Origin of the sequence: Mesorhizobium sp. CA16, assembly GCF_020165175.1 — a bacterium.
Classification (GTDB): domain Bacteria; phylum Pseudomonadota; class Alphaproteobacteria; order Rhizobiales; family Rhizobiaceae; genus Mesorhizobium.
Window position 1 is genome coordinate 1 of sequence record NZ_JAIUHP010000023.1, and the last position, 57,671, is coordinate 57,671.

General features: G+C 59.8%; 46 protein-coding genes. 17 read left to right on the plus strand and 29 right to left on the minus strand.

What is annotated here, in order from left to right; genetic code table 11:
* Positions 1-182: 182 nt before the first annotated feature.
* Positions 183-365, minus strand: a complete 183-nt coding sequence (locus LB525_RS25195; protein WP_095768678.1) for a DUF768 domain-containing protein — start codon at positions 363-365, stop codon at positions 183-185.
* A gap of 679 nt (positions 366-1,044) precedes the next feature.
* On the opposite strand from LB525_RS25195, the gene LB525_RS25200 reads away from it, so the two are divergent.
* The 9 genes from LB525_RS25200 (at position 1,045) to LB525_RS25240 (ending at position 13,550) form a co-directional block, all read left to right on the plus strand.
* Positions 1,045-1,386, plus strand: coding sequence for a hypothetical protein (locus LB525_RS25200; RefSeq protein ID WP_224548563.1), 342 nt, complete (start codon positions 1,045-1,047; stop codon positions 1,384-1,386).
* 396 nt (positions 1,387-1,782) lie between these two features.
* Positions 1,783-4,521, plus strand: coding sequence for a non-ribosomal peptide synthetase (locus LB525_RS25205; RefSeq protein ID WP_224548565.1), 2,739 nt, complete (start codon positions 1,783-1,785; stop codon positions 4,519-4,521).
* The gene (nadE, locus tag LB525_RS25210) at positions 4,518-5,501 is read left to right on the plus strand and encodes an NAD(+) synthase (protein WP_224548567.1); all 984 of its coding nucleotides are present in this window, start codon (positions 4,518-4,520) and stop codon (positions 5,499-5,501) included. Before LB525_RS25205 ends, nadE begins: the two co-directional genes overlap by 4 nt.
* A 2-nt stretch (positions 5,502-5,503) precedes the next feature.
* On the plus strand, positions 5,504-7,522 hold the full coding sequence (asnB, locus tag LB525_RS25215) for an asparagine synthase (glutamine-hydrolyzing) (protein ID WP_224548569.1): 2,019 nt from the start codon (positions 5,504-5,506) through the stop codon (positions 7,520-7,522).
* The gene (locus LB525_RS25220) at positions 7,519-9,072 is read left to right on the plus strand and encodes a class I adenylate-forming enzyme family protein (RefSeq protein ID WP_224548571.1); all 1,554 of its coding nucleotides are present in this window, start codon (positions 7,519-7,521) and stop codon (positions 9,070-9,072) included. Before asnB (LB525_RS25215) ends, LB525_RS25220 begins: the two co-directional genes overlap by 4 nt.
* A 54-nt stretch (positions 9,073-9,126) precedes the next feature.
* On the plus strand, positions 9,127-9,393 hold the full coding sequence (locus LB525_RS25225; protein WP_095768673.1) for an acyl carrier protein: 267 nt from the start codon (positions 9,127-9,129) through the stop codon (positions 9,391-9,393).
* A gap of 45 nt (positions 9,394-9,438) precedes the next feature.
* Positions 9,439-10,152 (plus strand): N5-glutamine methyltransferase family protein, encoded by a 714-nt coding sequence (locus LB525_RS25230; protein ID WP_140545345.1) that lies wholly within the window; start codon positions 9,439-9,441, stop codon positions 10,150-10,152.
* A gap of 336 nt (positions 10,153-10,488) precedes the next feature.
* On the plus strand, positions 10,489-12,183 hold the full coding sequence (locus LB525_RS25235; protein ID WP_224523343.1) for a type I secretion system permease/ATPase: 1,695 nt from the start codon (positions 10,489-10,491) through the stop codon (positions 12,181-12,183).
* Between the two features lie 11 nt (positions 12,184-12,194).
* On the plus strand, positions 12,195-13,550 hold the full coding sequence (locus LB525_RS25240) for an HlyD family type I secretion periplasmic adaptor subunit (protein ID WP_224522968.1): 1,356 nt from the start codon (positions 12,195-12,197) through the stop codon (positions 13,548-13,550).
* Between the two features lie 21 nt (positions 13,551-13,571).
* Here the strand turns inward: LB525_RS25240 and LB525_RS25245 are convergent, their stop codons facing one another.
* Genes LB525_RS25245 through LB525_RS25270 form a run of 6 tightly spaced genes read right to left on the minus strand, consistent with a single transcriptional unit; the run spans position 13,572 to position 19,741 of the window.
* Positions 13,572-14,834: a polysaccharide biosynthesis/export family protein gene (locus tag LB525_RS25245; protein WP_224522969.1), complete on the minus strand. Its 1,263-nt coding sequence runs from the start codon at positions 14,832-14,834 to the stop codon at positions 13,572-13,574.
* A 15-nt stretch (positions 14,835-14,849) separates the two neighbouring features.
* Positions 14,850-16,061 carry a hypothetical protein gene (locus tag LB525_RS25250; protein ID WP_224522970.1) on the minus strand — a complete coding sequence of 404 codons (1,212 nt, stop codon included), beginning with the start codon at positions 16,059-16,061 and terminating at the stop codon, positions 14,850-14,852.
* Positions 16,062-16,087: 26 nt separating this feature from the next.
* Positions 16,088-17,092 carry an SDR family NAD(P)-dependent oxidoreductase gene (locus tag LB525_RS25255; protein ID WP_224522971.1) on the minus strand — a complete coding sequence of 335 codons (1,005 nt, stop codon included), beginning with the start codon at positions 17,090-17,092 and terminating at the stop codon, positions 16,088-16,090.
* Between the two features lie 53 nt (positions 17,093-17,145).
* Positions 17,146-17,835 (minus strand): sugar transferase, encoded by a 690-nt coding sequence (locus tag LB525_RS25260; RefSeq protein WP_224522972.1) that lies wholly within the window; start codon positions 17,833-17,835, stop codon positions 17,146-17,148.
* Positions 17,832-18,968 carry a DegT/DnrJ/EryC1/StrS family aminotransferase gene (locus tag LB525_RS25265; RefSeq protein ID WP_095768667.1) on the minus strand — a complete coding sequence of 379 codons (1,137 nt, stop codon included), beginning with the start codon at positions 18,966-18,968 and terminating at the stop codon, positions 17,832-17,834. Before LB525_RS25265 ends, LB525_RS25260 begins: the two co-directional genes overlap by 4 nt.
* A gap of 50 nt (positions 18,969-19,018) precedes the next feature.
* Positions 19,019-19,741 (minus strand): NDP-sugar synthase, encoded by a 723-nt coding sequence (locus tag LB525_RS25270; protein ID WP_095768666.1) that lies wholly within the window; start codon positions 19,739-19,741, stop codon positions 19,019-19,021.
* Positions 19,742-20,384: 643 nt separating this feature from the next.
* Here LB525_RS25270 and LB525_RS25275 point away from each other — a divergent pair.
* Positions 20,385-21,056: a LuxR C-terminal-related transcriptional regulator gene (locus tag LB525_RS25275; protein WP_095768696.1), complete on the plus strand. Its 672-nt coding sequence runs from the start codon at positions 20,385-20,387 to the stop codon at positions 21,054-21,056.
* Here the strand turns inward: LB525_RS25275 and LB525_RS25280 are convergent.
* Complete coding sequence (locus LB525_RS25280; RefSeq protein ID WP_224548584.1) at positions 21,053-22,732, minus strand: PAS domain S-box protein; 1,680 nt, start codon at positions 22,730-22,732, stop codon at positions 21,053-21,055. The genes LB525_RS25275 and LB525_RS25280 overlap by 4 nt on opposite strands.
* A 324-nt stretch (positions 22,733-23,056) precedes the next feature.
* Here LB525_RS25280 and LB525_RS25285 point away from each other — a divergent pair, with 324 nt between their 5' ends.
* Positions 23,057-23,740, plus strand: a complete 684-nt coding sequence (locus tag LB525_RS25285; protein ID WP_224548597.1) for a helix-turn-helix transcriptional regulator — start codon at positions 23,057-23,059, stop codon at positions 23,738-23,740.
* A 240-nt stretch (positions 23,741-23,980) separates the two neighbouring features.
* Entirely contained in the window at positions 23,981-25,048 is a 1,068-nt protein-coding gene (locus LB525_RS25290; RefSeq protein WP_224548684.1) for an NAD-dependent epimerase, read from the plus strand.
* Positions 25,049-25,329: 281 nt separating this feature from the next.
* Here the strand turns inward: LB525_RS25290 and LB525_RS25295 are convergent, their stop codons facing one another.
* From LB525_RS25295 to LB525_RS25315, 5 genes are read right to left on the minus strand one after another with little or no spacing between them, the layout of a single operon-like run.
* Positions 25,330-27,555 (minus strand): lipopolysaccharide biosynthesis protein, encoded by a 2,226-nt coding sequence (locus tag LB525_RS25295; RefSeq protein ID WP_224548599.1) that lies wholly within the window; start codon positions 27,553-27,555, stop codon positions 25,330-25,332.
* Positions 27,556-27,583: 28 nt separating this feature from the next.
* The gene (locus LB525_RS25300; protein WP_224548601.1) at positions 27,584-29,797 is read right to left on the minus strand and encodes a GumC family protein; all 2,214 of its coding nucleotides are present in this window, start codon (positions 29,795-29,797) and stop codon (positions 27,584-27,586) included.
* A 1-nt stretch (position 29,798) separates the two neighbouring features.
* Complete coding sequence (asnB, locus tag LB525_RS25305) at positions 29,799-31,793, minus strand: asparagine synthase (glutamine-hydrolyzing) (RefSeq protein WP_224548604.1); 1,995 nt, start codon at positions 31,791-31,793, stop codon at positions 29,799-29,801.
* Between the two features lies 1 nt (position 31,794).
* Positions 31,795-33,048 carry an O-antigen ligase family protein gene (locus tag LB525_RS25310; protein WP_224548606.1) on the minus strand — a complete coding sequence of 418 codons (1,254 nt, stop codon included), beginning with the start codon at positions 33,046-33,048 and terminating at the stop codon, positions 31,795-31,797.
* Positions 33,045-34,253 carry a glycosyltransferase family 4 protein gene (locus LB525_RS25315; protein ID WP_224548617.1) on the minus strand — a complete coding sequence of 403 codons (1,209 nt, stop codon included), beginning with the start codon at positions 34,251-34,253 and terminating at the stop codon, positions 33,045-33,047. Before LB525_RS25315 ends, LB525_RS25310 begins: the two co-directional genes overlap by 4 nt.
* An 825-nt stretch (positions 34,254-35,078) precedes the next feature.
* On the opposite strand from LB525_RS25315, the gene LB525_RS25320 reads away from it, so the two are divergent.
* Positions 35,079-36,554, plus strand: coding sequence for a calcium-binding protein (locus tag LB525_RS25320; RefSeq protein ID WP_224548619.1), 1,476 nt, complete (start codon positions 35,079-35,081; stop codon positions 36,552-36,554).
* A gap of 231 nt (positions 36,555-36,785) precedes the next feature.
* Complete coding sequence (locus LB525_RS25325) at positions 36,786-37,865, plus strand: hypothetical protein (protein WP_224548621.1); 1,080 nt, start codon at positions 36,786-36,788, stop codon at positions 37,863-37,865.
* A gap of 185 nt (positions 37,866-38,050) precedes the next feature.
* Here the strand turns inward: LB525_RS25325 and LB525_RS25330 are convergent, their stop codons facing one another.
* From LB525_RS25330 to LB525_RS25405, 16 genes are all read right to left on the minus strand, one after another.
* Entirely contained in the window at positions 38,051-38,422 is a 372-nt protein-coding gene (locus LB525_RS25330; RefSeq protein ID WP_224548623.1) for a hypothetical protein, read from the minus strand.
* A gap of 790 nt (positions 38,423-39,212) precedes the next feature.
* Complete coding sequence (locus tag LB525_RS25335; protein WP_224548625.1) at positions 39,213-39,461, minus strand: cytochrome C oxidase subunit IV family protein; 249 nt, start codon at positions 39,459-39,461, stop codon at positions 39,213-39,215.
* Positions 39,458-40,093, minus strand: coding sequence for a cytochrome c oxidase subunit 3 (locus tag LB525_RS25340; RefSeq protein WP_224548627.1), 636 nt, complete (start codon positions 40,091-40,093; stop codon positions 39,458-39,460). Before LB525_RS25340 ends, LB525_RS25335 begins: the two co-directional genes overlap by 4 nt.
* Complete coding sequence (gene ctaD / locus LB525_RS25345) at positions 40,090-41,733, minus strand: cytochrome c oxidase subunit I (RefSeq protein ID WP_224548629.1); 1,644 nt, start codon at positions 41,731-41,733, stop codon at positions 40,090-40,092. Before ctaD ends, LB525_RS25340 begins: the two co-directional genes overlap by 4 nt.
* Positions 41,730-42,683, minus strand: a complete 954-nt coding sequence (gene coxB, locus LB525_RS25350) for a cytochrome c oxidase subunit II (RefSeq protein ID WP_224548631.1) — start codon at positions 42,681-42,683, stop codon at positions 41,730-41,732. The genes ctaD and coxB overlap by 4 nt, the downstream gene beginning before the upstream one ends.
* The gene (locus LB525_RS25355) at positions 42,680-43,420 is read right to left on the minus strand and encodes an SCO family protein (protein ID WP_224548633.1); all 741 of its coding nucleotides are present in this window, start codon (positions 43,418-43,420) and stop codon (positions 42,680-42,682) included. Before LB525_RS25355 ends, coxB begins: the two co-directional genes overlap by 4 nt.
* Positions 43,421-43,428: 8 nt before the next feature.
* Positions 43,429-43,872, minus strand: coding sequence for a hypothetical protein (locus LB525_RS25360; protein ID WP_224548635.1), 444 nt, complete (start codon positions 43,870-43,872; stop codon positions 43,429-43,431).
* On the minus strand, positions 43,865-44,971 hold the full coding sequence (locus LB525_RS25365; protein WP_224548645.1) for a hypothetical protein: 1,107 nt from the start codon (positions 44,969-44,971) through the stop codon (positions 43,865-43,867). The genes LB525_RS25360 and LB525_RS25365 overlap by 8 nt, the downstream gene beginning before the upstream one ends.
* Positions 44,968-45,510, minus strand: a complete 543-nt coding sequence (locus tag LB525_RS25370; protein ID WP_224548647.1) for a c-type cytochrome — start codon at positions 45,508-45,510, stop codon at positions 44,968-44,970. Before LB525_RS25370 ends, LB525_RS25365 begins: the two co-directional genes overlap by 4 nt.
* Positions 45,507-46,034, minus strand: coding sequence for a DUF3341 domain-containing protein (locus tag LB525_RS25375; RefSeq protein WP_224548649.1), 528 nt, complete (start codon positions 46,032-46,034; stop codon positions 45,507-45,509). Before LB525_RS25375 ends, LB525_RS25370 begins: the two co-directional genes overlap by 4 nt.
* Complete coding sequence (nrfD, locus tag LB525_RS25380) at positions 46,031-47,389, minus strand: NrfD/PsrC family molybdoenzyme membrane anchor subunit (RefSeq protein WP_224548651.1); 1,359 nt, start codon at positions 47,387-47,389, stop codon at positions 46,031-46,033. Before nrfD ends, LB525_RS25375 begins: the two co-directional genes overlap by 4 nt.
* On the minus strand, positions 47,382-50,354 hold the full coding sequence (locus LB525_RS25385) for a TAT-variant-translocated molybdopterin oxidoreductase (protein ID WP_224548653.1): 2,973 nt from the start codon (positions 50,352-50,354) through the stop codon (positions 47,382-47,384). The genes nrfD and LB525_RS25385 overlap by 8 nt, the downstream gene beginning before the upstream one ends.
* On the minus strand, positions 50,338-50,994 hold the full coding sequence (locus LB525_RS25390) for a cytochrome c3 family protein (RefSeq protein ID WP_411971048.1): 657 nt from the start codon (positions 50,992-50,994) through the stop codon (positions 50,338-50,340). Before LB525_RS25390 ends, LB525_RS25385 begins: the two co-directional genes overlap by 17 nt.
* A gap of 471 nt (positions 50,995-51,465) precedes the next feature.
* Entirely contained in the window at positions 51,466-53,745 is a 2,280-nt protein-coding gene (locus tag LB525_RS25395) for a xanthine dehydrogenase family protein molybdopterin-binding subunit (RefSeq protein WP_224548657.1), read from the minus strand.
* Position 53,746: 1 nt separating this feature from the next.
* Complete coding sequence (locus tag LB525_RS25400) at positions 53,747-54,769, minus strand: FAD binding domain-containing protein (RefSeq protein WP_224548659.1); 1,023 nt, start codon at positions 54,767-54,769, stop codon at positions 53,747-53,749.
* 1 nt (position 54,770) lies between these two features.
* Entirely contained in the window at positions 54,771-55,388 is a 618-nt protein-coding gene (locus LB525_RS25405; RefSeq protein WP_224548661.1) for a (2Fe-2S)-binding protein, read from the minus strand.
* Positions 55,389-55,573: 185 nt separating this feature from the next.
* Between LB525_RS25405 and LB525_RS25410 the strand changes: the two genes are divergently transcribed.
* The 3 genes from LB525_RS25410 to LB525_RS25420 all read left to right on the plus strand — a co-directional run bounded on the left by LB525_RS25410 (position 55,574) and on the right by LB525_RS25420 (position 57,411).
* Entirely contained in the window at positions 55,574-56,017 is a 444-nt protein-coding gene (locus tag LB525_RS25410; RefSeq protein WP_224548663.1) for a PPC domain-containing DNA-binding protein, read from the plus strand.
* Positions 56,018-56,077: 60 nt separating this feature from the next.
* Positions 56,078-57,040 carry an ATP-dependent DNA ligase gene (locus LB525_RS25415; protein ID WP_411971047.1) on the plus strand — a complete coding sequence of 321 codons (963 nt, stop codon included), beginning with the start codon at positions 56,078-56,080 and terminating at the stop codon, positions 57,038-57,040.
* 89 nt (positions 57,041-57,129) lie between these two features.
* Positions 57,130-57,411 (plus strand): hypothetical protein, encoded by a 282-nt coding sequence (locus tag LB525_RS25420; RefSeq protein ID WP_095768638.1) that lies wholly within the window; start codon positions 57,130-57,132, stop codon positions 57,409-57,411.
* Positions 57,412-57,671: the final 260 nt, after the last annotated feature.

The following is a 57,671-nucleotide window of genomic DNA, read 5'->3' on the forward strand; positions in this document are numbered from 1 at the left end:
GCCGCAATCTCTACGATCCCAAGGTGATCGCGCGCTACGGCATCGAATACTTCTCGATCGGCAGGATGGCGGCATGAGGGCGCCAACCAGGCATCTTACTTCAACATGTCCGACAGGGCAGCTGTAGTTCCTATCGTTGTGGGCCGGAGCGCTTCTTCGGTTGCGCAGCCCACGTTCTGCTCTCAATCCGGCACGGGATCCCGACTTCCAAGCGCCTCGAGCATCGTTGAGAAGATGCTGCCGACCTCCTCCGAGATCTCTTCTGATCGAATTCCAGCCTTTTTTGCGTCGCTGGTTAGTCGCCTTGCAAGCTCTTGCGCTAAGATCGTGTCAGATGATGAATGATGCGGCAGATTGCTATCCATCCACTCCTGAAGGAATTTCAGGCCTCGTTCACTCACTGTAAAACCATTCCAGGGTTGTATCCATGATTACGTACAATCAAGCTTGACCAGTTTTCCACGCTATAATTTGTCACCGCGGGGATCGTTCCCTATTCAAACTCGCATATGGCTCATATTGTTCGCGCATGGAACGACGGCATGCCATCCGGCGGGGAATAGACAGGCTTTGGGAAGTCTACGACGTAGGCGACCAAAGAGTTTTGCTCGTTGACGGAATTCCTTTGGCGCATTTGCGGGTCGAAGAAGCGCTGGACGCTCTGGACCTGCTAGAAGGCGGCTTCCTCGTTCCAAGTGACACTCCCCTGGTAGGGTGAAGTGATTGTCGACAGCCGTTCTTCGACGAATATCCCCAAACCGTTGCGACTCTCCTCCCGAACATAGTGCAACTAAATGCCTGGCTAGGTGAAGCTCTTCACATGGCGGGTCCGCTGCGACAACGCAGGCATGTCCCAGTATCATTAGACCGAATGAGCTTTCACCTCCGAGGCCCTCATTCATTTAGCCGATGCGCCGGCATGGCGGAGGTTCTAAGCGGGAGAATTGATGAGGTTAATGGCCGCGGCTTGAGAAAGCTTCAGCAGGCTCGATTGAAGGACTGACGCGTTTGCCGGCAACGGACACCTGCTCGCTGGTGGCGAGAATGACCTTTCCATTCGCGCTGGTGGGAATTGTTTTATTAGCTCTGCTGCCCGGCGGTATCCTCGATATGCTGGGCATGGGTTTCACGTTCAGTCACGACAAGCTCAATCATGCGGTCGCCTTCACGACTTTGGGGGTCCTCGGCGGTCTCGGTTGGCCCAAGCAAAAATTGAGGCTGGTTGTATTCGTCCTTTTTGTAGGGGCGGCGATCGAGGTTCTTCAGGCCACCCCGCTGGTGGCGCGGGACATGGACATGATCGACTGGATTGCTGATTTTGCAGGCGCGATCTGCGGACTGGCCATCGCCGCGTGGACAAACAGGATCGCCGGCGGAACTCGCTAAGTGCAATCGATGCAAAACCGGTCGTACAGATTGCGGTATTTCCAAAAGACCGTCCGAAGAACAGCAACCGAGTCGATCGCGCGCTGCGCGCTGTAACTATCTTCAAAATTTTCTCGGTGGATATCGTGTAGCGAGTGGCTGAGCGCGACGTGCCTTTTGGCAACACAGACCGCGGCGCTAGACGAGCCATTCAGAATGGCAAATCTGCCCCGGCCCGCGCCGCGGCATCAGCTCTCCATGTCGCACGGCTGTTCTTTAGTCTGACGCCCCGCCGCCATGAGACGGGCCCGAAATTTTTCGATGTACACCTCTAGCGTCGCCAGCATCATCAGAATGATCGATGAAATGGTTTGGGCGGGCGGCGATAACTGACGCTATCCATAGCGTGAGCCCGTCATGTCACCAGCCTACTCAGGATCGGAACTCGCGATTGAATATCCGCGGACGGATTCTCAATCGGCGGCAAATAACAAATGGACGAACGTCCCGGAATACGCTCTCGACCAAGGCGGCCCTGTCTTGCGCCCCTATCAGCGGATGGACGCTGATTATGCCGATGTCGCCATTGTCGATCATTTGAAAAATGTGGCCAGTCAGTATCCCGAAAAGCTGGCGATTACCGACGCAACCAACCGCTTCACTTATTCGGAACTCGTCTCGGCTGTCGAAGCACTGGCTAGCCGCATCCTCGCCATCACTCCCGCCGAAAACGCCGTCGGTATTCTTCTTGCGAATACGGCCTTCTTTCCGTTGGCGATGCTGGCGAGCATGGCCGCAGGGCGGCCTTTGGTACCCCTGAACACGAGGGATCCGGATACCAGGATCAATGCGATCGTGTCCGAGGCGCGGTTATCGACCATCATAGGGGATGGAGATGTCCGACCCACGGGCCTGCCGCGAGCTGTCGGCTGGATAAATGTCTCGCCCCGCGGCGAACCGAAGAGCGATCGCGTTCCCCAGCTCCATCCGGTATCCGTGGATGCCCCCGCGATCGTCCTTTACACTTCGGGCAGTACAGGCCGGCCAAAAGGCATCGTTAACAGTCAACGCAGCCTGCTATGGCGTGTTCAGCAATATGTAAACGCCTGTCACATCAATGCGCAGGACGTATTCCTGCCTCTCACGGGACCGGCCACCATCGCTGGGTGTCGAGAGGTGCTCGCCGCCCTTCTTACCGGCGCCACATTGCATCTTCTTGAGGTCGAAGCCGTAGGCTTGCGCGCGGTTTTACACCGGATGCAAGCCGAGGGAGTGACTGTCACTTACCTGGTGCCGGCTCTCCTGCGTGCGCTTATGGCGAACAAATCAGAAGACGCATTCCGCAGTCTCAGGGTGGCTCGGATCGGCGGCGAAAAGGTTTCATGGTCTGACATCAAGCTGCTACGCGACGCCGTTTCAAGCAACTGCCTGGTGCAGATCGGCTACTCGTCAACCGAGACGACAGGATCACAATGGTTTGTACCGACCGATTGGCCGGAGCAGGCTGCTTCGGTTCCCGTTGGATGGCTCCTTCCGGGGATTAGTTTCGCGATCATCGACGAGCAAGGACGCCCGGTGCCGCCCGGCGGGACTGGAGAGCTTGTCATAAAAAGTCCGTATGTCCTGCTTGGCCATTGGGAGAACGGCGTCGTCGTGCCCGTGGCTGCAGACCCCGAGAACCCGTCCGTCCGCATCTTTGAAACGGGTGACCTCGTCCAACTGGACAACCATGGCCTGCTACAGATCATGGGTCGCAAGGGGCGTCAGATAAAAATCAATGGCCGGCGCGTTGAGCCCGCGGAGCTGGAGCGGGTTTTGCGTGGCGCGCCTTCCGTTGAGGACGCTGTAGCGATTGTGACGGCGTCAACGGAACTCATCGCCTTCGCAGTACCTCGCGGGCCGGCGACTTCCAACTTCGCGGACGATCTCCGCCATCTTGCCCGAACGACGCTGCCGCCGCCTCTGTGCCCGTTGAGACTGCACGCCATTGCCGAAATTCCACGCCTGCCGGGCGGGAAGGTCGACATGGCGAGGCTTGCCGAGTTGGACGGCGCAAGCGTGAGGCAGGACCGCATTGTCCAGGCTCCGAATACAGGACCCGAACGGACTATCCAGCAGATCGTGCAACGTGCCTGGACCAAGATTCTGAACACGCGCGTTGCCGCGGGACGTTGGGATGACGCCGGCGGCGATTCGCTGAAGCTGCTGCATTGTGTCATGGAGATCGAAAGCGTCCTCGGCCTGGAGATCGACCTTGAACCTTTCACCGTCGGAATGAATTTCGACGAAATGGTGAAGGCCGTCGCGGCCGCGAAAGCAGGTAACGAGCAGGCCAGTTCGCGCAAAGAGCATCCGCCAATTCTCTTCCTGCTCCCCGGGTCCGTCGGCTATGGCCCTAGCCTTGCCGCCTTCGCGGCCTCCATGGGTAGAACCGCCCGGGTTGTCCCGATCAGGTATCCAGCCCTGGCAATGATACTGCAGGGAAAAAACTCGGTCGCAGATATGGCCGAGGCCGCGCTCGACCAGATACGCCGCGCCCAGCCTGAAGGTAACGTACGACTTCTCGGCCATTCGCTTGGCGGCGTCGTTGCTTTTGAAGTTGCTTCAAGGCTGCTGGCTGTCGGGCGAAATGTGAAATTCCTGGGCATCCTCGACACCAGCCTGCTCGGTGAACGGAGCACTTACCGAGAGACGGTCGTCCGCACAATTCATCGAATCCGAACCAATCGTATTACCGCCTACAGAATGGCTTGCCGCGCCCTAGCAAAAGTCGTGGTCCGAATGGGCTACGAGATGCAACTGGCCCGCTTGCTTGATCGCTATGCCCAGGAGAAATTCAACGCGACCAGCTTTAGGGCCAAGCTGGAGCTTCAGGAAGTTTTGAGGGCCAAAGCGTTTTTTCAGTGGCTCCAGACGCCAAGACCCCGACTGCCGATCACCGGTACCCTATTTCGCTGCGCCCGTCCTGGAATGCCTCGCGCCATCGGGTGGGACAATGCTTTCGCAGACCTGGATGTGATCCCAATCATTGGCACCCACATCGACATGGTCTCAGAGCCTAACGTGGCCTTCAACCGACCGCTCATCGAGGCGGCCGTGGCCCGAACTTATCTGCCAGAAGAATCTCGCCAGGGGGAGGAACGGTCATCGACGTGATCTCCGGGTTTGGCAAGGATGCCCTGGTGCTCGACGCTCGTGCCGAGGTCGATCGCATCGTAGAAGCCTTGCGTCGACAGGTCTTTGGTGCACTCCGGCGCCGAGGCGTCGTTGTCGGCCTCTCTGGGGGCATCGACAGCTCCGTTGTCGCAGCACTCTGCGTCGGCGCGTTCGGGAAAGATAAGGTCCTCGGCCTATTCATGCCGGAATCCCATTCTTCCGGCGACTCGCTGCGGCTTGGCCGAACGGTTGCGTCGCAACTTGGTATCGATTCGATCGTTGAAGACATCACGCCTGCCCTGGAGGGCATCGGTGCCTATTCACGTCAGATCGAGGCGATACGGACCGTCGTTCCCGCCTACGGTCAAGGCTGGAAGTGCAAGCTGGTGATGGCGTCGGTTCTGGAAAGCAACGGCATCAACATTACCAGACTGACGGTCGAGGATCCGGATGGCAAAGTCGACACGGTCAGACTGCCACCCGCAACCTATCTGCAGATCGTCGCCGCCACCAACTACAAGCAACGCGTGCGAAAGATGACGGAGTATTATCACGCGGACCGTCTCAACTACGCGGTGGCAGGCACGCCAAACCGGCTGGAACACGACCAAGGCTTTTTCGTCAAACAGGGCGATGGAATCGCCGACGTGCTGCCGATCGTCCACCTCTACAAGACGCAAGTCTATCAACTTGCGGAGTATCTCGGGATAGACCCTGAGGTGCGGCGCAGGCCACCAACCACGGATACGTTCTCCATGGCGCAAAGCCAGGAGGAGTTCTATTTCGCATTGCCATATCACCTGACGGATTTGTGTCTCTATGGCCTGAACCACGGCATTTCTGCCAACGAGATCGCAGCGGTCGCCGGCCTCACTCCCGACCAGGTTCAGAAAGTCTTCAAGGACATTGAAAGCAAGCGGCGCGCAGCGCGTTATCTTCACGCGAGACCCCTGCCCGCCGTCGAGATGGACGAGGGCTGAGCGTGTGCGGCATAGCCGGAATCGTGGCACTGGACGCTACCGCGGCGCGGCCTTCGCGCGAGGCGCTTCTGCGCATGGCGGGGTCGCTCGTGCATCGCGGTCCGGACGAACACGGCCTCTACCGCGACAATCGCGCGGGGCTGGCCCACGCACGCCTTTCAATTGTCGACCTTTCGAATGGGCAACAGCCGCTTGCCGACACGAGCGGCAAGACCTGGATTGTCTTCAACGGCGAGATTTTCAATTACGTTAAGCTTCGCGAGAAGCTGGTCGCGCTCGGTCATCGCTTCCGCACCCGCAGCGACACCGAAGTGGCAGTTCATGCATATCGCGAATGGGGCGACTCCGCTTTTGAGCGGATGAACGGGCAATGGGCAATCGCGATCTGGGATTCGCTGGCCGGCCGCCTCGTGCTATCGCGCGATCGGTTCGGCATATGCCCCCTGCATTTTTGCGAGCACGCTGGGCGCCTCTATTTTTCCAGCGAAGTGAAGGCCATTTTCGCGGCCGACGCGGCTTTGCCGCGAGCCTTCGATCCAGCCGGCATTGATCAGACGTTCACTCTCTGGACGGTGGTCCCGCCGCAAGGCGTATTCAAAGGGGTCCGGGAACTCAAGCCTGGCCACATTCGGGTCTATGAGAACGGAACCGTTCGTGAGCAGGCATTCTGGAAACCCAGCTATCCGGAGGCGTTCGACGAACGCCATGAATTCCCGGGGTCGCTCGATGATGCCGTGGACGAAGTGCGCGAGGCTCTGCAGTCCGCGACGGCGCTGCGGATCGACCAGGCCGATGTGCCTGTTGGCTGCTACCTGTCTGGCGGACTCGACAGCTCGCTTGTCGCCATGATGGCAAGCCGCATCGCCGGCGACCGCTTCCAGACGTTTTCGCTGCGGTTTGCCGATGCTGAGTATGACGAGACCAGCTACCAGCGATTGGTGGCAGGCGCGACCGGCAGCGAGCACCACGAGGTGACGGTTTCTCGCAGCGATATCGCCGATGTCTTTCCGGAGGTGATCTACCACACCGAACGTCCGATCCTGAGGACCGCGCCGGCGCCACTGCTTCTGCTTTCAAGATTGGTACGCGAGCACGGAATCAAGGTCGTGCTGACGGGCGAAGGCGCGGATGAAATGTTCGCTGGCTACGACCTGTTCCGGGAAGGGAAGGTGCGCCGTTTCTGGGGGCATCAACCATCCTCGACGAGACGCGCGCGATTGCTGGAACGCCTGTATCCCTATCTCACTCGTTCCCCGGTGCATCAGCAAGCAATGGCGCGTCAGTTCTTCGGACATGATATCCATGCCCATGATGCGCCAGGCTTCGCACATGGTACCCGTTGGCGCACGACCAGCGCTCTCAAGCGGTTGTTTTCTGCCGACATGAAAGCCGAGACGGAACCGTACAACGCGGCCGCCGCGTTCCTTGCGCGCCTGCCCGACGAATTTTCGCGCTGGGACTCTCTAGCACAGGACCAGTATATCGAAATCCAGACTTTGATGTCCGGCTATCTGCTCTCCTCGCAGGGAGACCGAATGCTGATGGGCAACTCTGTCGAAGGGCGCTTCCCGTTCCTCGACGATGACGTTGTAAAACTCGCGAACTCGCTTCCAGCCAAATACAAGCTGCGCATTCTGGACGAGAAGCATGTGCTGAAGCGGGTGGCCGAGCCGATCCTGCCGCCGGAAATCATCGCCCGCAAGAAACAGCCCTACAGGGCGCCGAACGCTCAATGCTTCGTTGCCGACAATGCACCAGCCTATGTGCGCGAGGCACTTTCGGAAAGAGCGTTGCGCGACGCAAATGTCTTCGATGCGGAGTCGGTCGCGCGCCTGCTGGGCAAGTGTCGAGCCCGGACCGTGGACCAAGATCTTTCCAATTCCGACAACATGGCGCTGGTGGGCGTGCTCTCCACGCAGCTTCTTCACCAGCAGTTTATCGCAAGCCGCCCCATCGGCAGGCAGAAGATCGAGCTCAGCGTCGACGTTGACCATGAGATCAAGGAAGAGGTGTTGGCATGATGCATGGAGCCATACCGCTGTTGCACGACTATCTCAGGCACTCGGCCGACCGGCTGGGTGACAAGGTGGCGCTGGTCTGCGGCGGGCAACGCGTGACCTATGCCGAGATCGAGACTCGTGCCAACAACGTTGCGCAACACCTGGCTGACGCTGGCGTGACGCGCGGCGATCGCGTGATGATCTTCGCCGACAACACCGTCGAGACGGTCGTCAGCTTCTGGGCCGTGCTCAAGGCGAATGCCGTGGTGTGCATCGTCAATCCGCTGACCAAGAGCGACAAGCTTCATTACCTGCTCAACGATTGCCTGCCAGCCGCGCTGATAACGGACAACCATCTGACCTCGGTCTTCAGTGAGCCGGCCCGCAACTGCCCGTCACTGCGCCGGATGATTGTCTCCGGGCCTATAGATGACGCCGAGTTGATGCAACTGCCTCATGCGGTTCGCTGGGATGTTGCGATTGCCGGCAACGGGGAGGCACCGGCGCGCCGATGCATCGACATTGATCTCGCCGCCATAATCTACACGTCAGGTTCTACCGGCGAGCCCAAGGGCGTGATGCTGACGCACACAAACATGATGGCGGCTTGCACCTCGATCGCATCGTATCTTGAGCTCGGCGAAGACGAAGTGATCCTCAATGTCCTGCCCTTGGCATTCGATTACGGCCTGTACCAGATGATCATGGCGTTCCGCACTGGCGCCCGTCTGGTGCTTGAACGCTCGTTTGCTTTTGCAGCGCAGATCCTTGGACTGATCAAGCAAGAACGGGTCACAGGTTTCCCCGGCGTGCCTACTATTTTTGCGGCGCTCTCGGAGCTCAAATCGCTGAAGGATCAGGATTTTTCGAGCATTCGCTATGTTACGAATACCGCGGCCGCCCTGCCGTTGAAGCATATTCTCATGCTCCAGGACCTTTTTCCGAGCGCGCGCATCTATTCAATGTACGGGCTCACCGAGTGCAAGCGTTGCACCTACCTGCCGCCAGAGGACCTTGAACGAAAGCCGTCGAGCGTCGGGATAGCCATCCCGAACACGGAAATGTGGATCGTCGACGACGACGACAAGCGGGTCGGCCCCGACGTCGTCGGCCAGCTCGTCATCCGCGGCGCGACCGTGATGAAGGGCTACTGGGGCAAGCCAGAGGCGACCGCAAGGAAGCTTAAACCTGGTCCTCTGCCCGGTGAACAGGTCCTCTACACCGGCGACTACTGTCGGATCGACGCGGAAGGGTACCTTTATTTCGTAGGTCGTGGCGATGAGATCATCAAATCCCGTGGCGAGAAGGTCGCGCCCAAAGAGGTTGAGAACGCGCTTGTTGGCATTCCAGGGGTGCGGGAGGCCGCCGTGATAGGCGTTCCGGACGAACTTCTTGGGCAGGCGGTGAAGGCGTTCGTCGTGATGGAGCAAGGAAAGTCCATCGACGAGAAACAACTGCAGAAGGAATGTCAGAGGCGCCTGGAAAATTTCATGGTCCCAAAATCAATTGTCATTGTACCCAGCCTGCCGATGACAGATACGGGAAAACTTAAGAAGACGGCTTTGTCATGAGGCGTTTTCCGCGAGACTTGGCGTCAATTTTCTTGTTTTAACCGGGGAAGCAAAATGTTGTCCAGCGAAGACAGGATAGAGACTTACAGCGAGAAAATTCGGGGGTTTCTGGCGTCCAACTTCTATGTTGCTGACGCTGAGGCTCTGGAAAACAATACGTCACTGCTCGACCAAGGTATCGTCGACTCGACGGGAGTCCTGGAGGTCATCGGATTCATTGAGGAAACCTTTGGCATTGTCGTCGAAGACAGCGAGCTTCTGCCTGAGAACCTCGATTCCATCCAAGGGATTGCACAATACGTCATCCGAAAAAAGAACTGATCATAGCTGTCTCCCGAACGACAGCATTGGGAAAAGCGGGTTGTCGTGAGCCAAGAAATCAGCGTCGAGGATGCCTACAGCAAAGGGCGCACCATCTTCATGGGGCTGGAGTTGCTCGTGGCACCTGGCGCGCTTGTGCCACGCCCGGAGACGGAACTGCTGGGCACAGCCGCCCTCGGCGCCTTGGATCAGTTGAGGACTGCGGAACCCCGCGTTATCGATATGTGCTGCGGCGCCGGCAATCTGGCATGCGCCATAGCGCACTATGCCCCCACCGCGCGGATCTGGGCGAGCGACCTAACGGATGGGTGCGTTAAAGCCGCGCGCCGCAACGTCGACCATCATGGATTGGCAGGGCGCGTTTCGGTGCTGCAGGGCGACCTGTTTGAGCCTCTCTCCGGCCCGGAACTTGTCGGCAGGATCGACATGATCGTCTGCAACCCGCCATACATCTCGGAAAAGCGGCTCGAGGGCGACCGCTCTCACTTGACCGAGCTCGAGCCGCGCGAGGCGTTTGCGGCTGGCCCTTACGGTCTGAGCATCCACATGCGGGTGATAAGAGACGCGCCGCAATACCTGCGGCCAGGTGGCATGCTGCTGTTCGAGGTTGGCCTTGGCCAGGACCGGCAAGTCGTGAGTCTGCTCAACCGCGCAAAGGCCTACGAGAATATTGGCACGATCTCGAACGAAGCTGGCGAGGGCCGTGTCGTTGTCGCCCATATGAAGAACCCCGATGAACCACGCGCGTCGAATGTCTGATCAGGTCACTTTCCTCATCCAACAGACACCAAAACGTGATCCGACAAAGGGCAGACCCCGTCGACCTTCAAATGGTCAATAAACGCTCGCTTTCCAGGGTCGGTTATCCCCAGCTTGTTCGTGGCGATTCACGATTTAGCGTCTGAGCGTCACGATTTTGCTGCATTTTGATAAAATTTGACGAATGTTAGCTTGATGTAATGTTCGGGGTGGGCGGGTCACAACGAAAGGTAAGATCTTGTCCTACGCTGACAGCGTCCACGAGGCCGTGCGACAATCTCGAGTGAGAGATCGCGCGTCGTGAGGGAACATCGTACGCAACATTTGCTCTCAGCCATGTCGGGTTGTTGGTCCGGGCTGGTTGGCATTGGTCTCTTTTCGGCGGTGATAAATATTCTAGCCCTGACCGGCTCCGTCTACATGCTGCAGGTGTATGACCGTGTGCTTCCCTCGCAGAGCGTTCCGACGCTCGTGGGATTTACGGTCGGCATGCTGGGCCTCTACGCCATATACGGGCTGCTCGATTTCGTGCGGCTTCGCTTGCTGGTTCGAATCGGCAATCGCCTGTACAGAAATCTGCAGCACAAGGCCTTCACCATATCGCTGTCGGTACCCCTGGTCGCCGGGCAGGAGGCGAACCGGGTGCAGCCGCTTCGCGACCTGGACCAGCTGCGCGGCTTTCTCTCCGGCCTGGGGCCGACCGTTTTTTTCGACGCCCCGTGGATGCCGTTTTACATGGTGGTCATCTACCTGTTGCACCCTTCCCTTGGGCTACTGGCAACCGTCGGCGCCGTTGTTGTCGTGCTTTTGACCGTGGTCGCAGAAATTGCCGGCCGCGGCCCCGCGGCCCGAACTTCCGAAACACTGGTTGCGCAACGCATCCTTGCCGATGCGGGCCGCCGCAACGCGGAAGTCGTTCAGGCGATGGGTCTCTCCGCCAGGCTTGGCCGACGCTGGGGAGAAGTCAGCCACGCCTATCTCAAGAACCAGGAACGGCTCTCCGACATCGTGGGCGGAACCGGATCATTGTCGAAGACACTCAGGATGGCCTTGCAATCGAGTGTACTCGGGCTGGGCGCTTATCTGGTGATCGGGGGGGACGCTTCCCCGGGTGTGATCATCGCATCTTCGATATTGCTTGGCCGCTCTTTGGCGCCGGTCGACGCCGCGATCGCAAACTGGAGAGGATTTCTGGCCGCACGCCGAAGCTACTCCGACTTGACTGCAGCGCTGGATGCTTTCGGTAGCCAAAGCGCTCCCATGGAGCTTCCCAGCCCGCGGGGGCAACTCTCCGTCGAGGAATTGACGATAGCCCCTCCAGGCGCACAACGGCCGACGGTTCTCAATGTAAGCTTTCGCCTGGCGAGCGGCGCTGGGATGGCAGTCGTCGGCCCTAGCGGTTCCGGGAAGACAACGCTGGTGCGTGCCCTGGTCGGAGTATGGAAGCCAATTCGGGGAACGGTTCGATTGGACGACGCTGCTCTCGATCAGTGGAGTTCGGAACTGCTCGGTGCTCATATCGGCTATTTGCCGCAGGATGTCGAACTGTTCGACGGAACGGTTGCCGACAACATTTCGAGATTTGGTGGCCAGAGCGACCCAAAAGGCGTCATGGCAGCCGCTCGAGCGGCTGGTGTCGACAAGATGATCATGCGATTGCCTCAAGGATTCCAAACACGAATCGGCGAAGGCGGGACGGCCCTGTCGGCCGGGCAGAGGCAACTGGTCGGATTGGCCAGGGCACTTTACGGCGATCCGTTTCTCGTCGTGCTCGACGAACCGAATTCCAACTTGGATTCAGACGGCGATGTTGCGTTGGCGGGGGCGATCCTGGCGGTGCGCCAGCGTGGCGGTATCGTGATCGTCGTGGCGCATCGCCCTTCTGCGCTCGTCAATATTGATCAGGTATTGGTCATGTCGAACGGGATGGTCCACGCATTTGGCCCGCGAGAAGATGTTCTCTCAAATGTCGTCCGCCCCTTCCCCCAGCCGGCAGTCGTTCCGCTGCAAAAAAATGCCGGCAACGCTTGAGGTCCTATTCCGTGTCTGACGCGACGATTTCTTATGCTCGTGTCAACGACGCAAGTCGTTGGCTCGGAACCAGGCTGATCAATGATCCGGATGGCATCCGCGCCAACCTGGTTCTGGGCTTGGCAACAACCGCCTTTCTGCTCGTTGGCGGAGGGACGTGGTTGGGACTAACCAAGATCGCCGGCGCTGTGATCGCGCCAGCGACTGTTGTGGTCGAAAGCAGTGTAAAGAAGGTCCAGCATCGGACCGGCGGCACCATCGGTGGAATCTTCGCCCAGGATGGTGATCATGTGCGTGCCGGCGCCGTGTTGGTCAGGCTTGACGACACGCTCACACGCTCAAACCTGCAGATCGTCAGTGAAGATCTCGACCGGGTCACCATCCGCCTGGCCAGGCTCGAGGCAGAGCGGCAAGGGCTGCCGGAAATGCAGGTTCCTCCCAGTCTGCGCGTGAGGATGAGCGACCCGCGGGTGGCTGCTCTTGTCAATGGAGAACGTGCCTTGTTTGAAAGCCGGGCTACGGCATTGGCTGGCCAAAAGGCGCAGTTGCAGAGCCGCTCGATGCAACTTCGACATCAGATTGACGGTCTCAAGGCTCAGCTTGCGGCGACGAACGACTCCTTGGATCTCCTTACCCGCAGCCTTGCCGACGTCCAAGCTCTTTACTCCAAGAAATTGGTGTCCAAAGAGCGACTGAGCAATGTCAGCCTGGAAGAAGCTCGTGCTCGCGGTGAGTCGGGGCGACTTGTTGCAGCAATCGCGGAGGTGCAAGCCCACATCAGTGAAACGGACTTGCAGGTGCTTCAGCTCGACGAGCAGATGCGCAGCGACGTGACAAGCGAGCTCCGCGAAAACGAAGCAAAGCGCACAGAGCTCGAAGAGCGCAAGATAGTGGCGGACGACGAGCTGGCAAGGACGGATATCCGATCTCCCCAGACCGGGACGGTACAAGAATCCTCTATCCACACCGTCGGAGGCGTAGTTGGACCGGGAGAGGTGCTCATGGTGGTTGTACCCGACACTGACAACCTTGTCGTGGATGCGCTCATTCCGCCGACCCGGATGGATGATGTCCAGCCCGGGCAGCGGGTATCAATCCGCTTTCCCTCTTTCGACGTCGGAACCACACCTGTCTGCGAGGGTTCGGTGAAGCGTATCTCTGCAGATTTGATCAAGGATCAGGAACGCCAGCTTTCCTATTTTTCGGCTCGCATCCACGTCGACAACCAGGCCACCTGCCTGAAGGGTGAGAAAATCCTAAAGCCAGGCATGCCTGCCGAAGTTCACATAAGCACCGAGGAGCGCAGCGTCTGGTCGTATTTGCTTAAGCCATTGACCGATCAGATTTCCCGGGCCTTCAAGCAATAGCGGGACCGCAAACGCGGCCCCCTACTGGCTTGCTGCACGTCCCAGATCGCTGCTGAACCTCACCTCGATCGTATCTCCCGGAAGCACTTCTGAATCTTCTTCGACGAGTTGTTTGCGCCATTCTTCACCAATCTTGCGCACGATGGTGATCTGGGTCTGAATGGCTTCTCCGCTTACCGGCAACGGCAGAGCGGACGCGCCAGCGGGCTGTAATTTCTGGCTGGTGGCGTGGAGCCTTGCGGTGGTGTCGGCAAGACGGACATCGGTATCTTTCAACTCGGTCAGCAAGCCGATCCTTCGCAGGTTTTCATTGCGCTCGCGTTGCCTGAGATAATCTTCCTGCTGGCGTCGCGCCCGCATGAGCTCGACCGATGTCTGAAGCTGCCCATTGGAAGAGAGAAGCGCGGAGCGCCTAACGTCAGACAGCCTGGCGTTGGTCAGATTGCCTGCTTGAAACAATTTCGTCACCCGAGCCAGGTCATCCTCATCCGCCTTGACTCCGTCGCTCTCGACCTGCTGGCGCTTGGTCAGAACGTCGATCTGCGCCGCGGCATCCTTTGCGCCCTGATCAACGTAGCTTTGTTCCTGCTGGAAGTTATCGAGAGAGATCTTCAGCGCCTCTCTTTCGGCGTCGGCAATGGCCGAGCTGAAGGCGGCAGACAATGGCGACCCTTGGGGGGGCTTGGTATCGAAACTTGGCTGGTCCTGCAGTTCGGCGCGAATGCGAGCACTGTGGTAATAGTCGCGGGTGTATTCCCCCCAAAGCGATTCATAGTCGCGCTGCAGATCAACCGGGTCAGGACCGGTCTGATTCACACGTGAGCGCAGAAGACTGAGACCGCCAGACACCGCAATCGCCTGTCTCACCGTCATGAGAGGCCGATATGCCTGCTGGCCGGGAGTGAGCACCTCGCCAGTCACGTAGATCGGACGATATTCCGCGACGATCGCGGTCACATCGCCAGGTTGGACAACGATCATCTGCTCTCGCCCATCGGGCAAACGCTGCTGAAATATCTTGGTAGGCAAGATCGTTTCCATGCGGGCCTGCAACTCGGCCGGCGTCAGACCGCCGATGGATATCTTCCCGACTTGGGGAAGCGCGATCGTACCGTCCATCTGGATTACCGCACGTTGAGTTCGTTCCGGTATTGAAGAGATACCTATTTCGACGATGTCGCCGGGGGAGAGATGGTAGGCTGGCCGGTCGTCCGCCGCGGAGGCAGCATCAACCGCAGCCAGCACACCTATCGCTGCAAGAAGATTTCGGTTCATGAATGCCATCGGTGACATCTCCATTCAGTTCGACTTCGCCTCTTCCGACCAGTCGACGCGGGTGACGAAGTCATAAACAGGTCCGCCGGGCACACCCCAGTTGCTGGACCAGATTACCTGCGAGCCATCGGGCGACGGTGAGGCATGGGTCTCGCTGCGGTAGTCGAAATCAACGCTGCGCGTTTGCGCTATGCGCCGAACCTCTCCGCTGCCATCGAGGCGCAGCGCGATAACCTCTCGTGCATAGGGTGCCATTTCCGGACGGGCCGAAACCACATTCGGGTCGCCGCCGTAGCTCAGGAACACCCAGCCAGGTTTGTTCAAAGCACGCAGAGAAGCATGCGAGGCCTCGCCATATTTCATAAGCGAAGTTACTTTCCCGTCAGACAGCCTGCGTTTGATCACCTGATAGCTGTCCGGATAGGATTTGCTGATGCCGACGTAGATCTCGCTCCCATCGGCGTCGACCGTCATGTCGCCATGCCCCGGCCGATGATGCTCTGTCCACTGCTGGCCTGGAGCGCCGTCGATCGAAAAAATAAACGACTGTTCGGTGCCGTCCGCCAGTGCCTGGATGCAAAGAATATTTTCGCCCAGAGGAGAGATCGAACAGTTCTCATTGACCCCAGCAAGCCGCCCAAGTGCGATATCGGCAAACTTGCTATGCTGCTTGAGATCGTACGCGAAGACGACCTCGGCACCGTCCGATCGAATTGCACGCACTGCCAGGCGATTACCGTCTCGGCTCGGGTTACCTTTGCCTGGTCCGAAGTGCAGATCCCGATAGTCCTTTGAATCGAACAGCACATCCTCGTGATTGGTCCGCGGCGCCCAGGTCGATATTCGCCGGCCTCGAACGCAGATCATCAGATCCGCATTTTGGGGATGCCATTCACATTCGCCCGATCGATCGCGCATCAGCAGCGGTAGGAATGTGTGTCCGTCGAAAAAGCACATCCCGTTGCAGCCGTTGGTTATAACGAGAAGGCTCTGGTCCGCATTCCAGGCTTGGGCGCTGGAATAACGGTGGCTGCAATAATCTTTTATACACGCGACCCCATTTCCAAGCGGCCCGGATTTTGTGATCCGGGTGAATGTTTCCCCAAACGCGGGATCGACCGTAGGACGCAGATAGTCGGGCAACTGCATCGCCGGCGTCGCAACAAAGTGCGTTGACGTATTGCCCGCCTGGCTTGCGGCAGCATGCGGACCAAGGCACGCGACAGCGAAGATCATAGACAACACATGCCGGCGACGACAAGTCATGTCATGTAGCCCATTTCCCGGCGCACCCGCCCCTCGCTAAGACGCCCTCTCCACCACGATATGGTGCGCTCCAACCCATCTCGCAGATTGGTACGGGCTCGCCATCCGGTCTGCATTTCGAATTGCGTCGAGTCTGCAAGCAGCGCGCGAACCTCGGAGTTCTGTGGGCGCAAGCGGCTTTCATCTCGATAGACAGGCTTCTTCGATCCGCTCAACTCGACCACCAGGTCCAGGACTTCCGCGATCGTCGCGGCACGCTGGCTTCCGGCATTGTAGGCCTGGCCGAATTTGAGTTCCGCCACGCCTGCGGTGAGGAATGCCGCGGCCGTGTCTTCAACAAAGGTTAGATCGCGGATAGGGCTCGTATCCCCGACCATGATAGCCGAACAGTTCTTGTCGAGGGCCTGCCTGATTATGGTCGGCACTATCGCCCTCTCGCTCTGGCGTGGGCCGTAGGTATTGAATGGGCGCAGAGTTACGACGGGAACGTCAAATGACCTGGCGTAGGCTTCGGCCATCATGTCGGCACCGATCTTGGATGCCGAATATGGAGACTGGCCCTGCAGCGGATGAGATTCCTTGATAGGCATGGTCAGCGCCGTGCCGTAAACCTCGCTGGTCGAGGTATGCACGACGCGTTCCGTGTCCCACTGACGCGCTGCCTCGAGAACATTCATCGTGCCCATGACATTGGTTTCTACGTATGACTGGGCAGCCGCATACGAATATGGAATCGCGATGAGAGCAGCCAGATGGAAAACCACAGCTTGGCCGCGCATGATCCTGTTCAGGAACGCGCTGTCGCGCACGTCGCCACGCACGGATTTCAGGTGGCCTCGGATGTTGTCCGGCAAATCGTCAAGCCAGCCGTGACTGTCGAACGAATTGTAGAGCGCCAATGCTGTGACGTCCGCTCCGTTGCGGACCAGCGCCTCGGTGAGATGCGATCCGATAAATCCATCGGCGCCCGTGACCAGTACCTTTTTGCCTTTGTAGTCCATGACCAATCGTCCCTCTTGCCATGTCCACTCTGACGGTGACACTCACCGGAGTGTCAGCCCGAACGCGCTTTAGTCGCGATCGGCGACGGCGGTACCCGGCCGACAACGGCTAGAAAACCGCGAGCCATCCAGACGGCGTCAGCCACCAGAGTTCGCTGCGGATAATAGGAAAGGTCGATCCTGGCCTTGGCGGGAAACAGGGTCTCGCGATAGTACTGCACCGGATCCGTGAACTTCGGATAGAAATTCGCTTCGTTGCGGAAGAGAACCTGGCTCGGACCGAGCAAGCCAGGCTTGTACTGCAAAACAGCCTCGGCGCCGCCGTGGAAACAGTCGGCGAACGCCAGACTCTCCGGCCGCGGTCCAATGATTGCCATGTCGCCTATGATCACATTCCACAGTTGCGGCAATTCATCGAACTTTGTCGCGGCGAGCACACGCCCTATCGTTGTCATGCGCTTGTCGTCGGCGACCGTCAGCGCGAGGCCGTGGGGATCGCATCGCACATCGAACTTGCGGAACTTGTACATGCGAAAAGGCTGAGCCCCGGCGCCCAGGCGGGTTTGTGCAAACAAAACCGGCCTACCGCCCTCGGCCAGAAGGGCGATGGCGATCAGCAGCATCAGTGGCGCAAACAAGACCGCAGCAACGCTCGCAATGGCAATGTCGATCAAACGCCGCACAGACCCATGGGCCGAGACTGCAACGTAGTGTCGGTGGAGGGATTGATCTGTCGCATTCATGCGGCCGTTCCTGCTTTGGTACAGCCGTTCACCGCAGTTGCCAGAGCCTCCACAACCGCTTCGACCACCGCTGAGGTCATCTGCGGGTGAAGTGGAATCGTCAGCTCCCGCTGAGCAAAGTCTTCTGTTCGCGGCAATTGGGTCCCGGGAAAAAGCTCGCGGTACAACGTCATCCGGTGCACGGGCGGATAGTGGATCGTTGTTTGAATTCCCTGGTTGCGCAGTTCGTCGATAACGGCTTGCCTGTCGGCGTATCGCGGTAAAAGTATCGGCATGATGTGGTGCGCCGATCGCCGCGATTCACTGAATGGAACGATTATTGCCGGGCAGTGCATTGCAATGAGTCGCCGATAAAGGACGACGAGGATACGCCTTACTTCGTTCCATTCTTGCAGGTTTCCTAACTGGACAAGTCCGATTGCGGCCCGCATCTCGTCCATACGGTAATTGAACCCAAGCATGGTGACGTCATACTGCGGCGTGCGGCTGTTCAGCCGCTGGTGTGTGCCGGTGGTCATCCCGTGCCCGCGCGCTTGGCGAATCCTTTCGAGCAGTTCATGGTCTTGGGCGATTACGGCGCCGCCCTCGGCGGTTGTCATGTTCTTGTTGCCGTAGAAGCTGAAGGCCGCGGCAACGCCGAAGGTCCCTACTTCTCTCAAGCCAGGAGCATGCGCCGCGTCTTCAATGATGTGCAGTCCCCGAACACGAGCGAACCTTTGCCATTGTTCTCGATTGGCCAGATACCCGGCGAAATGAACGAGAATAATGGCCTTCGTTCGCGGCGTGCATCGAGCCTCGGCTTCCGCAAGCGACATCAACGGCAAGTCGGCTGACTCAATATCGACAAAGACGGGAGTTGCACCGACATAGAGCACTGAGTTCGCGGTCGCCACGAAGGTTAGCGACGGAACCAGCACCTCATCGCCCGGACCAATGCCAAGTCCGTGCAAAATGAGATGAAGCGCCGCGGTACAGGAACTCACCGCAACGCAATCGTCCGCGCCATGCATGCGGGCAAACGACTCTTCGAACAATCGAACCTGCTCGCCCATGGTCAACCAGCTGCTATCAATGACCTTTGATAGAGCCGCCTTCTCCGGAACACCCAAAATCGGGGCACTGACCAAGAGCATGGTGACCTCACTCCCAAATCATCATTCGTGTTTGAGTTTCTCGCCGTTTGTCAGGCAGCCGCTGCCGCGACTTCGATCGAAGCCGACTGCTCTTCCCAGGAAATGGCTTGAGCATTCTGGAAATCGTCGACGCGGCCGATATCGAGCCAGAGTCCCTCATGCTTGTAGACGTGGACGACCGTGCCTTGCTGCATCATCTGCAGCATCAGGTCGTCGAATCCGAATGGAATGCCGGAGGGAATAAAACTCAGAACATCCGGATTCATGCAGTAGATGCCCATGCTAACGAGATGAGAAAGCGTCGGCTTCTCGCGGAACATCTGCACTGCATTGTCGACTTCGTCGATGACGCCGAAATCCATCTTGATAAGACGGTTGGCGGTAGCGATGGTCACCGGATCCTTGTGCTTGCGGTGAGCAGCTGTGAATCGGCTGAGGCTAAGATCGGTGAGAACGTCGCCGTTCAGCACGATAAAGGGTTCGGTTAGTTCATCTCGGATAAGCGACAGTGGCCCGATGGTGCCCAGCGGCTCCATCTCCTGAGTGTACCGTATTTTCAGGTTCCATTGCGAACCATCACCGCACACGCTGCGGATGAGATGGCCGAGATACCCGGTCGTGATGTAGACCTCTTCAATGCCATTGCGGCGCAGCCACTTGAGAAGCAGCTCGAGCACCGGCCGGGCACCAATTGGCATCAGCGGCTTCGGCAACACCGACGTAAAGGGACGAAGTCGTGTTCCCATCCCACCGCATTGAATAACCGCTTTCATCCGATCCTCCATAGTTCAACGCCGCTTCAATGGTTGGTGCCTGGGTAGACGTGTTCAGACCTCTTCCGACTATGGGTCGGATAGAAAAGTCGCCACGTGTCCGTCCCGAGCATCTTATGAAGAACGGTAAGTGAGCGTTCGAAGGATGTCGTCGTGCAATCGAATGGCACCAATCCATTGCCTCCGCAGGTTCAGCGACTAGGCCGGTCCGACCTGTCCGCCGCGAGGCACGATGGCGCCGAATATGCCGACCTGCATCTGCAAAATTGCTTAGCCACGAGACCTTCAAATGCCCCAGTGCGGACCTCAGAATCCACCTGCTGGAATTTACGTCTCGCTACCGCTCAAACAGCTGATGTCACATGGAATTTGGTAGTTGGCCATAGACGCGCCTGATCGCGATGTTGGCCTTCTGACAAAGGCAGAAACGGTGCGATTCAAGCCGGTTGAACGTTCCTCGGAAAAAAAAAGAGATTTTTCCGCCATAGAGGAATATATTAGCAATACGGCGCGCAAGTGGTGCGGATTTCTGGGCGTTCGACGAGTGGTTGGCCACCGCCAAGGCCATTCCCCGATTGATCGTTTAGCCGCATTAGGCGTTTCAGGGCCCGCTTTGTAGGGCCTGCGTTGGGGTGGAATGCAAATGTATCGAGTCGTCATTGCGGACGATCACGGTCTGTATCGTCGTGGGCTGAGTTTGGCGCTCAAGGCCGAGCTCCCGGAACTGGAAATATTCGAAGCTGGATGTTTTGATGCCGCTGCCAGTGTCCTGGCTCAGCGGGACATCCATCTTGCCATTCTGGATCTGAACATGCCGGGACTGTTCAACCAGCAAGTGCTCGGCGACGTTTTGTCAGCGTATCCGGACACCCGTTTTGCAATCGTTTCCGGCAATGATTCACGAGCGGAAATATTGAAGGCCCTGTCGATCGGGCTGCACGGCTACATCGTGAAATCTCAGACGGACCAAGAAGTGGTGTCGGCAGTGCGCGAGATTCTGGCAGGCCGCATCTATGTGCCGGCGCTGTTGTCTCGACCTTCCGGGGGACCCGGCTCACACGCACCCCAATCGGCGAGGGCATGGACCCAACGGCGGATGGGAGCGGCCAGCCTTAGCAAGCTGACTTCAAGGCAACGTGACGTGCTCAAGCTGATGGCGGAAGGCTTTTCAAACAAGGAGATAGCTCGCGATTTGGACATTTCCGAAGCAACGACAAAAATTCACGCCGCTGCGGTAATGCGTGAGCTGGGAGTACGCAACCGCACCGAGGCAGCCGTCGCGCTACAAAACTGGCGTTCGAAATATATCGACTAGGGCGCGATTTCACGTCGAGACAGCCGCAGCGAGTATCGTAGACCGCCTTCAAATATTTCCAGCTTCGAGGCATGGCCGATAAGCGGCGCGGTGTTGACGCCCAATATCATCGAACCAATGCCATGGCCGATGTTCTTGGCCTTCCTGCGTCTTCCCGATTCTATCCAATCGAAGACGACGTCATCGCTTTCTCCACTATCGGCCCATCTAACCTCAAGGCGCCCTCGGGAACCGCCAAGCGCGCCGTGTTTGACAGAGTTCGTCGTAAGCTCGTGAACAACCATTGCGAAGGTTTCGGCAGCGCCGCTTGACATCATGACGTCAGGGCCATGGGTCTTTATCTTTCGCGTTTCCATGTAGGGCAACAGTTCCTGGACCACGAGATCCCGGAGCAATACCGAACTGTCGGTGCGACCGGAGATCATCATATGCGTGACTTCAAGCGCTCGTATCCGATCGATTAGGTCCTCCTTGAACTTCATGACATTGTTCGCCGGAGCACCAACCATTTTGACCAGCGCTATCACGACCGCGAAAAGATTGCTGAATCGATGGCGCTGTTCGATCAAAATACGGTCCCGTCTCCTGACCGTGGCACGCAAAAGCGTGGTCTGCCGACGTTCAGTCAGGTCAGCTGCTATCCCGATCAGCAGCTGCTGATCATGATACCGCTCCTCCCGTCCGCGCAGAGCGACCCAACGAATAGGTCCATCCGGACGTCGCACCCTTATCTCAACGTCGTAATTCGTGGTCGCGCCGGATTCTTTGGGGAGTGCAAGCTTTGGCCAGTCCGCGGGATAGACGACTGCAGCTAGCTCGTCTATCGGCCGGCTGGTGGCGCGCGGCAGGCCTAAGATTTCCCAAAATTTGTCGGAACCCGTGACGACGCCGCTTTTGAGGTCGACTTGCCAGGTTCCCAACCGCCCCGCCGAAAGCGCCAGATCAAGCCGTTCCTTCTGGACCCGGATCGCTTCGCGCGCCGTCCGTCGTTCCGAGATGTCATCGACAACGATGATCGCGCTCTCTGAAAGGAGGCCGTCGGAACGGTACGACGATAGGTTCAGGCGAGCCCAGAATGTGGACCCGTCCTTCTTCTTCAATCGGGCTTCCATATCGAATGGCATCGCGGACTTGCCTTGATCGGCAAGCGCTTCAACAACGCTATCGCGATCATCGGGATGAACAAGCTGCGCAAGCGGAAATTGAGCAAGCTCGGCTTCGGTATATCCCGTCAGCTCACAAAGACGTTTGTTGGATTGCAGAAGCTCGCCTTTTTCATTCGTGTTCGCAAAGCCGAGGGCCGCACGCTCGAATACCGAACGGAAGCGGCTCTCGGTGGCCTCGACGGCGGCCAGTCGAGTTTCGGCGACCTTCAGGGCCTCGCTAAGGTCCTGCCGCAAGCGGTGGAACATGAAGGCGATCATGAAGCCGGAAACCAGGAGAAAGATTGCTCGCGGCCAGTCCTCTGCGGGAATCGAACCGCGCAGAAGTCGTTCGGCCCCGAGGCTGGCGGCGACTGTCACGAGAGTAGCAATGATTGCACCGCGACGGCCAACAAGATATGCAGCGACAATTATAGCCGGAATAGATGATATGAAGGTTGCTTCAGTTTCCGTCTGAATTAAGTTTGTTATTACGAATATTAGCGTGAAAACTAGCACCAGCATGGAAGCCATGTGAGCTAGCGAGATGCCCTTCAAGGCCGAAACCGTTCTACGCAGATGCAGCCCCATACCTCACAGACTACAACTTTCGGATTAGTCCGTCGAGCCTAGAACTCCACCGCCTGATCTAATACCACTGCCGGATTGCGGCCCTCAAATCCAAGCTTACTATCATTTACGAAGAGCGTCCGGTTCGCTTGGACTCTTTGTAAGAAAGCATGAAGAAACCGATGCAAGCCTCTGAGATCAAAGATTTTTGGCAGAGAAATCTGTCTTGGAGTCAAGCGTAACGATTGGAGATCTTAGCGGTTTTCGGCCAACAGGGGTGGGAAGGCAATGTCTTTCATTGATAGGCACAACGATACCGTTGCGAATAAGCGCCATATTGAATTGAGCACTGCTTACGGCAGTGTCGCTCGCCTGGCACGCTACACGTCGGACAGGCAGAGCACAGCATGCGCGTCAAAGCGTCGGAGCCTGGAATCCGTCACCGGCATGCTGGACCGCATTGGCTGTGGCTTCCTGGTCCTCAATCGCGAGAGAAAGGTGGTGGAGTGGAACATTGCCGCTCAAAGCACCTTTGAACGACAGGGTGAGACGGCCGGCACGGCTCCGGAGCTTACGGCTGCGCTGAGGCGGCTGGTCGCGAACGTTCCAACCAACTTCCTGCCAGGTTCGTTGTCATGGGTGGTGATCCGCACCACTGACGATCGGCCGGTGATACTCAATGAGGGCGGGGTGATTGCGCCCGACGGAACAAGTATCGTAGCGTTGTTAGACCGGGAGACCCGGTCCTCGGCTAATCCGCAGACATTGCAAAAGATGTTCGGCCTCACGAGCGCTGAAACTCAGCTTGCCATGAGGTTAGCTCAAGGGGACGCACCATTGGAAATCGCCCGCAGCTGGCATCTCAGCCGCACCACGATCCGGTCCCAGCTTGCCTCGCTTTTTGCCAAAACAGAAACCAAGCGCCAGGGTGAGCTGGTAGCTCTGCTCGGACGAATTTCCGTATTGCCGTGATAATGCCGCCTCGACCGCGAGGCGGCGGGTGTCCGGTATGTTGGTTTGGCATTGCGTCTGTGCGAGCGCGTTCCTGCCTGATCCAAATATAGCCGACGATCTCGATGCAAAAATTTCGAAGCGGGGCAATTCGTCATGGCCGGACATAATCCCAAGACCGCGGGCATGCTTGACGCACAACCTGACAAATCCAGTTCAACAGGAACGAAATACGGTCGATCCAGTCCGGATATGGCGGTTATGCAGCTGGCACGAAAAGGTCCTGTTGTAGTCACCGGCGCCGCAGGCTTTATCGGGTTTCATGTGGCATCGCGGCTTTTGCGTCACGGTGCGCGGGTCATAGGCGTGGATAATTTCACGCCCTACTACGATCTAAAGCTCAAGGAAGCGCGTTTTGCGCACCTCTGCGCGGAGCCAGGTTTCACTCCGATGCGTATGGATCTGGCGGACCGATTGTTGGTGCAAGCTTTGTTCTCCGACTTTCAACCGCAATATGTCGTCCACTTGGCTGCCCAGGCGGGCGTGCGTTACTCTCTTGTCGACCCGCATGCCTATGTTCAGTCCAACATCGTGGCGTTTCTCAATGTTCTAGAGGGTTGCCGGCACTTCGATATCAAGCATCTGGTCTACGCTTCGTCCAGTTCGGTTTACGGCGCCAACCAGACCATACCTTTTTCCGAACATGGCGGCGCTAACCATCCAATAAGCTTCTATGCCGCCACCAAGCGCTCGAATGAAGCCATGGCGCATTCCTATAGTCATCTATTTCGCTTGCCGGTGACAGGATTGCGGTTCTTCACCGTCTACGGACCATGGGGCAGGCCCGACATGGCTGTCTACGCGTTTACCCACGCCATCGCCGAGGGACGCGTGATCGAGGTGTCCAATGCCGGCCGTGTCTGGCGAGATTTTACCTACATCGACGATATCGTCGAAGGGGTGGTTCGAATACTCGCAACGCCACCGTGTGCCGACCAGAATTGGGACGGTCGCGCAGCTGATCCAGCTACCAGCTCAGCCCCATATCGCCTGTACAACATTGGCAATGACCGGCCAGAGGAGATCAATAGTCTAATCGCGATTATAGAGACAGCCGTAGGTCGCAAAGCTCTCAGGAGGGATGTGCCTTTGCCTCCAGGTGATGTTCTCGAGACGCGCGCCGATGTAGGCGATCTTCGCCGGGCCGTAGACTTCGCGCCGGCGACCACGCTCCAGGATGGCGTTGCCCGTTTCGTCGAATGGTATCGACACTTTCATGGAAGCGCGACGGCCCCTGAGACGGAGCAACAAACGCTCGTGTCAGCGTAGATTGCCGGCAGTTCGCGCTGCTCACTCAGACCCGCGCGATCGGCTCACTGGCATCGCCTGAAGGTGCGGCTCTGTCGGCGCCCTGTTCACATCCCTCTCAACGCGCTCGCCTCGCTGATCGGCAAGAACGAGGCATTCTCTGCGTCTCTTTTCGTTCGGCGTTTCATCGAGACGCCGATACGCAAGCCCGCCAATCCGTACGTACCTTGATGCCTGCGTTAGAATGGATCACATCGCGCCAGCCGGGGTCTGTCGCCGGTCACCAATCCCAGAGCATCGAGTCAGCGCAAGAACCAAGTCCGCTGGGTGCTTTCGACCGTGCGGCGGTTAAAAGACGTAATCGCGTAGATCAGTCCGGGCGTGATCTTCAGTCGCTTGCGAATATAAATCGCCATGGCGACGTTCCATACGACCAAGGCAAGCGCCAGCCCTATTGCTGCGCCCAGCGGACCGTAGATCTCTACTCCGATAGCACAGCCGACGACACCAAAAGCTGCTCCAAGGATCATCGTCACAGCGGCCGCCCATTCGTTTCCGGTCATGGTCAAGAGATTGAGCTGCGGTCCGCACAGGGCCACGAATACGTACCCCAGCATTAGCACCCGCGCGATCGGTGCTCCAGTTCCGAAATCCTCACCGAACCAGCTTAAAAGCGGCCGAACAATCAAGAGCAACGGGATTGCCATTGCTATTGCGGCACCGGAGGAAAGCAGGGCAGCTCGTGAAAACAGCTCTTGCAAACCTCTTCGGTCGTTTTTTGCGTAAAGCGTAGCTGCCGTCGGCGAGAACATTGTAGAGACGGCCACCAACGAGAGACCGACAAGCAACGCGACATTGAGCCCCAGGGCGAAAATGCCTGCGTCGCGTATGTGGCCGGTCCAGCCGAGCACCATTACCCCCGCTCTGTTGATGAAGACGTCAAGACCCGCCATCAGCATGATAGGGGGGACCGCCGACCACCAATCCCTGGACGCATCGGCAGGTTCAGCATGTCGTAAACCCGGCGGCTGAAATCTTGCCAACAGGACAAAGACGAATGCGACTGTTACGGCCGAACTCGTCAGCACCGCTTGCATGACCAACGGTGCATTCAGAGTCCACGAACCGGACAAGGCGGCGGCACTTAGCAATGTGAGCAGCAGTCCATCACGCACAATGCGTTCTGGCAGAAGGGCAGAAACACCGCCTCCGAAGGCACGGATGAGAGCCGCGCCCAAGGCTGAAGTCGTGACCAGCGGAACGGCGGCCATACCCAAGAGCTGGCTGATCTCAAGTTCCCTGTTGTGTGAGGACGAAGACAGAAAGATGTAGGTCGCCCCTGCCAAGCCGAATAGAGACGCCACTGCCAACGAGCGTTGAAAGGCAAATCTGATTATGCCGTGGGCCAGGTCCAGGCGCCCCTGGGCCCTATAGGCAGATACAAAGCGCAACAACGATACGTTGAAGCCAAGGGTTGCGAGATATGCGAGCACCGATGTGGTTGAAAGGACGTAGGAGTAGATACCATAGCTGGTAGAGCCTACGATACGAGCAATCAGCAATTGCGCCAGGCTGGTTAGACCTGCCCCGGTCACATAGATCATGAGTGCAAAAACAGTGGCATAGCTCAGGCTACGGTTTATTTCTTCCTTCCCGAGCGTTACCGCATCGTTTCCAGCTGCGGAATTTACGGGGTTCTGTATTGTTATGGTATCCACGCCGTCATCAAGATAGGCATTGTCTACCGTCAGCGGTTGCGATGAGTGGGCAACTTGATGTCGGTACATGGGAGTGACCTGATCGCGGGCCATCTTGAAGGCGATCTTGCGGCTGACGAGTTCAACGCTTTTCGACAACGATCGGTCGTCGAGGGTTTCAACGGAGATTGTTTTCCTGTCGGTTGCCACAAGGATGTCGTTGATATTTTGAAACACTCCGAAAGCTCGCATGCTCGCTTCGAAATCCGCATCGAGAATGCGTTCGGCCGGAGCCGCTTGCATCATTCGCTCCCGCAACCGCGCCTCGGCTGCTGCACGAGGCAATACCACTCGCAAGGTAAAATCCGCGGTAGGAGTGACCTTCAGCGCTCTTGCAATCGCAACGTTGTCGACGCACCCGTGAAAAATCGACAGTGAAGCAACAGCCTGCACGTATCCCTGGTCGAATATTGTAATCTCTCTGCACTGTCGCGCTTGGTCCCAACGATTGGAAAGATTTATGATTTTTTGCCAGACCCGAGCTCGCCAAATAAATTTCCTTGGCTCAATCGCCTTTAGCATCGACGACGATATCGACAGATATTTTATCAAATCCGACGTATATAAGAACAGTTTTGCCGTTGAAAATATTGCATAAAATACTCTAAAGATAAACATAAAAATCCCGAGATCTACACTCCTTGACCTTCTACTCGCCTTATGACTGAAGACCACCTTCGTAGCGTAGCCCTGCCCACGCAGCGACTTAGCAAGCGCATGGGCAAAGACTGCTTTACCAGCTCCAGGCGGTCCAAAGAGTTCGATAATCATTTCTCGCGACCCAGGGGGCTTGAGGGCTTTATCGTTTTCCGAACAGCAGAAGATCGCCACTGTCCCCAAAATGATATTTGGCGTGCTGCTTGAGATTTACTCCAGTGAGAGCAATCCCTACCGGAGCGGATCTCGAACCATCAGGCTGCAGCGATTCCAGAATACCGCGTGCGACACTGCGCGGTGTCTTGGCCCACCGGACAGCAAAGATAACGGCATCTGCCCAACTGCTGAGCAGTCGGGATTCCGGACCGTGCAGCCCTGGCGGCCCATTGAGAATGACGAGATTGTACACGGCGCCCAGCTTGTCCGCGAAGTGTCGCGGCACATCGACGTCGACCAACAGCTTCAAAAGATCGTCCGAAACTATGGGTGCGGCCATGAAATCGATGCCGATACCGGGCATGCTCACAACAGCCTCGTCCAACTCGCAGCGGCCCCTCACATAATCCGCAAACGACTTATGCGGCTTGGAAATACTGAATTCGCGCACAAAGTCGTTGGTCAGTTGCTTATCCTGCGGGTCAAGATCGATGAACAGGACATTGCTGCCCAGGCGTGTGGCCGAGAGCGCCAGGCTCCATGCCAGCTCTGTTTTCCCATCACCTTTATCGCTGGAAGTGACGAGCACCATCTGCGACGATCGTCCGGGGGCCGGTTCGGGTGCCACATTGATCAATAGCGACAATGCAGCGCGGCCGTAGGCGGAATTTTTCTGGCTTAGAGTGAGGGTCTGCAAGCGCTTCGCACTCGCTCTTGATGTCCTGGGCAATAGCCCAACGGAAGGGAAGCCGAGCGCTGCTTCTGTCTCAGCCTCACCGCGCATTGTGCGGCTCATGCGATTTTTCAAGAGAACCAAGACGCCCCCGATGAGGCCGAATACGACCATACCCGGCGGGATAAGGAAGATCGGTGAAAGGCTCTTCGGGTTGCTCGGTGGCCATGCCGCCGAAATTATCGAAACTCCCGCAGACGGAACCGCGATGCGGTTCCTCAAATCCTGTTGCCTGTTCAGAAGATCATTGTACCGCTGCGTCAATATGGTGACTGCCGGCTCCAATGCGTGAAGCCCGGAAAGCCTGCCTGCCGTGTCGGCTACGACCGCGTCAAGCACATTCTTGCGCGCCTCCAGAGCGGAAACCTGCGAGCGATAGATGTCGGCTTCCGACTTGATGCGTTCGATGCTCTGTTCGATTTCGCGCTTGACCGCAACATTCAGATCCGCATCGGCCGCCGCGCCGCCCTGCCGGGCTATCAGATCGCTCAGCGTCGGCGATCCGATTGCGCTCGCAAGCGTGGCGTTCGTGGCACCGGACCGTTGCAATTCTTGAATATGCTGAACACGGGCCTCGGCTGTGGAGAGGTTTGCGCGAGACAATGACAGTTGCTGATTAAGCTCGGCCGTGTCGCGGACAGCATTGTCAACGGCACCCTGGTCGACAGTCCCGTGACTTAGCCGGTATTTTTCAAGGCGGTCGGTCGCTTGCGCGAGATCGGACTGCACACCAGGCAGCGCAGCGACGACGGATTCGAGCTCCAACCTATCAGCGGCCTGAGCAGTCCGCGCGAGATCCTGGACATACACTTGCGCGAATGTGTTGGCCACGAATGCCGCCCGGACGGGATCCGGATCGGTAAAGCCGATGGTAATGACTCGCGATCGCAGTTCCTGCCCGACCCTGACGTAGCGCCTCAACGCCTTCAGCCTCGCAGCCTCCTTGCCCTCTGGGGTCATGTCAGCGTGATCCGGCCAAATCCCGGCCAAGAATGCACCTGCAAACGATTGCGATTCGGCTGGGGAAGCGGCGTTTTGCGCCGCGGCGCCATTGAGGTTGGCCTGCCGATCGGGCGCTGCCTTGTAAATTGCGTCAATTACCCGACGCAGATGAGATTGCGAGGCCAGCATCGTCAGATGGTTGTCAATGCTGGTATCAAGCATATCCTGACCGCCCGTCGGCTGAGGAGTGCTTCTGGTCGGATTGTCGACGATGATTTGCGTGGTGGCCTCATACAGCGCCGGCCTGGCGAAGCCGGCTAGACCCGCAACCGCACCGCCCAAAACGACCATTGCGACCAAAAACCATTTGCGCGCCGCCAAGGTAACCAACAATTGGCCGAAAGGGGTCAGGTCTTCTCGGGGGTCACGCAGCGGACGCCGCATGCGCGGATTGGGTTCTCGCACTTCGACGCGCATCTCTGTGGCGCGCGGTAGCTTTGTTCGCCTAGCTATCGAACCTTCCATTTTAAACTCCCGTCATTTCAAGCATGCGCGACTGTCTTGCGGGCACTGGAAGCCGGTTGGCGTCGGCGCGCCATGCCAGGAACATCAATGTTGCCCAAAGATCCCGGGAATGATCCCGCTTTCCGTTGACATGATCGCGCCAGCACGTCTGGACCTTATCGATGTCCAGAAGCCCATCTCCTGACTGGCGCATGTCGGCGAACAGGTCACTCGCCCATGCACGCAACGGTCCTGTCAACCAGACCGCAATTGGAACATCGAAGCCCTGCTTAGGCCTATCTATGAGCCGCCGGGGAACGTAGCGATGCAACAACTGTCGAAGCAGCCACTTGCCTCGTCCATGGCGGACCATTGCATCCGGTGGCAGCCGCCAGGCGAATTCAACGACGCGATGGTCGAGCAGCGGGCAGCGGCCTTCCAGCCCGTTCGCCATGCTGGCGCGGTCCAGCTTCACCAGGATGTCGCCGGGCAGATATCCTGCCATATCGTTGTAGAGGAGCCGGGACAGCAAATCGTCGAGTCGCGGAGTTCGCCGAGTTGACGCCCGGTGGCCAAATCGGGTCAGGCTTGTCGTCGATGACCCTGTCAGACGCTGGTACAGTTCTTCCTGGTCCGAAGCGGCGAGCAATTGAGCCAATCGTTCCAGCCGATCACCGCGCAACGCATGGCCGAAGAGCGCCGAAAGTGGCAGCCTGCCAAAAAAATCGTAACGGGTTGCGCGCGCCACAAGCCCGATGCTTGCGGCAACTGAACCACGCAGCGACGAAGGCAAACGACGACGCCGATTTGCTTGCGCCGCCATCAGATGGCGAGCGTAACCGGCGAAACATTCATCGCCTCCGTCGCCCGTCAGCGCCACAGTGACGTGCTGGCGAGCAAGTCGCGCCACCAGCAGAGTGGGGATTTGCGATTCGTCGGCGAACGGCTCGTCCCAGGCACTGGGCAATTCCGGAATGACATCGCGCGCGGAAGCAGGGGAAAGGTGCAGCTCTGTATGATCGCTGCCTATGTACTGAGCGACCGCAGCAGCATGAGGAGCTTCATCGAATCCGTGCTCCCCGAAGGCGATCGTGAAAGTGCGAATAGATTTTCGGGACTGGACCTGCATTAGCGCGGCTACGGTCGAGCTATCTACGCCGCCCGACAGGAAGGCGCCGAGCGGCACATCCGCGCACATGCGCTCTCGAACAGAAAGCCGAAGCAGCCGATCGAGTTCATTCGTCAAATCCTCGTCGCTGCCGACGATCGGGTCTTGCCGGCCCTTCGTTGCGACGTCTGCCAACGACCACCAGAATCGAACTTTGTTTCGAACGGTTCCCGTACGGCGCGCTTTTGCGAAATCCGCTGCAGTCAAGGACAGGGCCGATCCCGGCGGCAATTTGAAAACGCCGCGCCAGATACAACTGTCGTCCGGCACCCAACCTTGCGACAGCATAGCCCTTACGGCGCTGGGATTGAGTTCTGGACGGAAATCCGGGAAACACCGAATGGCCTTGAGTTCGGAGCCAAAAACCAGGGCATGGCGGGTCGGGGCGACGTAGATCGGTTTTTCCCCCATCCGGTCGCGGGCCAGATGAAGAGTTCTCGTTTTTGCGTCCCACAATCCGAACGCGAACATGCCGACAAATCGCGTAAGCGCAGCTTCGAGCCCCCACTGCTCCACGGCCCCAAGCACAACTTCCGTATCGCATGTTCCGCGAAAGCTGTGGCCGGCATCCTCAAGCTCTCGGCGCAAGTCCCGAAAATTGTATATCTCCCCATTGAAGGTGATCACGTACCGGCCGCTGTCCGAGCGCATGGGCTGGGCGCCGGTTTCCGACAAATCCACGACTGCCAGGCGGCTGTGGCCGAAGGCGACACCAGCCTCCACATCTTTCCAGAAGCCTTCGCCGTCGGGCCCTCTGTGACGGAGGGCTGTTGTCATCTGCGCTATAGCTGCGAGCGGCCTTGTGCTGGGCGAGTCTGGCGCAAGAAGGATCCCGGCGATTCCGCACATATCAACGGCTCCTCGCTCCTGCAGTTGCCGCGATAAACTTGGGCTGCCCGGCTACGAGGCAAAGTGTGATCGAGAACCAAACGATCGGGTGGCGAATGACCAAATGCGGGAAGCCGAAGATGCCGATCGACAACGCAAGTGCCACCAGAGCGTCGAGCCTTGCACGCCAGGCAGAGATGGCCGCGAGGCCAAGGATCCACAACAGGGCGAGAACCGCTAGAATGCCTCCTTGAGTATACAAGTCCAGTAGCGTGCTGTGAGCCTCGAAAGGCAGGTCGATAAACTCCTTGGTCACGACAGATCTGTCGACATGTGGTCCCGGGCCGAGGCCCAGCGAAGCAGACCCCAACCCCTTGCCCAGAGCATTGGTCCAGATATTGATGCGCAGATTGGCTGTCTCGGCTGTCGCCTCACCACCCTCGCCTTTGGTCAGGCTCTTGGCGAAATTTTCAACAGTGCTCGTTTCCGCAAGCACATAGGGTGTTGCGGAGATTGCAAGAGGAACCAAAGCAAGCAACAGCAAAAGGCTGATTTGACGACCAAGAGTGACCCTTCCGCCAACCGCGACCCATCTCCGGACGCGCAACATCAGGAAAACCAAACCGGTTATCACTATTGTCAATAGATAGGTATCGCTCTTAGTCAATCGTCCGACGTATACTATGAGAACAATGCTTACTATGCCAAATGTCCTGGCTATCATATTACTTGTTGTCATTGACAGGTATAGTGCGAGGGGACCGAACAGCGCGCAATAAAGTGCTAGTTGGTTTGGGTTGTCCGACCATCCTGTAAACCTGTCCCAAAACCAAGGGTTCACTCCGGACTGGTGGAGTAAGCCGAATCCAAGCGCCAGCTGGAAAACAAAACACGCGTTCGCAATGACGATCACCCACCACGCGGTGCGACGCAGATGACGATCCGCCTGAGGATCAGCCGCAAGCAGACATGTAACGAATGCCAGCAACAGATAGGCAATCATGTCGTGAACCGGCGCGTCCATGTACTGAACGCTCGTAAGCATGCCGACAATCATGCCTAGCCCGAGAGCGAATGCCATGATCCCCCAGAGGGCGGCAAAAATCGACAGGACCGGCGTGGCTTCAAGTCGACCACCGGCAAGTACGCGGCCAATCGAAATCAGTATCCAAACCGCCAGCAACAATTCGCTGATTCCGAACGGCGCGCCTGGAATTTCGAGTTGCGATGCATAAGCCATTGCAACGCCGCCGGCCAACAGGACGTCTCGGATCATTGGCGCACCTCGCCCAACGGACCAAATGCGGCATTCTTTTCGGTCTGCGAGGCCTGAACTGAGGCGCCAACGGCTTTGGCATCGAGAATATGCCGGTAAAGATCGCAATACTGGGCGACCACCAGCGGCAGCGCGAAATGCTGCTTGACGAATTCGATGGAACGAGCGCCCATGGCCGCCCCGGCGGGGCGGTCGGCCAAGAGTTGATTTATCCTGGAAGCAAATGCCTCGGCATCGCCAGGCGGAACCAGGTATCCGTTCCAACCGGGCTGGACCACTTCGTTGCAGCCCGGCATATCTGACGCCACGATAGGCAGCCCAGCCAATCCCGCCTCGAGCAGGACGCGTGGCACTCCCTCCCGATATTGTGTCGGAAAGGCAAACAAATCCGCCATGCCAAGAAGGGCAGGAACATCGCGCCGTGGACCCAGGGCAATGACGTGAGGGGAATGGCGTTCGATTTCCGATTTGTCGACGGCGAACGGCCCCTCGGATTCCCATGGACCGACAAGCACGAAACGCGCATTCGGCCTTTTTTCAAGAACGCGGGGTACTGCCTTAAGCAGCGTTGGGATGCCCTTCTCGCGCGTCAGCCGGCCGACAAAAATGATCACTTCAGCCGATGACAGCCCAAGCTGCTCGCGCATGGCCTGCGATGACGGAGCGCTCTCTCTTGCCCTGGTAAAGCCATCGACGTTGATGCCGGAACTGCAGATCAGGCGACCAGTCCCGCGCCCGATGAGCCGATAGCGCTCGAAGAACGCCTTGTCATCACGATTTTGGAAAACCGTGGCAGCCGTCCAGCGCGACGAAAGCCACTGCAGCCCCGAGAAGATCGGGCGCAGCGCCATGGCCCTTGGCTCACGGGAAGAAAACGTCCAGCCAAGACCATTGATGGTGCGGATGACCGGAACGGCCCCCCTTATCGCCAACGGCGTCAAGAGATTAGGCTTGGTATCAAAGCTCTGTACAATGTCCGGGCACAGGTCCGAGATCAGTTTTCTGATCGTCCTTACGGCGCCTCCACTCCCGCTGGAAAATCGGTCCAAGCCGTAGCGACGATGCGGAATGTCGTGCTGCGAGAATGCTGTATCCGGACCGCTCGACACCGCAGTGACTTGGAAGCCCTTCTGACGCAGCGACAGCAAAAACGGAATCCTGAAGGCGTGGTCCTCGCCTCCAACACACACAAGATGCGGATTCATGCTGTCTCCCCCGACCGCCCGTCAGACTTGGGTCGCGTGCACTGGTCAGCATTTCTTCGTGCTTCCATGATCCTGGTTCGCTACTCAGATACATGTTTTGCGCCAAGGTTCACGGTACGGGCAGGCTTGCCCAATGTCCTCGTCCGTTTGAATGAGCGGACCGATCTCGGGGTGCGCGCGGCTGCGTCGGAGCGCGAATTGAATGTCCATTTCGGCGAGGGGAATTCGAGGCTCGGCTGCCTCTGAGCCGGTAACAAGGCCTCAGCTTGAGTTGCGTCGGTTCAACCGTTCCTCAAGTCCAAGTTCGGCGAACGCGGTTGATCGCAGAAACCCTGGATCTGACGAGCTATCGACGAAGATACGTTCCTAGCAAAATGCCTAGAGGAAGAGAGCACTCAAGCGAAGTGCCCTTCGCTCGAAAAAAGGGAGTGCCTCGCACTGGGCACACCCGAGAAAATTTCAAGTTTTCCCAAAAAACCGGGAATTGATCCTGACAATCGTTTCCTTATTGCTGTGTTCTGTGCCCAGCATCAATGATTCTACCGGTATCGGGTTGTTTTGGTTCCAGCAGCGTTTCGCTCGCCGCATCGTCGGTCTTTGCGGCCTGAAGGTTGAGCAACGGAATCGTGTTATCCCCGGCTAATTTGATGCATCATCGAACACCGAAATTCGATGCAAATCACTGTAATATTAGGCGTTTTTGGTGCTGGTAAAGTACTCGATCAATCATTCTATCAGCATATTTCCGTATTTGATTTGGCGCTAATGTACCCTCTCGGTTAGGCAGGGGATGGGGCGCTTATCAATCAGAAGAAGGATGTTCGCATGGCTACCATGCATTACGCCTATGGCGCCCCCGCCTCCGGCGCCATAGCTAATGGCTTCAACTTGATCGACCTTCAGTACGCGTCATCGGTCAACGCGCTGCCTGACGGCACCAAGGCTTTGATATATCTCAACGAAAGCAGCGGGGTGACCCAGTCTTTCATAGACAAGGTGACGCCCCTCCTCGGCAATTCCAAGGTTTTTGGCTTTTATCTCACCGACGAGCCTGACCCCACGGGCAAATACCACACACAGGTCAGCGCTGCGAATCTGAAGGCCGAATCCGACTGGATTCACTCTCATTTCCCGGGTGCGAAAACCTTCATTACGCTGATGGACATGGGGTCGTTCACGGCCTCCGATTACACCAACACGTACAATCCCGCCAACACGGGGATCGACTATTACGGGCTCGATCCCTACCCCGTGCGCTCGACCGCGGTCGACTTCAACTACATCGACAGAGCCGTCGCTGCAGCGGAGAAGGCGGGCATTCCGCAGAGTGCGATCATTCCTGTGTTCCAGACGTTTGGCGGCGGCGGGTGGTCGACCAATACGGGCGGGTCTTATGTGATGCCTACCACCGCCCAGGAACAGACCATCATGGACCATTGGGCAAAGCTCGTCCCGTCGCCAGCCTTTGACATGGCCTATAAGTGGTCCTCGCAAAATGGCGAGACCTCGCTTGGCAACACGTCGTCGATGCAGGCGTTTTTCCTGGATCACAACACCCACACCAGCACCAGCACCAACACTGGCACCAGTACCGGTAGTAGCACTGGCACCAGTAGCGGCACGACAACCCCACCTCCCGTCACGGCCCCGATCGCCGACATAAAAGGCACCAGCGGCAACGACGTTTTACGCCCGGCCGACAACGCCGCACACACGATGGCGGGCTATGGGGGCAATGACGACTACTATGTCAACAATGCCGCCAGCAAGGTGGTCGAGGCCGCTGGCCAGGGCCAGGACAGGGTGTGGACGTCGGTGAGTTATGCGCTTGCCGCCGGCTCGTCGATTGAGGTCCTCGGCACCCAGAAGGACGCCGGCACGACGGCGATCAACTTGACCGGCAACGAATTGCGTCAGCACATCATCGGGAATGCCGGCGACAACGTCATAAAGAGCGGCGGCGGCGGCGATTGGCTGACCGGCAATGGCGGCCACGACACCTTCGTTTTCAACAGCACCCTCAGCAAGAGCAATGTTGCCACGGTTACCGACTTCAGCCCGTCTGTGGACAAGATCCACTTGGATGACGCTGTCTTCAAAGGGCTCAGCGTTGGGGCGCTCGCAAGCAGTGCTTTCTATACCGGTACCGCCGCTCACGACAGCACCGATCATATCGTCTACAACAGCACGACCGGAGCGCTCTACTTTGACAGCGACGGCGCAGGCGGCGCGGCTCAGATTCAATTCGCCGCCCTTTCCCCGCATCTTGCGGTTACGGCGAGCTCGTTCGCTGTGGTCTAGGACGGGCATGCTCTTCATGGCGATCTAGCGCAGGCTCGTACCTGCCATAAGATCGCCGTCGATAGGAGCCTCCAAGCTCCGCAAAGCAGGGCATTACCGGCGACAATGTTCGCCGGTAATGCCTACTCCACCGTCCCGACCTCGTCAGATTGCGCGACTGGTCGACGTCGGCGCCCATGAAGACGGCGCTGAAATAGCCAGCATCTGGATCTGCAGCGCATAGATGATTGCATGGATGCCACCACTATACTGGCTTGGCAGCAGCTCCGCCTCGAAGCTGGTCCATCGATCGAACAGATGAAGCCGAATTTTTCCGTACATCTTAGAAGGAGAACGATGCGGGGCGATCTGGTGGATAGTTGGAGCATGCCGACGAGTTCAACGTGCGGGTATGGCGCAGCGGTTCGAGCCGCGCAATCCATCAAGTCGGAACCCGTCGCGCCAACAGCTTGGTCGCCAAAGTTCACACGCATTGGCAATCTGTGCATATCGGCGTTGCTCATGATGCTGATCTGCAGCCAATCGGCGCTGTCTGCGGGCGGCAGCGGCAAGACGCTTCACTACACCTCCGGTGGGCCGGGCGTTGCAATCGCGAGCGCGGGCTTCGACCTCGCCGATGTACAATCCGTAGAGCAACTCAATGCCTTGCCGCCAGGGATGAAGGGGCTGATATGGCTAAATGAATCCAGCGGCGTGACGCCACGCTTCATTGCCAAGGTGAAGCCATTTATCGGCAATCCGCGGCTGTTCGGTTTTCGCCTCTGCGATGAGCCGGATATCACCGGCAAATACCATTCCCCAGCAGTTAGTCCGGCGGCCCTGAAGGCCGAGACCGAGTGGATCAGAGCCAATGTCCCCGGGGCAGTTACATTTGTTACTTTGATGGACATGGGGTCTTTCGAAGCTCCCGCCTTCATGAATACCTTTAATCCCGCCAACACAGGGATTGATCTTTTCGGCCTGGATCCATATCCGGTCCGCGGCAAAGCTTTCGATTTGGACTTCATCGATCGAACGGTCGAGGCAGCCGTTGCCGCTGGCATCCCTCTCGACAGGATTGTGCCTGTATACCAGGCCTTCGGCGGCGGCAATTGGAAGACCCGTACCGGAGCGGCTGCGGACGTCTATGTACTGCCGACACCGGACCAGGCGAAGCAGATCTTCGCGCGCTGGGCCACCTACTCTCCGGCTCCTGTATTCGACTTTGCCTATGCCTGGGGTTCACAAAACGGAGACATCAAGCTAGGCAGCGCCAGCCCTGAGGCGCTCGAACTTCGCTTGGCGTTCAAAGCGCACAACACGGCGCCGTAGCAACTGCCGCGATCATTTTACCGAAGACACCCCAGCTGTGCAGAACGCAGATCCTCATTGCTGCGCATCAGCCATTCAACAGCTAGAGCAATTCCAGGAAAAGTGTGAGCGGTTTTCCGTCCGGAATTGCTTAAAAAACAAAGAGATAGGGCGTTTCGCCGTTTCCGTGAAAACGGTGAAACGCACTAGCCGAACAGACGATGAACTTGGCCGTTCAGCTGTATGCCGAGTCCTCGGCTGCGAAACTTATTGACGATTGACCTCTTCTCTTGCCAGCGACGCTTCTCAGCTTGGCGCCCGTGGAACCAAAGGACACCGCCAGCAAGAAGACAACATACGCCAATGCCGAATATGAAGAGAGGATCACCCTGTTCGCCGCCACCAAAGAATATCGCCGAGACGATAAACACACCGCCCGCGAGCGCGCCGACCCAGGCTGCTATGCCGCATCTGGAAAGCCCATCGTGCTGGCCGCAAAGAAAGCGGTAGCGCTCAGCAAGGCGCGCTTCGTCTTCGCTCAGATTTAGCGCGCAGTCTCCGTTGGCTTCATGAAGCATATTTCACCCCCTGCTTAGTTTGCATACGGGGTATCGGCGACAAATGTTTCATTCAAGCGAGGGACAAGTTGCAAATTTTTCGCACCGTTATGATGCCGTCGCGATGCAATGCGCAATAACCGGGTCAGGGGCAATGCTGAGCGTGGCTGGGCCGCTCTTGGCCGTGATTCAGGGGCGGTGTTATTGAGAGCGGTCCTTCATTCGCACGGCGGAGGCTCCATCGAGATTTGTTATAACAACATCAGCCGGCGCCCTGTATCTAGTCCGTGCCCCCGCCGGTCAGGCCCGGCCCGTGGGCTCCCCCGTTCTCGTGCCGGGCCGCTCGCTTATTGAGCAGCGAATACGCAACACCGGGCCGATTTCTCAGAGGTCGACCAGGCGCGGCGGTTCAACCAACGCCACTCCAGCGGGCGAGTTGTCGAGCCGCCTTCGCGGTCCGGCTTGCGATCAGCCAAACGCCGCTGAGTGCTTTTCGAACAACGCCAATTTGTCGGCATACCCGATGCGGTTCGCAGCTCCGCAGCCCTCGCATTTGAAGGTCGAGATCACCTTGAACCACGACCCTTTCCTTTTGAAGGCATGGTTACATTCCAAGCACTTGAATTCCAAGTCGGCATCATTCAGCGCCGCGGACAGGGGCATCGCTCACCTCCAATGACGTGTTCCTCATTCGCAATCATGCTGCCCGAAGACTATGAGCAAGATCACATGTTGATGCTGGGCCTGTTGCGGCTTGATGACAGGACCTCAGTCCCAGCCGGCGTGCCCGCTGGCGATTGATGCCGCTCTCCTATCGCCCGATCAGCGTCAGCCCGAAAAGGATGGCGAGCCAAAGCCCGGTTGCCGCGACGGCGAGCCGCGGCAAGGTGCCTGTCAGATGCATGAACAGCAGGGCGATCAGGACCGCCTTGGCGGCCGCGATCGCCAGGTTGAGGGCGACATTGAAGCCGCCTAGATCGAGGAAGGAGGAAGCCACTGTCAGAGCCAGCAGCACGAGCAGCCCGAGATAGCCGAAGGTGAGTTTGCACAATTCGCTCATCGGTTGATCAGGTAAAGGACGGGGAACATGAACACCCAGATGATGTCGACGAAATGCCAATACAGGCCGACGGCAACCACCCGGCGCAGGCGGTTGGCAGGGCTGGAGGGCCGCCAGAGCGCGATCATGGCGGCGATGACGACGATGCCGCCGATCAGGTGCAGCGCATGCAGCGAGGTCATCGCGAAATAGAGGCCGAAGAAAAGCTGGGCGTGCACGGGATCCGGTCCTGCATAGCGGAACGGCAGGCCGAGAAGCGGGGCCAGACCTTCGCTGATCTCCTTGCCGTATTCTATCCCCTTCACGATCAGGAAGGATACGCCCAGCGCCGCAGTCGCGGCCAACGCCCAAATTGTCGCGCGCCAACGTCTCTGCAGCGTGAACCTGTGCGCCAGCGCCATGGTGAAGCTGCTGGTGATCAGCACGGCCGTGTTGAAGGTGCCGAGTGGCAGCGAAAGATGCTTGGAAGCCGCCGCGAAGGCGGGGCCGAAATCGATATGCGCGATAAGGAAGACCAGGAAAATCGCGCCGAACAGCATCGCCTCGGAGCCGATGAACACCCACATCGCAAAATTGTCGGCGCGCCGTTCGCGCTGGGGCGTGTCGAGAGCGACGCTTTCGGTGCCGCTCATCGCGCCGCTTCCTCCCGGTGCGGGCTGAAGCGCTCGTGCTCGAGCCCCTTCATGTCGTAGGCATAGGCCGGTCGCGTCACGACCGGCATAGTCTCGAAATTATGCGGCGGCGGCGGCGAGCTCGTCTGCCATTCGAGCCCCGTGGCGTTCCACGGATTGTCGGGCGCGCGGGCGCCGCGAAACAGCGACCAGCCGAGGTAGAACAAGGGCATCAGATAGCCGATCGCCAGCACCACCGCGCCGCCCGAGGACAACACGTTCCAGAACTGGAACTCCGGCGGATAGGTATGATAGCGCCGGGGCATGCCGTTGAAGCCCAGCACATATTGCGGGAAGAAGGTCAGATTGAAGCCGACGAAAGTGACGGTCGCCGCTATACGCCCCGCGGTTTCCGAATACGTGCGGCCGGTCAATTTCGGCCACCAGAAATGCAGGCCCGCCATGTAGGCCGTCACCATGCCGCCGACCATGATGTAGTGGAAATGCGCGATGACGAAGTAGGTGTCGTGGACATGCACGTCGACCGCCAGCGCCGCAAGGAACAGCCCCGCCAGCCCGCCGAAGGTGAACAGCGCCAGGAAGAACAGCGCATAGAGCATCGGCGTCTCGAAGCTGATCTCGCCCTTGCGCAGCGTCAGGCTCCAGTTGAAAACCTTGATCGCCGACGGGATCGCGACGCAGAAGGACAGGAACGAGAACACCACGCCGGCATAGGCCGACTGCCCGCTGACGAACATGTGGTGGCCCCAGACCAGGAAGCCGAAGACGGCGATCGCCATCGACGACATCGCCACCGCCTTGTAGCCGAACAGCGGCCGGCGGCTGAAGCAGGGCAGCACCTCCGACACCACACCCATGCCGGGCAGGATCATGATGTAGACGGCCGGGTGCGAGTAAAACCAGAAGAGATGCTGGAAGAGCAGCGGATCGCCGCCGAGATCGGGATTGAAGATGCCGATGCCGAACACGCGCTCCAGCACGATCAGGATCAGCGATGCGGCGAGCACCGGCGTTGCCAGCACCATCACCAGGCTGGTGGCGTAGAGGGTCCAGACGAAAATCGGCAGTCGGAACCAGGTGAGCCCCGGCGCGCGTAGCGTGTGAACCGTGACGATGAAATTGATGCCGGTCATGATCGTCGAGAAGCCGACAATGAAGACGCCGAAGGCCGCGGTCGAGACGAAGCCGTTGGCATAAAGCGTCGACAGCGGCGTGTAGAAGGTCCAGCCGGTATCGACGCCGCCGGCCACCACCGCAAACAGCGCGAACAGGCTGCCGAAAATGAAGACGTACCAGTTGGCGAGGTTGAGCCGCGGGAAAGCGAGATCGCGCGCGCCGATCATCAGCGGCAAAAGGAAATTGCCCATGGTCGCTGGGATCGACGGCACCAGGAAGAACCAGACCATGATGATGCCGTGCAGCGAGAACAGCCTGTTGTAGACATCGTCGGAGACGAGGTCGCCTGCCGGTGTCGCCAGCTCGATCCGCATCAGCACCGCCATGGCGCCGCCGAGGAAGAAGAAGGCCGTCAGCGAGATGAGATAGAGCCATGCGACGCGCTTGTGGTCGGTGGTCAGCAACCACGCGCGAGGCCCGCTCCCCTCTCCCAGGTAAGTGCCAGGCATCGCCGCGTTTGTCATGGCCTGGCTCCAGCCGTTGGTCGAGGCGAAAGCGACTTCAGATAGGCGAGCAGCATCTGCAGCTCGCCTTCATCGATCAGGCCATCGAAGCTCGGCATGACCGGCTCGTAGCTTGCGGCGATCTCCTTCTTCGGGTTGAGGATGGAGTCGCGCAAATAGCGCTCGTCGGCGATCACCGTCTGCTGATTGTCGAGCGCCACCGGCCGGCCGAAGATGCCGTCAAGCGAGGGCGCCCTCACCTTGCTGCTCGCGCCATGGCAGCCGGAGCAGCCCAGCGCGCGAAACAGTTTCTCGCCGCTTGCGGCAAGCGTCTCGCCTTCGCCCTGGCTGTTCAGCCACGCGGCATATTGCTCGGGCGCCATCACGGTCACCCAGCCGCCCATTTCGGAATGCTGGGTGCCGCAATATTGGGCGCAGAACAGGTGGTAGCGGCCGGGCTCGGTGGCAATGAACCAGATATGCGTCGTGCGTCCAGGCACCGCGTCCTGCTTGATGCGAAACGCCGGCACGTAGAAGGAGTGGATGACGTCCTGCGAGGCGAGCGACACGACGACCGGTTTGCCGACCGGAACGTGCAGCTCGTTGATCTCGCGCTGGCCGCCGGGTTGCCTGAACTCCCACATCCATTGTTTGCCCAGCCCCGTGATCTCGAGCGCGTCCGCCGGCGGATGATCGCGGCGAACGAAAAGCACTGCGCCCCAGCCGAAGAAGATGAAGGCAATGATCAAGCTGGCGACGGTCCAACTCATCTCCAGCCACATGGTGCGGGAACGCTGTCCCGTGCGATCCGCCGGCGACCCGACGCGGTATTTCACCGCGTAGCCGACGACCAGCCCGGTGAGCGCCAGCCCGAGCACGGCTGAGAAAACGAGCAGCGTGTAAAACAGCGCATCGACATGGCCGGCTTCCGACGAGGCTTCCTGTGGGAAGAAGGGAACGCCGAAGCTCACCTTGCCCTCCCCCGCATTTGCCAGAGCACCGTTGCTCCCAGGCCGAGCACCGTTGCCAGGCTGGCCACTTTCAGCGCCGCCCAGACTACGGGAGTATACTGGCCTTTCGAACTGTCGAACCCCGCGCAGAACAGGAAGACATGATCGGCAATCGACCCGAGCTTGTTGGCTGATGCTTCGACCAGCGCGAGCTGGAGATCGCGCGGCGTGAAGGTCAAGGCCGGCAATACCTGCGAAATTCGGCCGGAAGGCGTCAGCGCAATGACCGCGATCGGATGAACGAACTGATCGATACCCTTACGTCGGTCGAAAGTGATGCCGGCCTCGTTGGCCAGCGCCGCACCGGCGCCATCGCTGCCGGTAAGGAAACGCCAAGCGGAGGCGCCAGCGGGAGCGGCGGCGGAAGCAATGTCATCCCGCGCCGCTGCGGCATCAGCGGAGGTCTCATCGGGGTCGATCGAGATGAACAACGCGCGATAATCTGCAGGGCGAAGCGATGTCTTCTTCAGGTCGGACGCGACGGCCTGCTGGGTGACGCCGCAAAGATTCGGGCATTTATCGTAGCCGAAGATGACAAGCGCCGGACGTCCGCCGAGCGTTTCACCCAGCGTCAGCTTCCGGCCACTTGCGTCGACCAATTCTCGCTCAAGGCTGAGCTGCGCGCCGAGCTTCGGATCGAATGTCGGCCGCTCGGCGGCAAGGGCCGTGCCGGCAACGAACAGACAAAGCGCAGCCAACAAGCTCTTCATCGCCCTGCCCCGCCTTGCTGTTGGCAATTCCGGGCCTGCGGCGCACGGGGAACCGCCGCCGTGAGCAGGGCGCAATCAGGCTCCGTGGCCGCTGCCGTCGGTCGCGACCAATCCGGCAGGCCGTGGCTGACCACCGCCCACATGGCGTCGTCGATCGGGATGCGGGCGATGCCGGCGTTGCGATCCACCCAGCCAAGGGTCTTGAGCTGGCGATCCTCCTCGGCGCGGAACGCGGTCAGATCCTGCTGCGGCGTGGTCTGGAGATCCGGGTTCTCGGGATTGGTATTGGCTGGCAGCGGCAACCAGGTCGGCGCGGTGTTGAAGACGAGCTTCACGGCGATCGCGGCCAAAGCGATGAACAGTAACAGCCCGCCGCCGAAAGCGAGCAGCACACGCGGCTGGACATCGCGCGCCTCGGGGTGACGGTGCGCCTTAGCCATGGGCGACCTCGCGCTTCCACCAGACGATCTTGTCCGGTCGGCGGAGCAGGAAAAGGAACAGCGCGAGCCATAGTCCGCCCAATCCCATCCAGGCGGCCGCATCATGCCACAATGCCGGGACTCCGCCGGAAAGGAGTGGCGGGCGGATACGCCAGAACACATCGGCGAAATGGCCTGCCAAGGCAGTTCCGGCGAGCCAGACGAGGCCGACATGGCTGCGTTTTAGGTTCCGGCTGAGCAGACCCGCGAAAGCCGAGACATGCAAGGCAATCAGCAGCCAAAGAAGATATAGCCAGCCGCCCGTGGAGCGCATGCCGTACCAGCGGATCTCGTCGGGCAAGTCGCCGCCCCAGACGACGACCCACTGCATGAACATGAGGTAGATCCAGGTCAGCACGAAGCCGAGCAGCATGTTGGCAAGATCCTCGCTGAGCGCGACATCCTCCTCGCCTCCGGGCATGACCTCCACCCCCCGCCTTGCCGCCAGCACCAAGATTGCCAGGGCGAATGCGCCGACCACCTCGGCGGCAGCTTCACAAAGCGCGTAGATGGTCGAGGTGAACTCCGGCTCGAGCGACAGCATCCAGTCGGTGGCAAAAACGCTGACGGCAAGCGCATGAAGGATGAGGCCGAGGGCATATTTCTTTCCGCTGCCACGCTTTGCGGGGTCCTCTGTAGTTAGCATCGTCCAGGCCAGAACGAGCCAGACCGCAGCGCAGAAGGCGAAGCGCAGCAGGAAGAACGGCACATTGAGATAAGCAAGCTTCTCTCGAACCTGCTCAGCAAGCATCGCGGGATCGGCGCCGGCCCATGGGAAGATCAGGTCGAGCCGCATCAGCACCGGCAGGAGCAGGACGAGCGCAAATGGCAGCATCGCGATCATGATCCGCAAAGGCTGGCGGACCGCATCGCCCCAGCGTCCACCGGTCAGCCCGTGTACCATCAGTATGGTCAGCGCGCCGAGCGGCAGGCTGAGCGCGAAGAGAATTGCGGGGAGCCAGGCGCTCAGCATCGCCTTGGCGTCGAGCGATACGCCCAGACCGCAGACGACAAGTCCTACGGCGCCCGCCGACAGAAAGCCTTGCTCGAGGCGGCTCATGGCGAGGCCTCCGCTTCGAGCCGCGCGCGCATGCTTTGCGGAAGTTCGGCGACCGGAGCGTCGCGCGAATATTGCAGCGCGCGGATATAGGCGATGATCGCCCAGCGGTCCTGCGGCGGCACCCTGGCTGCATAAGAATACATGGCGCCATAGCCGTTGGTGATGACGTCGTAGAAGTGCCGGTCCGAGGCCTTGCGCAGGGCTTCCTGGTGGTAGCTCGGCGGCGCCGGAAAGCCGCGCTGGACGATCATGCCGTGACCATCGCCGGTGCGGCCGTGACAGGGCGAGCAGAAGATGTCGAAACGCTGCTGCCCGCGCTGCAGCAGCTCGATCGTGATCGGATAAGGGATTTTGTCCGGGACCGGCGTCAGATCGGCGTCGCGCGCCACCGTTCCTGTAACGGGCGTCCGCGCCGACATGCCGTCGGCGAACTGGTTGCTGGCCTCCAGCGGATCGTAGCGCGGCTGGTCCTCCATATCCTGCCGGCAGCCGGCGACGGCCAGCGCACCCAACATAAGCGTGAGGCCGAGGCGCCTCACGCCTCGACCTCCTCGACCATCTCGGCGCCGAGCCGCGTCAGCTGGCCCCTGGTCACGCCCTTGCGGTATTTGGGATCGGCCGCTTCGATCAGCAGATAGAACTTGCCGCCGCGCGCGTAGCTGAAGCTCTCGGCGTTGAAGACGGGGTGATGATAGCGGGGCAGCCCATTGGCCGCGAGCACCCCCAGGAAACCCGCGAAGGCGGCGCCGAGAATGCCGGCCTCGAACGCGATGATGACGAAAGGCGGCCAGGAGTGCAGCGGCCGGCCACCGACATTGATGGGATAATCGACTTCGACAGAGTACCAGATCAGCGCATAGACGAGTGCCGCGCCGGCAATGCCGCCGGCGAGCACGGCCCAGGGCAGGCGCGTCTTCGGTATCTCCAATATCCGTTCCAGTTCCTTCATCGGGAACGGCGAGAACGCATCCATGCGCCGATAGCCGCGCTCGCGCATGCCGCGCGCCGCCGCGATGAGCGCTTCGGGACCGGCAAACACCGCCATGAGGCCGTAGAGGCTCATCGGATCTTGCCCTCCTCTTCGGCCAGTTCCTCGACCTCGAAGATGGTGATCGCCGGCAGGATACGGATGAACAGGAAGACGAGCGCGAAGAAGGTGCCGATCGAGCCGAACAGGATGCCGAAATCGAGCCAGGCCAGCGACTGCTCGCCCCAGGCAGACGGCAGGTAATCGCGGCTCGGCCCCGTCACGACGATGATGTAGCGCTCGATCCACATGCCGACATTGATGGCGACGGCGATCGCGAACAGCAGCGGCATGTTGCGGCGGATGCGTCTGAACCACAGCAATTGCAGCACGCCGCAGTTCAGGCTCAGCATTATCCAGAACAGCGGCGCATAGGGACCCAGCGCGCGCTGCGCCATCATGGTTCGCTCGTAGGGCTCGCCCGAATACCAGGCGAAGAATGCTTCCGAGACATAACCATAGGCGACGACCATGCCGGCGGCGATCATCAGCTTGGCGGCATTGTCCATGTGTCTGAGCGTGATCAGGTCCTTGACCGAGAAGGCCCACCGCAATGGGATTGCAATGGTGAGCACCATGGCGAAGCCGGAGAGCAGCGCGCCGGCGACGAAATAGGGCGGGAAGATCGTCGAGTGGTAGCCGGGTGTGATCGCGAAGGTGAAATCGAGCGAGACGATCGAATGCACCGAAACGACCAGCGGCGTGGCCAAGGCCGCGAGCAGGAAATAGACAACCTGGTAGCGCGCCCAATGATAGGCCGAGCCGCGCCAGCCGAGCGCCAATATGCCGTAGAAGAGCTGCGCCGGTCTCGACCTGGCGCGGTCGCGCAGCACTGCAAGATCCGGCAGCAGCCCCATATACCAGAACAGCAGCGAAACGGTCGCGTAGGTGGCGATCGCCGCGAAGTCCCAGACCAGCGGGCTTCGCCACTGCGGCCAGTGCATATGCACATTGGGCAGCGGCAACAGCCAGTAGAAGAACCACGGTCGCCCAAGATGCAGGATCGGAAATAGGCCGGCCATGGCGACGGCAAACAGCGTCATGGCCTCGGCGAAGCGGTTGATCGAGGCGCGCCAGGGTTGGCGCAGGAGCAACAGCACCGCCGAGATCAGCGTGCCGGCATGGCCGATGCCGATCCACCAGACGAAATTGGAGATCATCGTGCCCCAGACCACCGGCATGTTGATGCCAAGGCCGCCGACGCCGACCGCGATGAGATAAGTGATCGAATAGAGCAGCAGCAGGACAAGCAGGAAGCAGAGCAGGAACGCAGTCCAGAAATGGCGCGGCATGCGGCCGCTGAGCACGATCGAACTGATGCGCCCGCTGATCTCGGGAAAATCGTGACGGCCGCGCAGGACAGCCGGGCTGTTCGCGCTCGCTTCAGCCATCGGTCGCCTCGCCCGGCTTGACAAGCTTGCCGTTCGGATTGGAGATCTTACCGAGATAGGTGGTGCGCGGTCGTGTGTTCAGCTCCTCCAGCAGCGCGTAATTCTGCGGCGCGCTTTTTTCGCGAACCACCTTTGCGTCTTTCCTGTTGCGATCGCCAAAAGTGATGGCCTGGGTCGGACAGGCCTGTTGGCAGGCGGTGACCACTTCGCCATCGGCGATGTCGCGGTTCTCGATCTGCGCCTGGATGCGCTTGGCGCTGATGCGCTGGACGCAATAGGTGCATTTCTCCATCACCCCGCGCGAGCGCACGCTGACATTCGGATTGTGCACGCCTTGCTCCGGACCTGCGTCGTCCTTGTCGAAGGATTGATGATCGAGGAAGTTGAAGCGCCGCACCTTGTAGGGGCAATTCTGCGAGCAGTAGCGCGTGCCGATGCAGCGGTTATAGACCTGCGCATTCAGTCCATCATGCGTGTGCACGGTGGCGTTGACCGGACACACCACTTCGCACGGCGCCTTTTCGCAATGCATGCAGGGCACCGGCTGGAAAAACGTCTCGGGCGCGTCGACCGGCCCGGCATAGTAGCGGTCGACCCGCAGCCAGTGCATCTCGTGGCCGCGCTCGCATTCCTCAGGCCCGACCGCCGCGATGTTGTTCTCCGCCTGGCAGGCCGAGACGCAGGCCATGCAGCCGATGCAGGCCGAGAGGTCGATCGCCATCGCCCAGGCTTCCTGATTGTAAGGCCAATCGGGATAGAGCGATTCCGTTGGCGACGGCGGCGCATCCTTGCGCACGAAATCCGGGTTCCGTCGGAATGCATCGAGCGACGCGTGGCGCACGACGGCGCGGCCTTCCATCGCTTGGTGATGCTGCGTGGTGATGACCCGCATGCTGTTCCCGCGCGGCGCGATGGCCGCGCCGGTCGCGAACCATTCCGAACCACGGCGCAAGTCGAACGCGTCGTAGCCTTGCGATAGCGCAGCAACGGAACCGACTTTCCGTCCGAAGCCGAAGGACAGCGTTATCGTCTCGTCCGGGTGGCCGGGCACGATCCAGGCAGGTCCATCGACATCCGCCCCATTGGCGGCGACATTGACGACCTCGCCATTTCCGACCTTCAATCGCTCGGCGGTGGCGGGCGAGACGAGCGCAGCGTTGCCCCACACAATCTTCGTCAAGGGTCGCGGCAGTTCCTGCAGCCATGAGGCGTTGGCGAAACGGCCGTCGCGCAACCAGGGATCCGCGACGAAGCGGACATCGATGCCGCTGTCTGCTTTTGCTGCCGGCTTCAGTCCCGCCAGGGCCGGCGACACTGTGACGGATACCGGCTTGGCAGCACTGTCCGCCATGACGCCGTCGCGCAGAGCCTTTCTCCAGGCATCGTCATCGAGTTGCGTCCAATGCTGCCGGATAAGCGAAAGCGGATCGGCCTCGAACCCGCCGCCAAGCACGGCAAGAAGCTGATGCGCGGTCTTGCCGTCGTAAAGCGGCTTGATCAGCGGCTGCACCAGCGAGGTGCTGCCGTCATAGGCGCGGATGTCGCTCCAGCTTTCGAGTTCGTGCGCAGCCGGTAAATGCCAATGCGCCAGGAACGCCGTCTCGTCGCGGTAGAGGCCGTGATGGACCAGCAGCTTCAAGCTGGAGAACGCCTTGCGCACATCGAGGCCTGCCGGCGCGGTGTGCAGCGGGTTTGCGCCCAGTGCCACGACCGTATCGATCGCCTCGCGGCCAATCGCTTGGCACATCGCCTCCAGGTCGCCATCGACCTGCAGCGCATCCGGCGCTTCGATCAGCTCGACCGTGTTGCCAAGCGCGCCAAGCTTCGCATTGGCGGCAAGCGCGGCGGCGTGAACGAAGGCGCTCTGCGGCGCCCCGGCGATGACCAGCGCGTTGCGGCCCGCCGCTTTCAGGTCGTCGACCAGCGCGGCCATCCACGCCGGATCGACCGGCGAGCCGGAAGCTCCGGTTTGGCCGGTCAACGCCGCCTTCAATCCGGCAGCTACGGCTTCGACGTTGCTTGGCTTGATCGCGAGCCGGTGGTCGGCGGCGGCTCCGGTGATTGTCGGCGTCGACTCCACCGCATAAAGCCGGCTCATCCGGTCGGACGGATCGCGTACACGTCGCCGCGCAGCAAAGTCGCGCGCATAAGCGAGCCGCCCCGGTCCTTCGCCGAGGAAATCGGCGTCGAGGCTGACGATCGTTTCAGCACGATCGAAGCGGTAGACCGGCGTCAGCGCCGCCCCGAACAGGGCACGCGACGCCTCTCCCGCGGCCGGTATCGCCAACGGATCGTGGCGATAGAGTTTCAGCCTCGGATAGCGTGTCCGCAGCGCACCCAGCTGCGCCGCAAGCGTCGGCGAGGTGGTCGCTTCAACCAGCAAGGCCCCGCCCTGCCCTTGCGATGCCGTCCATCGCGAAACGAGCCCCGCCATTGTCTTTAGGAAATCGCCGTACGATGCCGGCTGGCCATCCTTGAGCGGCGTGCGTGAACGGTCCGGATCGAACAGCGTCAGCACGGCTGCCTGCATCACCGCGTCGGTGGCGCCGCGCGAGGCCGGATGGTCGGGATTGCCTTCGATCTTGGTCGGCCGCCCTTCATGGCTTTCGACGATGGCGCCGATACCGAAGCCGTCACTCGACAGCGTCGTCGCATAGTAGACAGGCTTGCCGGGGACCAGGATTTCCGGCTGGCACACATAGGGCACGATGTTTTCCGCCCTGCTGCAGGCGGCCAGCCCGGCAAGCGACAGCGAGGCGCCCATCAGCTTCAGCAGCGTGCGCCGGTTCGGCTTTGCCGGCAGGCGTTCCGCGATTGCCGGGAACTCGGCCTCGACGAAGCGGCGGAAATCGGCGGCGCCGGCGATCTCGTCGAGGCTGCGCCACATTTCGCCGCCATGCGCCAGCCGCTTGCGCAGCGCCTCGATGTCGATGGCGGAACCAGGCCTGTCAGCGATGGCAGACATAGCAATCCGTCATCGTCTCGGGATGGATGTCGAGCATGCCGATCAGCTGCCGCCTGATCTCAGCGATGTCCGCGGGCGGCTGCCAGTGCATCAGGAACACGTCCTGCAGGGGACGTAAATTCGGCTCCGGGTTGCGATGACAGCCGAGGCACCACTCCATGCTCAGTGCGCGCGCCCGCATCGTCAGCGGCATCTGGTCGACCTCGCCATGGCAGGTCTCGCAGGCGACGCCTTTGTTGATGTGGATCGCATGATTGAAGAAGACAAAATCCGGCACGCTGTTGACGCGCTGCCATTCGATCGGCTTGCCGCCGGCCAGGCTTGCACGCACCGGCGCCAGCATGCCGGCATTGGTGAAAAGCTGCGAATGGCAGGTCATGCAGACCTCGGTCGCCGGCAAACCCGCCGAAGACGAGGTCTCGACGCCATTGTGACAATAACGGCAGTCGATGCCGAGCTGGCCGACATGGTGCTTGTGACTGAACGGCACCGGCTGCGCCAATGGCTCACCTACTCCCGTTACCAGGTCCGAACGGGGAAGGATTGTCCCGATCGCGGCTGCGATCAACAGAACCGCACAACTTCCCCAGATGACAAAGCGCGCAACGCCATTGGCGTTTTTCGAGAAGATTTGCGGCATCCCCTCGCCGATTCTGCTGAAGGCAAACCCAGAGTTGACGCCCCCTAACGGTGCTTTCGCCGCCAAGGTTCCGCGCCCGCGTCGGAATCACAGAATGGTGACTGCAACCGGGAACAGATCGCGGATTTAATCCGCAACCACCGCCGCTCCCATGCGTTCGGCGGCCGCCACTTCACGGAAACCAAGGTCGGCACGAAGTCATCGCCCACGCTTTGCCGACCGGGTGACAGAGATCGGCCACCCGGGCTAAAGATTTCAGCGCTTCAGGTCGTTGCGACGCCGCCCCGTCGGCTGTGACAGACCGCCCTTCCGCTCCGCCGGCCGCCGGCTTCGGCGCCTGGCGAGGAAATACATCCAGATCAGAATGAGGATCAGAGGGATACCCGCGATGGGCAGCATCCACACCCCAAGGTGAAACATAGGTTTCGCCCTATTAGAGAAAATAGCTGTGCGCATGCATCGCAGGCATGCTCAAGCGAGCAACTGCTCGATCCTGATCGGCAAATCGCGGATGCGTTTGCCGGTGGCATGGTAGACTGCGCTGGCAACAGCCGCGGCCGTGCCGACATTGCCGAGTTCCCCAAGGCCCTTCACGCCGGCCGGGTTGACCGCGTGGTCGACCTCCGGGACCAGGATCACCTGCAGGTCCTTGATGTCGGCATTCACCGGCACGAGATAGTCTTGCAGGTCGCGGTTGACATAGCGGGCATAGCGGCTGTCGACTTCCGTCGCTTCATGCAGCGCCTGGCCGATGCCCCAGATCATGCCGCCCATCAGTTGGCTGCGCGCGGTGCGCGTGTTCATGATGCGGCCGGCCGCGAACGCGCCGACGATGCGCGGCACGCGGATCTCCCTCGTGTAGCGGTTGATGCGGACTTCGACGAACTCGGCGCCGAAGGCGTATTTCACCGAATCCTCATCCTGCTCGCCACCGTGGAATTCCGGCATGCCGGCATAGAGCTTCTTCAGCGCTTCGGGCGTCGCACCCTTGGGCGCGAACTCGGCATATTCCTCGATTGCGCCAACCTGCATGGTCTTCAGGACATCTTCGATCTTTGCCGAAGCGCCGCCGTTGGCCACGATCTTTCCGTCGGCGAGGTCGAGTTCCTCGTTGTGAGAGCCCGCCAGCGGCCCGCCCTCGGCGGTCGCGCCGGCATAGAGCTTGGTGCGGATGGCATCGCAGGCCTTCAGCACTGCCGAGCAGACGCTCGCGGTGGAGATCGAGCCCCCCGAGACAGGAGCGGGAGGCAGGCTGCTGTCGCCCATTTCGACGCTGATCCGATCGATGCTGACGCCGAGACGTTCCGACGCCATCTGACCGGCGACAGTGCGCACGCCGGTTCCGATCTCGTGCGAACCGCATTGCAGCCGCACATCGCCATCGACGGTCAGGCGCACCCGCGCCGCGCATGGCGCGACTGCGGTTGGATAGATCGCCGTCGCGCAGCCCATGCCGACCAGCCAGTCGCCGTCGCGCATCGCTCCCACTTTCTGGTCCCGCTTCGCCCAGCCAAAAGCCTCGGCCGCCTGGTCATAGCACTGGATCAGCGAGCGGCTGGAGAACGGCTTCTTGCCGATCGGCTCAGTCTTCGGTTCGTTGATCCGGCGGAATTCCACCGGATCCATGCCGAGCGCTACCGCCATTTCGTCCATGGCGTTTTCCAGCGCATAGACATACGGCGTCTCGGGCGGCGAGCGCATGTAACCGGGGGTGTTGCGGTCCGCCTGCACCAGCGAGACATGTGTCAGCACAGAACCGTAAGCATACATGCGGCCGGTTGCCGACGTGCCGCCCACGACATAGGAGTCCGGCCGCGAGGTGACCTCCCAGCCTTCATGCGCGAAGGCAGTGATGCGGCCGTCCTTGCTGGCGCCGATCCGGATGCGGTGCCTTGTCTCGGCCCTATAGGTCTGAGTGCCGAAGGCCTGCATCCGGCTGGTCACGCAACGCACCGGTCGGCCGAGCCGCCTGGCGGCAACCGCGACGATGGCCGTGCGCGGCGTCATCGGTCCCTTGGAACCGAAGGCGCCGCCGATGAAGGGGCTGACGATGCGCACCTTAGCGGGATCGATCTTCAGCTGCCTGGCAAGCTCGACCTTCCAGCCGGTCACGTTTTGCGACGGCTCGTGGACGATCAGCTGGTCGCCCTGCCAGAAGGCGGTGGTCGAGAACAGCTCGATCGGATTGTGGTGCTGCGTGGGCGTCGAATAGCGCGCGTCGATCTTCACCGCGGCCTCTCTATAGGCGGCATCGAAGTCGCCGGCCTTCACGTCTTCCTTGAACAGAGGGCTCTTGCCGGCGGCGGGAATGGTCGCCGTGCCCGGACTGTCGAAGCTCGCCGTGGGCGTCTCCGCATCATACTCGGCGCGGATCAACTGCACCGCCTCTTCGGCGGCTTCGAATGTCTCGGCAACCGCAAGCGCGATGATCTGGCCGTCATGGAAGATCGTCCGGTCATGCAGCGGCCCGATCGAGGTGGCGCCGGAATTGCCGAATTTCGGCTTCTCGACCTTGTCCATATCGCCGTAAGTGACGATGTCGAGCAACCCGGGCACGGCACGGGCGTCGTCGAGATGAAGCTTGGCTACCTTGCCCTTGGCAATGCTGCTGGTGGCCAGCGCGCCATAGGCGATGTTGGCGGTCGGCAGGTCGGCTGGGTAATGCGCCTGCCCGGTGACCTTAAGCCGTGCATCGACGCGCGGCAGCGGTTGGCCCTGGTTCTCTTTCGGCCTCGGAGCGGCAGTGTCCATATCACACCTTCATGTCGCGGGTTTCGAGCAGCGCGCGCACCAGCGTTCGCTTGCCGAGCTCGATCTTGAATGCGTTGTGCTGGCGCGGCTCGGCCCCGGCGAAGGCGGCATCCGCCGCCGCCCCCGCCGAAGCCTCGTCGAGCGTCTTTCCTTGCAGGGCTTCCTCCGCGGCTTTGGCGCGCCACGGCACGGTCGCCACGCCGCCCAGGGCAATGCGCGCCTCGCGTACGTTGTCGCCGTCCAGGTCGAGCGCAACGGCCGCCGAAGCCAGCGCGAACGCGTAGGATTCGCGGTCTCGGATCTTCAGATAAAGCGAGCGCCGCGCCCATGGCACAGCCGGCACTTCTATGGCGGTGATGATCTCGTCAGCAGCGAGATCGGTCTCGATCTCAGGCGTATCGCGTGGCTGACGATGCAGCTTGGCGAGCGGTATCTTTCGCGCCCCACGCGAGCCTTCAGCACGCACGACGGCATCGAGCGCGATCAACGCCTGGGCAAAGTCGCCGTGATACGTCGCGATGCAGGCATCGCTGCCGCCCAGCACCGCATGCTGCCGGTTGAAACCCTCCATCGCAGCGCAGCCCGATCCTGGCACGCGCTTGTTGCAGTGCCAGGATGTCTCGCGAAAATATTCGCAGCGCGTGCGCTGCAGGACATTGCCGGCGAGACTTGCCATGTTGCGGATCTGGCCGCTTGCGGCCAGCCGCAAGCTGTCGGCAATAACGGGATAGCCGCGCTTGAGCTCAGCGTGATCTGCCGCCTCACCCATCCGCACCAGGCCCCCGAAGCGGATGCCCTCGTCGGTCACCCGGATTTGCCTGAGGCCTGGATCCTTGAGCCGGTTGAGGTCGACCAGCCGGTTCGGCTCGGCAACGCCGAGCTTCATATAATCGGCAAGGTTGGTGCCCCCGGCGATGAACTGCGCATTCGCTCGCGTCGGCTGGTCGTCCTCGGTCGTGAAGCGAGATGCGATCGCGACGGCCGCGGAAATGTCGGTCGGCTGTTCGTAGACGAAGGGACGCATATCAGGCTCCCTTCATCTGATCGCGTGCCTGCAGGATGGCAGCGACAATGTTTGGATAGGCGGCGCAACGGCAGATATTACCGCTCATATAGTCGCGGATGTCGTCTTCGGATTTTGCGTGCCCTTCATTGATGCAACCAATGGCCGACAGGATTTGGCCCGGCGTGCAGTAGCCGCACTGGAACGCATCGTGGTCGATGAAGGCCTGCTGCATCGGATGCAGCTTACCGTCGCTGGATGCCAGCCCCTCGACGGTCGTCACATCCTTGCCGGCATTCATCACCGCGAAACTAAGACAGGAGAGCACGCGTTTGCCATCGACAAGAACCGTGCACGCCCCGCACTGTCCATGGTCGCAACCCTTCTTGGTGCCGGTTAGCCCGATATGATCCCGCAAGGCGTCAAGCAGGCTGGTTCTAGTGTCGAGCGACAGCTCATAGGCCTGCTTGTTGATCCGCATCGACGTCACCACTGGCTCGCGAAGTTCCGCGCCAGCGGCGGCAGGCGCTTCGGCTTTCGCCGATGAAACGAGCAATGGTGCCGCGGCAGCCGAGACCGTGCCTGTCATGAAATTGCGCCGGCTGAGGCCAAGCGTGGATGGGACGGAAGGCTGGGACATGGCTCGCTCCTGGCTGGCTGCTCATCGGGGGCTAACCATTCATTCAGGCCATTGTTCCGGCCTGGCCCGCGCGGGATCCGAGGCCTCACAGAAGTGTGATCCTGCCCTTCGAAGATGCTCATCATGCGGGAACATGCATGCCGGCTTCGAGTTACGGCCAATACCAACGCTGATGGCAGGCCGATATGAAATCGAAACTGGTCGCACAGACTTCTGGACAAAGGACATTCGTGGTTGTGCTGGATCCAGGCGAGGAAGCATTTGCTGCCCTGTCCGACTTCGCCGGCGAGCAAGGAATTGCCGGCGCCTCGCTGACCGCGATCGGCGCATTCGAGAAGGCGACCGTTGGCTGGTTCGACTTCGGCTCGAAATCTTACCGCAAGATCCCGGTCGGCGAGCAATGCGAGGTTCTGAGCGCTGTTGGCGACATCGCGGTCGACGACGGCGGCAGACCGAGCCTGCACATCCATGCTGTACTGGGTCTAAGCGACGGATCGACGCGCGGCGGCCACCTTGTTGAAGGCATCGTCAAGCCTACGCTCGAAGTCACGGTGACGGAATCGCCCGTTCACCTGCGGCGCACCAAACGCCCCGGCCTTGGCATAGCCTTGATCGACCTCGACGCCTGAGGGCCGACGATGGCAGCGGCCGCGACCGACGCGTTTCCTCTCCCCCTCGATACATCCCCGATGGAGGCTCGGATCAACGAAAAACTGCCGCAGGACAAAGGCTTCTGGCAGTTCGAACCGAAATGGGATGGGTTTCGCTGCCTCGCTTTCAAGAATCGCAAAACGGTCGATCTCAGGGCGAAGTCGGGCAAGCCGCTTGGGCGTTACTTTCCCGAACTCACAGCAATGATGCAAAACCTCGAAGCCAAGGATTTCGTGGTCGACGGCGAAATCGTCATCGAGATCGGCGGCGCCGCATCCTTCGACGCGCTGCAGATGCGGCTTCATCCGGCCGAGAGCCGCATCCGCAAGCTGAGCGCGGAAACGCCGGCGCGGCTGATCCTGTTCGATATGCTGGTCGCGCCGGGCGGCAAATCGCTGCTCGAAGTCGCATTGACGCAAAGACGCACGGCAATTGAAGACTTCGTCGCGCAAGCAAACACAGACGCTCTTCAGCTCTCGCCCTGCACCACGAGTTTCGCGACCGCCAGGCGATGGCTGGAAGGTGCCGGGCATGGGTCTACCGACGGCGTCGTGGCCAAACGGCTGAACGATCCCTATCAGCCGGGCGAGCGCGCGATGATCAAGGTCAAGCGGCTGCGCACTGCCGACTGCGTGGTCGGCGGCTTCCGTTATCTGAACGGCAAGTCGCAGGTCGGATCGCTATTGCTTGGCCTCTACAATGAACGGGGTTTGCTTGACCATGTCGGCTTCACCTCGACAATCGCCAACGAGGAACGAGCCACGCTCACGAAGAAGTTGGAGGCGCTGCGTGGCGGGCCCGGCTTCACCGGCAAGGCGCCGGGCGGGCCGAGCCGCTGGAGCACCGAGCGCAGCGGCGAATGGGAGCCGTTGCGGCCGGAACTGGTCGTGGAAGTCCGCTTCGACCACGTCACCGGCGAGCGGTTCCGGCATGGCACTCGATTCATTCGCTGGCGGCCCGAAAAAGCGCCGCGCCAATGCACGTTCGAGCAGATCTCGTAGCAGCGCCCCTCCGGAACAACCGACCCCATCAAACGGTTTATGGTTAGAACAGCCCGCGTCACGGACGCACCTATCTTGGAGACGAGAAAATGGATCCGCGCGACAAACAGCGAGCCGCAAGGCGGGATGAAACCGAAGCTCCCGGCATCGAACAACAGGACTGGGACGCTCTTGATAATGGTCGGGTGCCGCCTGGCAGCGTCGCCGTAAACGGCGATCCGGAGGACGATGCCGAAGCACAAGGCGTCCTCCCCGAAGAGGATGACGACAACCCCTATCAGGAGAGCGACGAAGCCTTGCCCGACGACGAGGAAGAACGTGTGCTGTCGCGGGATCCTTCCAAGGAAGGCAGTCGTTTTGACGAAGCATAGCGAAAGCTAGCGTGCCATTGTTGATGGCCGGTGGTGCAGAGTACCTTTGAGGACTGTGGATCAGCTTCACTTTCGTCGGCCAGTTCGCGTCCCGACATTTCGGCATCGCCACATCGGTAAGAGCAGCGATGGGATTTTCCCGCCTTTTATTGCCTGCAATGTTCCGTGGGCTGCGAGAAAGCATCGCCGCAGAGCAAGGCGGTCGCGGCGCCACACCAGAAGACCGGCCATTGATCAAGGTTACGTGGGATCACTACCCA

Excerpts from the sequence above, each read along its gene's own strand:
- LB525_RS25195 (WP_095768678.1), bottom strand. The coding sequence starts at position 365 with ATGGATAGCAATCTGCCGCATCATTCATCATCTGACACGATCTTAGCG.
- LB525_RS25200 (WP_224548563.1), top strand. The coding sequence starts at position 1,045 with ATGACCTTTCCATTCGCGCTGGTGGGAATTGTTTTATTAGCTCTGCTG.
- LB525_RS25205 (WP_224548565.1), top strand. The coding sequence starts at position 1,783 with ATGTCACCAGCCTACTCAGGATCGGAACTCGCGATTGAATATCCGCGG.
- LB525_RS25220 (WP_224548571.1), top strand. The coding sequence starts at position 7,519 with ATGATGCATGGAGCCATACCGCTGTTGCACGACTATCTCAGGCACTCG.
- LB525_RS25225 (WP_095768673.1), top strand. The coding sequence starts at position 9,127 with ATGTTGTCCAGCGAAGACAGGATAGAGACTTACAGCGAGAAAATTCGG.
- LB525_RS25235 (WP_224523343.1), top strand. The coding sequence starts at position 10,489 with ATGTCGGGTTGTTGGTCCGGGCTGGTTGGCATTGGTCTCTTTTCGGCG.
- LB525_RS25245 (WP_224522969.1), bottom strand. The coding sequence starts at position 14,834 with ATGGCATTCATGAACCGAAATCTTCTTGCAGCGATAGGTGTGCTGGCT.
- LB525_RS25250 (WP_224522970.1), bottom strand. The coding sequence starts at position 16,061 with ATGATCTTCGCTGTCGCGTGCCTTGGTCCGCATGCTGCCGCAAGCCAG.
- LB525_RS25255 (WP_224522971.1), bottom strand. The coding sequence starts at position 17,092 with ATGGACTACAAAGGCAAAAAGGTACTGGTCACGGGCGCCGATGGATTT.
- LB525_RS25260 (WP_224522972.1), bottom strand. The coding sequence starts at position 17,835 with ATGAATGCGACAGATCAATCCCTCCACCGACACTACGTTGCAGTCTCG.
- LB525_RS25265 (WP_095768667.1), bottom strand. The coding sequence starts at position 18,968 with ATGCTCTTGGTCAGTGCCCCGATTTTGGGTGTTCCGGAGAAGGCGGCT.
- LB525_RS25270 (WP_095768666.1), bottom strand. The coding sequence starts at position 19,741 with ATGAAAGCGGTTATTCAATGCGGTGGGATGGGAACACGACTTCGTCCC.
- LB525_RS25275 (WP_095768696.1), top strand. The coding sequence starts at position 20,385 with ATGTATCGAGTCGTCATTGCGGACGATCACGGTCTGTATCGTCGTGGG.
- LB525_RS25280 (WP_224548584.1), bottom strand. The coding sequence starts at position 22,732 with ATGGCTTCCATGCTGGTGCTAGTTTTCACGCTAATATTCGTAATAACA.
- LB525_RS25285 (WP_224548597.1), top strand. The coding sequence starts at position 23,057 with ATGTCTTTCATTGATAGGCACAACGATACCGTTGCGAATAAGCGCCAT.
- LB525_RS25290 (WP_224548684.1), top strand. The coding sequence starts at position 23,981 with ATGCAGCTGGCACGAAAAGGTCCTGTTGTAGTCACCGGCGCCGCAGGC.
- LB525_RS25295 (WP_224548599.1), bottom strand. The coding sequence starts at position 27,555 with ATGATTATCGAACTCTTTGGACCGCCTGGAGCTGGTAAAGCAGTCTTT.
- LB525_RS25300 (WP_224548601.1), bottom strand. The coding sequence starts at position 29,797 with ATGGAAGGTTCGATAGCTAGGCGAACAAAGCTACCGCGCGCCACAGAG.
- asnB (WP_224548604.1), bottom strand. The coding sequence starts at position 31,793 with ATGTGCGGAATCGCCGGGATCCTTCTTGCGCCAGACTCGCCCAGCACA.
- LB525_RS25310 (WP_224548606.1), bottom strand. The coding sequence starts at position 33,048 with ATGATCCGAGACGTCCTGTTGGCCGGCGGCGTTGCAATGGCTTATGCA.
- LB525_RS25315 (WP_224548617.1), bottom strand. The coding sequence starts at position 34,253 with ATGAATCCGCATCTTGTGTGTGTTGGAGGCGAGGACCACGCCTTCAGG.
- LB525_RS25320 (WP_224548619.1), top strand. The coding sequence starts at position 35,079 with ATGGCTACCATGCATTACGCCTATGGCGCCCCCGCCTCCGGCGCCATA.
- LB525_RS25325 (WP_224548621.1), top strand. The coding sequence starts at position 36,786 with ATGGATGCCACCACTATACTGGCTTGGCAGCAGCTCCGCCTCGAAGCT.
- LB525_RS25330 (WP_224548623.1), bottom strand. The coding sequence starts at position 38,422 with ATGCTTCATGAAGCCAACGGAGACTGCGCGCTAAATCTGAGCGAAGAC.
- LB525_RS25335 (WP_224548625.1), bottom strand. The coding sequence starts at position 39,461 with ATGAGCGAATTGTGCAAACTCACCTTCGGCTATCTCGGGCTGCTCGTG.
- LB525_RS25340 (WP_224548627.1), bottom strand. The coding sequence starts at position 40,093 with ATGAGCGGCACCGAAAGCGTCGCTCTCGACACGCCCCAGCGCGAACGG.
- ctaD (WP_224548629.1), bottom strand. The coding sequence starts at position 41,733 with ATGACAAACGCGGCGATGCCTGGCACTTACCTGGGAGAGGGGAGCGGG.
- LB525_RS25360 (WP_224548635.1), bottom strand. The coding sequence starts at position 43,872 with ATGGCTAAGGCGCACCGTCACCCCGAGGCGCGCGATGTCCAGCCGCGT.
- LB525_RS25365 (WP_224548645.1), bottom strand. The coding sequence starts at position 44,971 with ATGAGCCGCCTCGAGCAAGGCTTTCTGTCGGCGGGCGCCGTAGGACTT.
- LB525_RS25375 (WP_224548649.1), bottom strand. The coding sequence starts at position 46,034 with ATGAGCCTCTACGGCCTCATGGCGGTGTTTGCCGGTCCCGAAGCGCTC.
- nrfD (WP_224548651.1), bottom strand. The coding sequence starts at position 47,389 with ATGGCTGAAGCGAGCGCGAACAGCCCGGCTGTCCTGCGCGGCCGTCAC.
- LB525_RS25385 (WP_224548653.1), bottom strand. The coding sequence starts at position 50,354 with ATGTCTGCCATCGCTGACAGGCCTGGTTCCGCCATCGACATCGAGGCG.
- LB525_RS25390 (WP_411971048.1), bottom strand. The coding sequence starts at position 50,994 with ATGCCGCAAATCTTCTCGAAAAACGCCAATGGCGTTGCGCGCTTTGTC.
- LB525_RS25395 (WP_224548657.1), bottom strand. The coding sequence starts at position 53,745 with ATGGACACTGCCGCTCCGAGGCCGAAAGAGAACCAGGGCCAACCGCTG.
- LB525_RS25400 (WP_224548659.1), bottom strand. The coding sequence starts at position 54,769 with ATGCGTCCCTTCGTCTACGAACAGCCGACCGACATTTCCGCGGCCGTC.
- LB525_RS25405 (WP_224548661.1), bottom strand. The coding sequence starts at position 55,388 with ATGTCCCAGCCTTCCGTCCCATCCACGCTTGGCCTCAGCCGGCGCAAT.
- LB525_RS25410 (WP_224548663.1), top strand. The coding sequence starts at position 55,574 with ATGAAATCGAAACTGGTCGCACAGACTTCTGGACAAAGGACATTCGTG.
- LB525_RS25415 (WP_411971047.1), top strand. The coding sequence starts at position 56,078 with ATGGAGGCTCGGATCAACGAAAAACTGCCGCAGGACAAAGGCTTCTGG.
- LB525_RS25420 (WP_095768638.1), top strand. The coding sequence starts at position 57,130 with ATGGATCCGCGCGACAAACAGCGAGCCGCAAGGCGGGATGAAACCGAA.